The sequence below is a fragment of the Carboxylicivirga agarovorans genome (genome assembly GCF_050589845.1).
GTDB lineage: Bacteria > Bacteroidota > Bacteroidia > Bacteroidales > Marinilabiliaceae > Carboxylicivirga > Carboxylicivirga agarovorans.
Genome location: NZ_JBNGPA010000025.1, coordinates 1 through 57,671 on the forward strand (window position 1 = coordinate 1; position 57,671 = coordinate 57,671).

52 protein-coding genes (1 of these 52 running past the window's edge) are annotated in these 57,671 nt (G+C 40.0%); 17 read left to right on the plus strand and 35 right to left on the minus strand.

From position 1 onward, the window contains the following. Nucleotides 1-255 precede the first annotated feature (255 nt). The 3 genes from ACRD69_RS18870 to ACRD69_RS18880 form a co-directional block, all read right to left on the minus strand. Nucleotides 256-1,650, minus strand: a complete 1,395-nt coding sequence (locus ACRD69_RS18870) for an LPP20 family lipoprotein (RefSeq protein ID WP_430816689.1) — start codon at nucleotides 1,648-1,650, stop codon at nucleotides 256-258. A gap of 12 nt (nucleotides 1,651-1,662) precedes the next feature. Then, nucleotides 1,663-2,127: a regulatory protein RecX gene (locus ACRD69_RS18875; RefSeq protein WP_430816690.1), complete on the minus strand. Its 465-nt coding sequence runs from the start codon at nucleotides 2,125-2,127 to the stop codon at nucleotides 1,663-1,665. A 76-nt stretch (nucleotides 2,128-2,203) separates the two neighbouring features. After that, entirely contained in the window at nucleotides 2,204-3,571 is a 1,368-nt protein-coding gene (locus tag ACRD69_RS18880) for an NAD-dependent succinate-semialdehyde dehydrogenase (protein ID WP_430816691.1), read from the minus strand. 132 nt (nucleotides 3,572-3,703) lie between these two features. Between ACRD69_RS18880 and ACRD69_RS18885 the strand changes: the two genes are divergently transcribed. Continuing rightward, nucleotides 3,704-4,750 carry an acyloxyacyl hydrolase gene (locus ACRD69_RS18885; protein WP_430816692.1) on the plus strand — a complete coding sequence of 349 codons (1,047 nt, stop codon included), beginning with the start codon at nucleotides 3,704-3,706 and terminating at the stop codon, nucleotides 4,748-4,750. On the opposite strand, the gene ACRD69_RS18890 is transcribed toward ACRD69_RS18885, so the two are convergent. The 10 genes from ACRD69_RS18890 to ACRD69_RS18935 all read right to left on the minus strand — a co-directional run bounded on the left by ACRD69_RS18890 (nucleotide 4,747) and on the right by ACRD69_RS18935 (nucleotide 11,038). Next, nucleotides 4,747-5,199 (minus strand): DUF2147 domain-containing protein, encoded by a 453-nt coding sequence (locus tag ACRD69_RS18890; protein ID WP_430816693.1) that lies wholly within the window; start codon nucleotides 5,197-5,199, stop codon nucleotides 4,747-4,749. The genes ACRD69_RS18885 and ACRD69_RS18890 overlap by 4 nt on opposite strands. Nucleotides 5,200-5,271: 72 nt before the next feature. Further along, entirely contained in the window at nucleotides 5,272-5,541 is a 270-nt protein-coding gene (yidD, locus tag ACRD69_RS18895; protein ID WP_430816694.1) for a membrane protein insertion efficiency factor YidD, read from the minus strand. Beyond that, the gene (gene rnpA / locus ACRD69_RS18900) at nucleotides 5,531-5,929 is read right to left on the minus strand and encodes a ribonuclease P protein component (protein ID WP_430816695.1); all 399 of its coding nucleotides are present in this window, start codon (nucleotides 5,927-5,929) and stop codon (nucleotides 5,531-5,533) included. Before rnpA ends, yidD begins: the two co-directional genes overlap by 11 nt. 68 nt (nucleotides 5,930-5,997) lie before the next feature. Then, entirely contained in the window at nucleotides 5,998-6,750 is a 753-nt protein-coding gene (locus ACRD69_RS18905; protein ID WP_430816696.1) for a uroporphyrinogen-III synthase, read from the minus strand. 48 nt (nucleotides 6,751-6,798) lie between these two features. Beyond that, on the minus strand, nucleotides 6,799-7,827 hold the full coding sequence (locus ACRD69_RS18910) for a DUF4271 domain-containing protein (protein ID WP_430816697.1): 1,029 nt from the start codon (nucleotides 7,825-7,827) through the stop codon (nucleotides 6,799-6,801). Nucleotides 7,828-7,881: 54 nt separating this feature from the next. Then, nucleotides 7,882-8,463, minus strand: coding sequence for an LOG family protein (locus ACRD69_RS18915; RefSeq protein ID WP_430816698.1), 582 nt, complete (start codon nucleotides 8,461-8,463; stop codon nucleotides 7,882-7,884). Nucleotides 8,464-8,488: 25 nt separating this feature from the next. Next, nucleotides 8,489-8,923, minus strand: a complete 435-nt coding sequence (locus ACRD69_RS18920) for a DUF417 family protein (protein WP_430816699.1) — start codon at nucleotides 8,921-8,923, stop codon at nucleotides 8,489-8,491. A 10-nt stretch (nucleotides 8,924-8,933) separates the two neighbouring features. Continuing rightward, the gene (locus ACRD69_RS18925) at nucleotides 8,934-9,872 is read right to left on the minus strand and encodes a glutaminase (RefSeq protein WP_430816700.1); all 939 of its coding nucleotides are present in this window, start codon (nucleotides 9,870-9,872) and stop codon (nucleotides 8,934-8,936) included. Between the two features lie 4 nt (nucleotides 9,873-9,876). Continuing rightward, the gene (locus ACRD69_RS18930; RefSeq protein WP_430816701.1) at nucleotides 9,877-10,566 is read right to left on the minus strand and encodes a DUF6048 family protein; all 690 of its coding nucleotides are present in this window, start codon (nucleotides 10,564-10,566) and stop codon (nucleotides 9,877-9,879) included. Next, nucleotides 10,541-11,038 carry a DUF6452 family protein gene (locus tag ACRD69_RS18935; RefSeq protein ID WP_430816702.1) on the minus strand — a complete coding sequence of 166 codons (498 nt, stop codon included), beginning with the start codon at nucleotides 11,036-11,038 and terminating at the stop codon, nucleotides 10,541-10,543. The genes ACRD69_RS18930 and ACRD69_RS18935 overlap by 26 nt, the downstream gene beginning before the upstream one ends. Nucleotides 11,039-11,273: 235 nt before the next feature. On the opposite strand from ACRD69_RS18935, the gene ACRD69_RS18940 reads away from it, so the two are divergent. The 3 genes from ACRD69_RS18940 (at nucleotide 11,274) to ACRD69_RS18950 (ending at nucleotide 16,512) form a co-directional block, all read left to right on the plus strand. Then, nucleotides 11,274-12,605 carry a M16 family metallopeptidase gene (locus ACRD69_RS18940; RefSeq protein WP_430816703.1) on the plus strand — a complete coding sequence of 444 codons (1,332 nt, stop codon included), beginning with the start codon at nucleotides 11,274-11,276 and terminating at the stop codon, nucleotides 12,603-12,605. 74 nt (nucleotides 12,606-12,679) lie between these two features. Further along, a complete protein-coding gene (locus tag ACRD69_RS18945) occupies nucleotides 12,680-14,737 on the plus strand; it encodes a M16 family metallopeptidase (protein WP_430816704.1) in 2,058 nt (685 codons plus the stop codon). A gap of 266 nt (nucleotides 14,738-15,003) precedes the next feature. After that, a complete protein-coding gene (locus ACRD69_RS18950) occupies nucleotides 15,004-16,512 on the plus strand; it encodes a M28 family peptidase (RefSeq protein WP_430816705.1) in 1,509 nt (502 codons plus the stop codon). 88 nt (nucleotides 16,513-16,600) lie between these two features. On the opposite strand, the gene ACRD69_RS18955 is transcribed toward ACRD69_RS18950, so the two are convergent. The 6 genes from ACRD69_RS18955 to ACRD69_RS18980 all read right to left on the minus strand — a co-directional run bounded on the left by ACRD69_RS18955 (nucleotide 16,601) and on the right by ACRD69_RS18980 (nucleotide 24,913). Next, nucleotides 16,601-17,083: an arsinothricin resistance N-acetyltransferase ArsN1 family B gene (locus ACRD69_RS18955; protein WP_430816706.1), complete on the minus strand. Its 483-nt coding sequence runs from the start codon at nucleotides 17,081-17,083 to the stop codon at nucleotides 16,601-16,603. A 163-nt stretch (nucleotides 17,084-17,246) separates the two neighbouring features. After that, nucleotides 17,247-19,082, minus strand: coding sequence for a glutamine--fructose-6-phosphate transaminase (isomerizing) (gene glmS / locus ACRD69_RS18960; protein ID WP_430816707.1), 1,836 nt, complete (start codon nucleotides 19,080-19,082; stop codon nucleotides 17,247-17,249). 140 nt (nucleotides 19,083-19,222) lie between these two features. Beyond that, nucleotides 19,223-20,029: a glucosamine-6-phosphate deaminase gene (nagB, locus tag ACRD69_RS18965; RefSeq protein ID WP_430816708.1), complete on the minus strand. Its 807-nt coding sequence runs from the start codon at nucleotides 20,027-20,029 to the stop codon at nucleotides 19,223-19,225. 24 nt (nucleotides 20,030-20,053) lie between these two features. Continuing rightward, entirely contained in the window at nucleotides 20,054-22,042 is a 1,989-nt protein-coding gene (locus tag ACRD69_RS18970) for a DUF4954 family protein (RefSeq protein WP_430816709.1), read from the minus strand. Nucleotides 22,043-22,291: 249 nt separating this feature from the next. Next, the gene (locus tag ACRD69_RS18975) at nucleotides 22,292-24,094 is read right to left on the minus strand and encodes a DUF4270 family protein (RefSeq protein WP_430816710.1); all 1,803 of its coding nucleotides are present in this window, start codon (nucleotides 24,092-24,094) and stop codon (nucleotides 22,292-22,294) included. 12 nt (nucleotides 24,095-24,106) lie between these two features. Continuing rightward, a complete protein-coding gene (locus tag ACRD69_RS18980; protein WP_430816711.1) occupies nucleotides 24,107-24,913 on the minus strand; it encodes a glycogen/starch synthase in 807 nt (268 codons plus the stop codon). A gap of 257 nt (nucleotides 24,914-25,170) precedes the next feature. Between ACRD69_RS18980 and panC the strand changes: the two genes are divergently transcribed. The 4 genes from panC (at nucleotide 25,171) to radA (ending at nucleotide 28,466) form a co-directional block, all read left to right on the plus strand. Further along, complete coding sequence (gene panC, locus ACRD69_RS18985; protein WP_430816712.1) at nucleotides 25,171-26,016, plus strand: pantoate--beta-alanine ligase; 846 nt, start codon at nucleotides 25,171-25,173, stop codon at nucleotides 26,014-26,016. A gap of 5 nt (nucleotides 26,017-26,021) precedes the next feature. Next, a complete protein-coding gene (gene panD / locus ACRD69_RS18990; RefSeq protein ID WP_430816713.1) occupies nucleotides 26,022-26,372 on the plus strand; it encodes an aspartate 1-decarboxylase in 351 nt (116 codons plus the stop codon). Between the two features lie 150 nt (nucleotides 26,373-26,522). Next, complete coding sequence (rfaE2, locus tag ACRD69_RS18995; RefSeq protein WP_430816714.1) at nucleotides 26,523-27,017, plus strand: D-glycero-beta-D-manno-heptose 1-phosphate adenylyltransferase; 495 nt, start codon at nucleotides 26,523-26,525, stop codon at nucleotides 27,015-27,017. An 81-nt stretch (nucleotides 27,018-27,098) separates the two neighbouring features. Continuing rightward, nucleotides 27,099-28,466 carry a DNA repair protein RadA gene (gene radA / locus ACRD69_RS19000; protein ID WP_430816715.1) on the plus strand — a complete coding sequence of 456 codons (1,368 nt, stop codon included), beginning with the start codon at nucleotides 27,099-27,101 and terminating at the stop codon, nucleotides 28,464-28,466. On the opposite strand, the gene ACRD69_RS19005 is transcribed toward radA, so the two are convergent. The 4 genes from ACRD69_RS19005 to ACRD69_RS19020 form a co-directional block, all read right to left on the minus strand. Then, on the minus strand, nucleotides 28,467-31,784 hold the full coding sequence (locus ACRD69_RS19005; RefSeq protein ID WP_430816716.1) for a ligand-binding sensor domain-containing protein: 3,318 nt from the start codon (nucleotides 31,782-31,784) through the stop codon (nucleotides 28,467-28,469). Nucleotides 31,785-31,865: 81 nt separating this feature from the next. Then, entirely contained in the window at nucleotides 31,866-33,632 is a 1,767-nt protein-coding gene (locus tag ACRD69_RS19010; protein WP_430816717.1) for a sensor histidine kinase, read from the minus strand. Then, nucleotides 33,633-34,457, minus strand: coding sequence for an alpha/beta fold hydrolase (locus ACRD69_RS19015; protein WP_430816718.1), 825 nt, complete (start codon nucleotides 34,455-34,457; stop codon nucleotides 33,633-33,635). It lies immediately after the preceding gene. Nucleotides 34,458-34,545: 88 nt separating this feature from the next. After that, a complete protein-coding gene (locus ACRD69_RS19020) occupies nucleotides 34,546-35,004 on the minus strand; it encodes a leucine-rich repeat domain-containing protein (RefSeq protein ID WP_430816719.1) in 459 nt (152 codons plus the stop codon). 329 nt (nucleotides 35,005-35,333) lie between these two features. Between ACRD69_RS19020 and ACRD69_RS19025 the strand changes: the two genes are divergently transcribed. After that, nucleotides 35,334-36,434, plus strand: coding sequence for a glycosyl hydrolase 53 family protein (locus tag ACRD69_RS19025; protein ID WP_430816720.1), 1,101 nt, complete (start codon nucleotides 35,334-35,336; stop codon nucleotides 36,432-36,434). Between the two features lie 126 nt (nucleotides 36,435-36,560). Here the strand turns inward: ACRD69_RS19025 and ACRD69_RS19030 are convergent, their stop codons facing one another. From ACRD69_RS19030 to ACRD69_RS19055, 6 genes are all read right to left on the minus strand, one after another. After that, nucleotides 36,561-37,667 carry an Sb-PDE family phosphodiesterase gene (locus tag ACRD69_RS19030; RefSeq protein ID WP_430816721.1) on the minus strand — a complete coding sequence of 369 codons (1,107 nt, stop codon included), beginning with the start codon at nucleotides 37,665-37,667 and terminating at the stop codon, nucleotides 36,561-36,563. 123 nt (nucleotides 37,668-37,790) lie between these two features. Next, a complete protein-coding gene (locus ACRD69_RS19035; protein ID WP_430816722.1) occupies nucleotides 37,791-37,982 on the minus strand; it encodes a hypothetical protein in 192 nt (63 codons plus the stop codon). A gap of 155 nt (nucleotides 37,983-38,137) precedes the next feature. Continuing rightward, complete coding sequence (locus tag ACRD69_RS19040) at nucleotides 38,138-39,607, minus strand: methyl-accepting chemotaxis protein (protein WP_430816723.1); 1,470 nt, start codon at nucleotides 39,605-39,607, stop codon at nucleotides 38,138-38,140. Between the two features lie 121 nt (nucleotides 39,608-39,728). Further along, the gene (locus ACRD69_RS19045) at nucleotides 39,729-40,148 is read right to left on the minus strand and encodes a c-type cytochrome (RefSeq protein ID WP_430816724.1); all 420 of its coding nucleotides are present in this window, start codon (nucleotides 40,146-40,148) and stop codon (nucleotides 39,729-39,731) included. A 17-nt stretch (nucleotides 40,149-40,165) separates the two neighbouring features. Then, on the minus strand, nucleotides 40,166-41,047 hold the full coding sequence (locus tag ACRD69_RS19050; RefSeq protein ID WP_430816725.1) for a DUF5777 family beta-barrel protein: 882 nt from the start codon (nucleotides 41,045-41,047) through the stop codon (nucleotides 40,166-40,168). 556 nt (nucleotides 41,048-41,603) lie between these two features. Continuing rightward, nucleotides 41,604-42,410, minus strand: coding sequence for a LytR/AlgR family response regulator transcription factor (locus ACRD69_RS19055; RefSeq protein WP_430816726.1), 807 nt, complete (start codon nucleotides 42,408-42,410; stop codon nucleotides 41,604-41,606). 223 nt (nucleotides 42,411-42,633) lie between these two features. On the opposite strand from ACRD69_RS19055, the gene ACRD69_RS19060 reads away from it, so the two are divergent. Next, complete coding sequence (locus ACRD69_RS19060; RefSeq protein WP_430816727.1) at nucleotides 42,634-43,017, plus strand: MotA/TolQ/ExbB proton channel family protein; 384 nt, start codon at nucleotides 42,634-42,636, stop codon at nucleotides 43,015-43,017. Nucleotides 43,018-43,128: 111 nt separating this feature from the next. On the opposite strand, the gene scpA is transcribed toward ACRD69_RS19060, so the two are convergent. The 4 genes from scpA to ACRD69_RS19080 all read right to left on the minus strand — a co-directional run bounded on the left by scpA (nucleotide 43,129) and on the right by ACRD69_RS19080 (nucleotide 48,254). Beyond that, nucleotides 43,129-45,285, minus strand: coding sequence for a methylmalonyl-CoA mutase (gene scpA, locus ACRD69_RS19065; RefSeq protein ID WP_430816728.1), 2,157 nt, complete (start codon nucleotides 45,283-45,285; stop codon nucleotides 43,129-43,131). Nucleotides 45,286-45,357: 72 nt separating this feature from the next. Further along, on the minus strand, nucleotides 45,358-45,705 hold the full coding sequence (locus ACRD69_RS19070) for a four helix bundle protein (protein ID WP_430816729.1): 348 nt from the start codon (nucleotides 45,703-45,705) through the stop codon (nucleotides 45,358-45,360). A gap of 34 nt (nucleotides 45,706-45,739) precedes the next feature. Next, nucleotides 45,740-47,608: a methylmalonyl-CoA mutase small subunit gene (gene mutA / locus ACRD69_RS19075; RefSeq protein ID WP_430816730.1), complete on the minus strand. Its 1,869-nt coding sequence runs from the start codon at nucleotides 47,606-47,608 to the stop codon at nucleotides 45,740-45,742. A 196-nt stretch (nucleotides 47,609-47,804) separates the two neighbouring features. After that, nucleotides 47,805-48,254, minus strand: coding sequence for a DMT family transporter (locus ACRD69_RS19080; RefSeq protein WP_430816731.1), 450 nt, complete (start codon nucleotides 48,252-48,254; stop codon nucleotides 47,805-47,807). Nucleotides 48,255-49,131: 877 nt separating this feature from the next. On the opposite strand from ACRD69_RS19080, the gene ACRD69_RS19085 reads away from it, so the two are divergent. Then, nucleotides 49,132-49,512 (plus strand): hypothetical protein, encoded by a 381-nt coding sequence (locus ACRD69_RS19085; protein ID WP_430816732.1) that lies wholly within the window; start codon nucleotides 49,132-49,134, stop codon nucleotides 49,510-49,512. A gap of 153 nt (nucleotides 49,513-49,665) precedes the next feature. On the opposite strand, the gene metG is transcribed toward ACRD69_RS19085, so the two are convergent. Further along, complete coding sequence (gene metG / locus ACRD69_RS19090; protein ID WP_430816733.1) at nucleotides 49,666-51,708, minus strand: methionine--tRNA ligase; 2,043 nt, start codon at nucleotides 51,706-51,708, stop codon at nucleotides 49,666-49,668. A 206-nt stretch (nucleotides 51,709-51,914) separates the two neighbouring features. Here metG and ACRD69_RS19095 point away from each other — a divergent pair, with 206 nt between their 5' ends. The 6 genes from ACRD69_RS19095 to ACRD69_RS19120 all read left to right on the plus strand — a co-directional run bounded on the left by ACRD69_RS19095 (nucleotide 51,915) and on the right by ACRD69_RS19120 (nucleotide 56,023). Continuing rightward, nucleotides 51,915-52,817, plus strand: coding sequence for a S66 peptidase family protein (locus ACRD69_RS19095; protein ID WP_430816734.1), 903 nt, complete (start codon nucleotides 51,915-51,917; stop codon nucleotides 52,815-52,817). A gap of 3 nt (nucleotides 52,818-52,820) precedes the next feature. Beyond that, on the plus strand, nucleotides 52,821-53,183 hold the full coding sequence (locus ACRD69_RS19100; protein WP_430816735.1) for a YraN family protein: 363 nt from the start codon (nucleotides 52,821-52,823) through the stop codon (nucleotides 53,181-53,183). Nucleotides 53,184-53,435: 252 nt separating this feature from the next. Continuing rightward, nucleotides 53,436-53,786, plus strand: a complete 351-nt coding sequence (locus tag ACRD69_RS19105; protein WP_430816736.1) for an MmcQ/YjbR family DNA-binding protein — start codon at nucleotides 53,436-53,438, stop codon at nucleotides 53,784-53,786. A 75-nt stretch (nucleotides 53,787-53,861) separates the two neighbouring features. After that, on the plus strand, nucleotides 53,862-54,443 hold the full coding sequence (locus tag ACRD69_RS19110; RefSeq protein ID WP_430816737.1) for a DUF502 domain-containing protein: 582 nt from the start codon (nucleotides 53,862-53,864) through the stop codon (nucleotides 54,441-54,443). Next, a complete protein-coding gene (locus ACRD69_RS19115; RefSeq protein ID WP_430816738.1) occupies nucleotides 54,444-54,905 on the plus strand; it encodes a septal ring lytic transglycosylase RlpA family protein in 462 nt (153 codons plus the stop codon). A 242-nt stretch (nucleotides 54,906-55,147) separates the two neighbouring features. Next, nucleotides 55,148-56,023, plus strand: coding sequence for a hypothetical protein (locus ACRD69_RS19120; protein ID WP_430816739.1), 876 nt, complete (start codon nucleotides 55,148-55,150; stop codon nucleotides 56,021-56,023). A gap of 494 nt (nucleotides 56,024-56,517) precedes the next feature. Here ACRD69_RS19120 and ACRD69_RS19125 read toward each other — a convergent pair whose 3' ends face one another. Next, on the minus strand, nucleotides 56,518-57,671 hold the 3' portion of the coding sequence (locus tag ACRD69_RS19125) for a DUF5723 family protein (protein WP_430816740.1). Its footprint extends 298 nt past the window's final position; 1,154 of the gene's 1,452 nt are visible here — the last part of the coding sequence; its start codon lies beyond the right edge, outside the window; it ends in the stop codon at nucleotides 56,518-56,520.

The window sequence follows — 57,671 nt, forward strand, 5'->3', positions numbered from 1 at the left end:
TCAGGCTTTCAGCCTGACATACAGCTATAATATTATTAAATTTTTCATCAACGGAGAAACTGAAATTTCAGTTAATCACCCCAAACCTAATATAATAAAAACAGATGGCAGTTTAGAGGCGTGACAGGTGTGAAGTTCTTCTCTATCGTTTGTGTAAAATTTACGCCTGGACCCAAAAATTGGTTGTGATCCTAAAAAAACCGGCTTAAGCCGGTTTTTTTTATCTATGTAACATAGGTGAATTTTTGAAATTGATTACATATCAACCTGTTCCAGGCGCGGTTCTATTTTCTTTTTGAACTCGGTAATTAACTTGATACGCGAGTCTTTTAAAGCATACTCAAAATTACCAGGGCGCATGCCACGAATACCCGTCAGGTTATCGGTAAATACTTCTGTTTGCGAGTTTAGATCTTTTATGGTGATGGTAAAATCAGCAAACACAGTAAACACCGAATACCCCTCCCCTTTTCGCTCATCACCTGAAACAAAATTAGAGGCAATCTTAACTACGAAATCAGCCTCTTCCATTTGGTTGGTAAATGTGAAAAAATTCTCATTCAATTCGGTTTTAAGCATGCCTGTAAACGCACCTTTATCATCCAGGTCACCAAATACCTTTTCCTCACTAATTAAATACGCTTTTGATTTCAACACTTCAATAACTATTCCTGCTGTTGGCATTTGCTTCTGAGGAAAGAAGATCTGCAGTAAACGCTTTACCTCTTCGTCGGTTTCAGCGTCTGCTATATCACTAAAATCAAAACCTGCTGTTATCTCCTGCATTTTTCGTTTTGATATCAAACGCGTGATGGAAACCGAGGTGTAACCATCCATGTTGGTTTTACTTTGCGAAGACAGGGTTCCTTCACCCTTTGTAAATTCATATTTCAAAGGAAAACCTCTCAAAGGGCGTTTTTCACCAGTACTTCCCATAAAGGAAGCATTGACACCAATTGGCACTTCCAGTCTTTTTGAGAACTGAATCTGGTAATTGGATTGCACAGGCTCTAACTCAATGCGACGGAATACATCTTGTATGGTTCCAAATATCCTGGTTCCAACGTTGAAAGTACCATCAACCGTCTTATAAGTCAAGTCTTCTTCCAGGTGATCCTTAAGACTGATAGCTCCTTTGGCCAGATAATTTAAGGCAGAATAAGCATCATAGTTGTCAATCGCTTTTTGAGCATCGGCCAGGTATGACCCCGCCATCATTTTTGCTTTATCAAGCTTCATCTGTTTGGCCCTGGCATATTTCTCCTTTGATAAGCGCGTCATTACCCAATATTCTTTGCGACTTTCCCACGTCAAGACCTCGTAGCCCTCAAGTGTTTGTTCAACCGAAGCCTGCAGTTTCGATTCGTAGGATTCCTTATACTGGTAATCGGTTTCGATCTTCTGTAGTACGGAGTTGGATGAAATATTTACTTTTATCTCACTACTCATTTGCTTTAATGCCGCACCCCTTGCCGCCTGTCGATAGTCAACAGCACTTCCCTGCTTTGGAACCATTGCTATACCAATATAATAGCTTGGGTCATTGGGGCGTTGCTTAACCCAATCGGGCTTCTTTTTAGCAGCTATATCTGATGGAAATAATAGACATGCCAAAAATACGATCAGTGCAATGTTTGTTAGTTTCTTCATACTATTTATGCTTCAGGTTATGTCGTTTAATACCTCATCTATCATGCTAAAAACCACATCGGGTTCAAAGCCTCTTGATTGCGCAAAACGTGCCAAGGCAGCTTTTTTTTGCCAGGCATCCTTGTTTTTAACAGACCGCTTTTTACTATGCAATAATTCTGCCAGCATTTTTAAATATTCACCTTCATCTATCTGTTCAAGTGCTTCGTCAATTACCGATGATGTTATTTGTTTCCCCCTTAATTGATAACGGATCTTAATGCGACCCCACCCATTAAAGCGAAACTTATCGCGTACATAGTAGGCTGCATAGCGCTTATCATCAATAAATTTTTCGCCGCTTAACCATTCAAGCGCCTTTCCAACCTCTTCTTCTGTTAAATCCCAATTTACCAGTTTTTTTTGAATATCCGCGGTACAATATTCTTTGCGCGAACACAATGCAGCAGCTTTATTAAGCGCCTGACGATAATCCATAAACTTAGCTAAATAGATATTTCAGGCCCGGCAGTCTTCAAACCTGATGTGTCTTTATACATTCGGGCCTTATTTCTTACTTCACGTAAACTCCTTTCACATTGACAAACTCCATCATGCCATGATATGATAATTCGCGGCCATAACCACTCTCTTTTACTCCTCCAAAAGGCATGCGTGGATCAGAACGTACAAAATCATTAACAAAGCAACAGCCCGCCTCCAGTTCATATTCGGCAATATGCTTACCTCTTTCGGTGTCCCGGGTAAAAACAGCTGCTCCTAAACCAAACACAGTATCATTGGCAATGCGTATGGCATCAGCTTCATCTTTTGCTCGTATTAATGATGCAACAGGCCCGAATAATTCTTCGTGATAAGCCACCATACCTTCTTGTACATCACCTAAAACGGTTGCCGGATAATACGCCCCATCACGATTCGGAATATAACCACCCGTCAGCAACTTTGCTCCTTTACTCACGCTGCTTTCCACCTGCCTGTGAATATCTTCCCTGAAATTAGAACGTGCCAAAGGTCCCATATCCTTACTTTCATCAAAGGGGTCACCAATGGTAATATCACGCATTCTGTCAGTAAACTTCTCGGCAAACTCGTTGTATACCTCATCAACAATGATAAAGCGTTTGGCACCAATACAGCTTTGACCGGCATTTAATATACGCCCTGCCACACAAGCATTGACTGCAGCATCAATATCTGCATCTTTTAATATCAGGTAAGGATCGCTTCCTCCCAATTCAAGAACACACTTTTTTAAATATTTACCAGCCGTGGAAGCAACAGCCTTTCCCGCGGGTGTACTTCCCGTCAGAGTGACTGCCTTAACGCGTTTATCTCCGATAATCTTTTCAACCTTACTGCTTCGCACAAGCAGTGTTTTGAAAACATCTTTGGGAAAACCAGCTTCAACAAAAACGTTCTCAATAGCCAGGGCGCAGGCTGGCACATTAGAAGCATGCTTCAGTAAACCAACATTTCCCGCCATCAGTGTTGGAGCAGCAAACCTGAATACCTGCCACAGGGGAAAGTTCCAGGGCATAATCGCCAGTACCGGTCCGATAGGGCGGATTGATGCATATGATTCACTGGCTTCGGTTGGTATGTTTTCACTGGCCAGAAAATTAACGCCATTGTCTGCATAATACTCACAAACAACAGCACACTTTTCCACTTCAGCCCGCGCCTCCTTAATGTTCTTGCCCATCTCAACGGTTATGTTGAAAGCGAGACCTTCTTGCTTTTCACGCAACACCTTTGCCGCCTTAAGCAATAACTCAGCCCTTTTAGAAGGTTGTTCTTTGCGCCATAATTTATAAGCCTGGTAATTGGCCTCAATGGTCTGATCTATTTCATCAGAGTGAAATTCTTCGTATTCTCTTATAACTTCTCCGGTAGCCGGATTGATGCTTTTTAAAAACATGTTTTTCAGATTATAGTAAGCTCCTTAAAAGTACAGCGAAAAAAATGAACCTAAAAAGATATTTGTCGGGAAATTAAATGCATTATGTCTTATATTGCTAAAATGCACCGGTCACAATCACATATTTCATTAGTGCTAACGTTAATTATCTTCTTAGCGTTTAACACATTGGTACAAGCTCAAATGACCAGGACGCAGCAGCCGGTATTTTATGGAGTATCATTGTACTATGGTAAGTTCCAGGTTCACACTTCAACACTCTACCCCTACAACGGAACCAACCCTTATGGCATCGAATTAGAAATCAGTCAATTTTTATTGACCGATAATATCCGCGAATCGTTTGGCACCTATATCAAATGGGGAGCCGGATTAAACTATATTAATTTTGACCATAAAGATCTGGGGTTTTCAGTTACAGGCCTTGGTTATATTGAACCGTTTATGAAGTCGCGCGGCCATTGGCGTTATTCCTTAAAAATTGGCGGTGGTCTTGCCTATATGAGCAATCCCTATGATGAACTCAACAATCCACAGAACTTAACATATAGTACCAACCTGGCTTTCCCCTTGTTTGGAGGTTTCAGTGCCTATTATTTTATTAATAATCAATTGGCAATTAAGGCCACAGCATCGTTTCAGCATATATCAAATGGTGGTATTAAACAGCCTAACCTGGGCATCAATTACCCAGTGATTGCCTTAGGCATGGAGTTTACCAATCAGAACTACATGATTCCTCCGAATAAGAAGTTGCAGCGTTATGACAAAGAAAAGCGCTTCGATATCCTGGCAGGATATTCACTTAAAGAAGACACAACAAACACCAATAATCAAAGTGTCATCACCCTATTCATAAATCGCAGCTGGCAGGTATCACGCATCAATGCCCTCACCATATCAGGTATGTTTGAATTCCAACAACTTCAGGATTTTGAAAAGGAAATTGACCAGTGGAGCATCGCACCTTTATTTGGCCATGAGTTTTTGCTTGGGCGACTACGATTTGGACAGCAGATAGGACCGTACATTATAAAAGGAGCAGAAGCGCCCAACGCATTATTTCAAAACTATTATCTGAGATATAAAATAAATGCCTATCTGATGACAGGCATTAATTTGAAGGCTCACGGTCGTGTAGCCGATTATTTATCATTCCAGTTAGGAATTATTCTTTAGGCATCTCCTATAACACGCGTCCAGCTCACTTTCTTGCCTATCAATGAAAAACCGATATAGCCCTTCACCTGCAGCTTATTAGGGTTTCCATCAAACCACATGTAACACTTATAGGTATTTCCACTTTTAGGATCGTATATTGTTCCGTTGGTCCATTCTTCATCATCTTCGCTGTACTCAAAATTTTTCAGGAGCTCTAAGCCCATTATCTTGCGCCTCTTAAGATCTTCGTCGGGATTATGCTTATCCAGTTTGTCAGTACCATCCTCTTCAGTTGGATTCTTTAACCAAATAATCTGGCCTTTAAAATGACCATCCTCGGTTTGCGAAATCTGTACTTTCGAATCTCCATCTTGCGTTAACCATGTACCAACAACCTTGGTATTTTTTTGACCAAACGATGCCAGTGACAGCAACATTAAGGCCAGGCTTAACAAATATTTCTTCATATTCAAGCTGTTATCATTCAACCAATTCAATAAATCGACCGGCAATATAGTAAAAATAAAATAAGGTGAAAGTTATGGCACGGGGTCGTGCCCATGGCCTCCCCATGGATTACAGCTCAAAATGCGCTTTATTGCCAGGTATAAACCTTTAATTGGTCCGTGCTTTTTAAGTGCTTCAATGGTATATTGTGAGCAGGTTGGAGTATAACGACAAGAAGCACCTAACACAGGCGAAATAAACCATTGATATAATTTCACCGGAACCAGCAAAATGGTAACTATGCCGTTTCGTAACAAAAGAATCAATTGCTTGATGAATCGTATCAGCAGGTTATCTTTCATCGCCAAGTTCTTTGATCAACTTATTCAGAGCTTTCTTCATCCCTTTCTCAACCGCGGTGTATTCAAGCATTTCGCCGGGAAGGTAAATAAATGCAACAGCCAGCTTCACATTCTTTTCCTGCAAGGCAGTTATCAATGGAGCTTTATTAAGCCTGTAGGCTTCACGCGAAAGCCTTTTTAAGCGATTTCTTTTATAGGCGCGTTTAAAACGTTTCTTTGATACACTAATTAATATCTGCGCATCGCTCTGCTCGTTGGAGTCAACGGTCATATAACTTATCCTGAACGGATATTTTACAAACGATTTTCCTTTATCAAACAGCTCCTGAATAGTTGTTCGACTACACAAGCGCTCATTCTTTTTAAAAGTAAATCGTTGTTGCTCCATTCTTAATAAAGATAAAAAAATCCTCTCTGCCAATGACAAAGAGGATTCATCAGCCTCAGGCTGTTATATTATTTTTGCCCTTTGTTAAACTTCTTGATGTACTGCTCCAAAGCCATTGTCATCGAAGGCGCTTGAGGCATTGGCGCCTGAATATCAAGGCGTAAACCAGCATCTTTCACTGCTTTGGCAGTAGCAGGTCCAAAGGATGCAATTTTAGTGTCGTTCTGAACAAAATCAGGGAAATTCTGCATTAATGAAGCAATTCCTGACGGGCTAAAGAATACTAACACATCATAGTTAACATCCTTTAAGTCGCTCAAATCACTGCTAACTGTGCGATACAAAATTGCTTTTGTATACTTTACTTTAGCTTTGTTCAATAATGTAGGTATTTCCTGCTTATGAATATCAGAAAGAGGAACCAGAAAAGTTTCGTCTTTGTGTTTTTTCACAACATCAGCCAGGTCAGCAAATTTACCGGTCGAGTGGAAAATTTTACGTTTACGATACACAATGTACTTTTGTAAATAGAAAGCTGTAGCTTCTGAGATACAGAAATACTTCATCGTATCAGGCACAGTAATACGCATTTCTTCTGCAATGCGGAAGTAATGATCAATGGCCGTTCTACTTGTAAAAATCACCGCTGAATGGTCAAGGATATTGACCTTTTGCTGCCTAAACTCCTTCGCAGGTACCGCTTCTACCTGAATAAAAGGTCTGAAATCAATTTTCAGATTACTTTTTTCAGCCAAATCAAAGTAGGGAGATTTGGGTGTTGAGGGTTTGGGTTGTGAAACCAGGATTCTTTTAATCTTCAATGTACTTCAATTTAAATTCAACTAAACCTTTACCTCATTTACTATTCCCTAGTATATCATTACTTTAATAAGTATTGACAAGGGTAAAATTTCTAGGGCACAAAAGTACAAAAACATATAAAAAATTGAAAGCGGGCTATGTAAAATAATTTTAGCACCACGTAGCAATTGCACGAGATACATGATAATAAACAGCGCCAGCCCAGCCTTTATAAGGAAAGTAGCGGTTAGCACATCTAAGAAAGGAACCACTGCGACAATTGGCAAACACGCTATTCCGAACACCTTACTGAGCATATTTGCGTTAAATAAATACTCTTTTGTCGCCTGCTGAACATCAAAAACTGAAGCAACAAACAGGTATAAAATGTTTTTCAGGAAGAAATAAGTGATAACACCTGCGTTAACCAAAAGAAAAAACACGAACGAACTTACCTGCTCAGGACTTTTACCTCCAAGGTGGGCAAACTCAAATACCAACATGGATGTTGAGAGGAAAAACAGGACCGTTAATGCTACCCCTGGTTTTTGGTTTTGCAAATTTCCACTGGAAAAAAGCTTACTGGCTGATTGCTGGTAACGAATGGACGAAAAAAGATCGGTCAGATACTTACCCGCAGATAATTTTACAAAACCAGCGATTATTACAGCCAGTAAAATAAACGCAGACAACCAATCTTTAGAGTCTTCAAAAGGTGAACCTTTCCGGGCAATAACAGGAGGTGGCGGAACTTCAATCTCAGGCTTTAAAACATTCCGGACAGAATCCTTGTTGGTAAGCTCAACAACCTCTTCCTGGGGCACATCATCAAATTTGACATCGGCAACAGCAATGGACCGAATGGAAAGATCACTTTCTTTAAGGTTAAAATAAATTGAATCCTCAACAGACCAGCTTCTGTAAACAATTTTTTTGGGCGCTACAGTTCGTTGAATTTGAAGATGACGAGGTTCCTTCACTTCCAGTTGCTGAATTGGGGTGCGTAAACTTGCAGCTGTAGACAAACTATCTTTGTTAACAACCTGTTGGTGTTCCACACTTTGCACTTGTTGGTATGTCAATGCTGTTTCCCCCATTGAAAGCAATTTCAACAAAAGTAAATAAATTTGTTAAGGTTCAATGCAAATACTTTACTTCACTGCTGCAAACTTAATGGCGTCTGCACTCCACTCGGGAACCTGCTCTATTGCAGAACACACCTCTTTTGCGGAGTCAACAACATGCCACAAAGCCAGGTGCTCTTCCCGCATAAAATCTTCTTCTATCATTTTCTCAAGAGCCTGAACCAAGGGTGTAAAATAGCCTTTTGTATTTACAATAATAACAGGATGCTGAACCTGACCCAGCTTCTTTAAGGATAATACCTCAAATAATTCTTCATAAGTACCAATACTGCCTGGCAAAACCACAATGGCATCACTTTCACTGATCAACAGCTTTTTACGTTCGGCCATATCTGCAACATGCACCATGTCACGCACTCCCTTATGTTCCCACTCGACCTCAACCATGAAATGAGGAATAATACCTTTAACCTTGCCGTTAAGCTCGAGAGCCCTGTTAGCCAGACTTCCCATTAAGCCAACAGCACCTCCACCATAAACTATTCCATGTCCTGCTTTAATTAATTCCTCCGCCAATAATTCAGCTTCGCTCATATATATATGATCAACCTTTGGGCTTGAGGCACAAAATACGGTTACATTTTTCATTTATAATCCATTTAAGTTGATAACACTATGCTGAGTCACCTGCACACCACATGGCAGCACCCAGCAAAATCACATCTTTCAATATACTTTGCCCAAGTTTTGACAATTCGGGAAATCCATATGGCGCCTGCCACACATATGATGATGTAAAGAGGGTAGAAACACTTATTACTAAAATAACGCTTGCGGCTAATCCACCCCAAAACGATAGCTTCTTTGCCACAGGTTTAAGTGCGATTAAAACCCCAATGACAATTTGCAGATATGCGATCATCTGAGAAAAAGCATAGGATGTTATATATTTTAGCATCCAGTCAAACAAAGATGAATTAGATAATACCTGCTTCAGGTAATCCGCTTCACTATTACGCAATTTCATAAGACCTAACCATATAAATACAATGGCTAAGCCATAACGCAATGTAAATTGACCGGCAGTTTTAAAAGTCTTGGCAATCATCTTATTAGTTTTAAAAAATGGAAATACCTGTTTTGGTTGTAAACAACTCCAGGGCTTTAACACCTGCAAGCGAATTACCGTACTTATCAAGTCCCGGACTCCAGACACAAATAGACAATAAGCCGGGAATAATTGCCGCAATTCCTCCCCCGACTCCGCTTTTACCGGGCATGCCTACCCTAAAGGCGAAATCTCCCGCAGCATCATATGTTCCACAGGTTAACAACAGGGAATTAATACGCTTCGACTGGCTGGCAGTCAGATACCTTCTTTTATTGACAGGATGAACACCATGATTGGCGAGAAACAAGAATGCTCTTGCTACATCTTCGCAACTCATCGATAGTGAACAGTGACCAAAATAAAAATCGAGTACCTCGTCCACATCAGCCTCTATATTACCATAGCTCTTCATAAAGTGCGCCAGAGCGGCATTTCTATGACCAAATGCCTTTTCGGACCGAAACATAGCCTGATTCATTTTAATACTTTTATTACAGGCTAACTCACGAATAAAATCAATGATGGTATTTAAAGAATCTTCTGTATTACTGACAACACAGTCGGCTACAACAATGGCACCTGCATTAATAAACGGATTGCGAGGTTTTCCATTTTCATTTTCCAACTGAATCAGGGAGTTAAAGGGGTTTCCGGAGGGCTCTTTCCCAACCCTTTTCCATAAATCATCTTTCAGAATGGAAAATGCCTTCGTTAAACTAAAGACTTTTGAGATACTCTGAACCGAAAACTTAGTATGGGCATCACCACAACTAAACGCTCGACCATCCAACATACAAATTGATATACCAAAGGCATTACTATCAACATTGGCCAACTCCGGTATGTAGTCGGCGACCTTCCCCTCGTTAAGCAAAGGCCTGACTTCATTGGCAATTTCATTAATGATCAATTGCCAATCTGTATGTTTCAGATTATCATTCGCCATTAACTTATCTTCTCTTACTGAATGGAATATGATATTCAAGGGTGTAGGTAAATCCCATATTTGTAGTTCTATCTCTGCGCCCGTAGCCAGGAATCGAGTATGGCTCAAATTCATCTCCGGAGCCAACATTAACGATTGTACGAAAGCGAACAGACCACCCCATGTAAAAATTCTTTAATATCTCTGAACGCAGGCCAAAAACAAATTCCGCCCATTGAGAACCCACTGTTGTTGATCCAAGCGATTTGGTAACATCACCCCAATATTCTTCCGTTACAGTATACCGCGGACAGCTGTGCTCCTGGACAGCCACACCATATCTGAAACCCAGTAGAATATTATCGTTGTTACCAATCTCATCCACACGGAACAAATTGTAATCAACCCCTGCACGCAAGAAACTTCCATCTGAATTATAGGTCATTTTACTGTTATCCAGATCAACATTTTCATAACCCAACTCGGCGGCAATTTGCCATTTTCGGTTGATGGTATATCGAGCGTTTGCTTCCACTCCAAATCGCTCATCTGAGAATATATGATTAATAAAAGGGGCTAAATCAATTCCAACTGACAAGCCCGGATTACCCTTATTAGCCAATTTTTTTTCTTCTTCCGTTAAGTCTGAATTTTGCTGTGCAAAAGCAACAGCTGCTAAGAACAACAGGCTAAGGCTCAATATATATTTTAACATTTTCAAGAGTTTCGTTGTACAATACAGATGAGTAACTAATCACTACTGAATCAATAACATTAAAAGTACTAATAACCGTATCCAGCTCAAGATCATAGGAGAATCCACAATCGCCCGACACGTAGTTTAGCTGTCGTTCATAAATAAAAACCAGCGTATCCTGCAAATCACTTGCGACAGTTTTTTCACGTAATACAAAGGTAGTGGTATCCCGATGTAAATCGGTAGGCATATACATGCTTGTAACATCTGCACTATCAATTAGCAGTTCTTTTGCAATTGCAGAACCGGGCTCTAAACCCCAAAGATAGATTCCGGTCAATGTTGTGTCATTTTCAACACCCGATGCGCCCGAATATAATCCGGATTGAATGGCATTCTGACCAGAAAGGCACAAGTCACTCTCATCACAAGAAACAAGGTAAAGTCCCAAAAATGCCACCAGCAATACTCCTATAAGTTTTGTATTCATTCCAAAAGCTTTGATACAAAAATAACAGGAAGGAATAAGAAAGAGGCGAACAAGCGAAAAAATATTATAAAAAATAAAAGTGTCCTATGTGTACGAATACGAACATACTATTGTTCATTAACGAACGTCAACCGACAGTGAAACACCGCATTTTAGCCTACCAACCTGCAACTTACACATTTTGGCCTACTAATTGATAACAAGGCTTCATTAACTTAAACTTAGAAGTTTGAATATGAAGAACCGTTTTTTACTCTTGGCTCTTTCGCTTTTTTTGGCCGGTGTTGGTGCTACTCAAGCCCAATCGAATAAAATTAGCTTTGAAGAATATGACTTGGATAATGGCTTACACGTTATCCTTCATCAAGACAAATCGACCCCCATTGTTACTGTTTCGGTAATGTATCATGTAGGATCTAAAAATGAGAACCCGGATCGTACCGGATTCGCACACTTTTTTGAACACTTAATGTTTGAAGGCACTGAAAATATTCCACGTGGTGAATATTCCAACTTTGTTGAACGCGCGGGTGGAACATTAAACGCCAATACTTCAAATGACCGTACATATTATTATGAAATTCTTCCTTCGAACCAATTAGAACTTGGCTTATGGTTAGAATCAGAAAGAATGCTTCATGCAAAAGTTGATTCAATAGGCATTCAGACACAAAAGAAAGTAGTCATTGAAGAAAAGAAACAAACTGTTGACAGCCGACCATATGGTACGCTTTTGCAGGAAACCATGAGTCGCGCTTTTAAGGAACACCCTTATCGCTGGACTGTAATTGGTGATCCGGATCATATTCGTGCGGCTAAAGATGAAGAGTTCCAGCAGTTTTACAAAGAATTCTACGTTCCAAATAATGCAGCACTGGTTATTGCCGGTGATATTGAAATCAGCGAAACAAAAGAACTTATTAGTAAGTATTTTGCTGACATTCCAAAAGGTAAAAAAGACATTTACCGCCCTACTATTGTTGAGCCTGCTTTAGGTGGAGAAGTTCGGGACACAATTTTCGACAATGTACAATTACCATTAATTGTTCAGGCCTATCGCACGCCGGCAATGGGGACAAAGGATTATTACGCCCTTGATATGTTATCGACTCTTTTATCAGGAGGACAAAGCTCACGTTTTTACAAGTCATTGGTTGATGAGCAGCAAAAAGCCTTACAAATTGGTTCTTTTGCTCTGCCTTTCCACCACCCAAGCGTTGCCCTTGCTTACGCATTGCCAAACATGGGTACTGACTGTGCTGATTTAGAAGCAGCTATTGACGCTGAAGTAGCTAAAGTACGTGATGAATTGATTTCAGAGCGTGAGTTCCAGAAACTACGCAACCAGTTTGAAAATTCATTTGTGAAGTCAAATGTGAAGCTCGCCAGTCGTGCAGAAAACCTGGCAACTAACTACACATATTTTGGTAATACCAACCTGGTAAATACCGAACTTGACAAATACCTGGCTGTAACTCGTGAAGACATTAAGCGTGTTGCCAACAAGTATCTTGTTGAAGATAACCGCGTTGTTTTATACTATTTGCCAAAATCACAGCAGAACTAAACACGCCAAAGAGTTAGATTACTGATTATAAAAAGATAAAACCAAGCATTATTGGTTTCAAAAAACAAAACAGAATGAAAAAATCAGTTTTATTTTTATTAGCACTACTTGTTGCTTTTAATATAAATGCCCAAATAGATAGAAGTACGCCACCAAAACCAGGACCGGCACCCAAAGTAAACATTGGCCAGGCCAAGTCATTTGAACTAAAAAACGGATTAAAAGTATTTGTGGTTGAAAACCATAAGGTTCCGGTTGTATCATACACCTTATCTCTTGACCTTGATCCGATTGTTGAAGGTGAAAAGGCAGGTTACGCGAGTATGGCCGGTGACTTAATGAGTACCGGAACAAGCAATCGCAGCAAAGCTGAAATTGATGAAGCGGTCGATTTTATTGGTGCAAGCTTAAGAACCAGTTCGACAGGCATGTATGCTACATCATTGAAAAAGCACTCCGGAGAATTACTTGACCTAATGACCGACGTATTATACAATCCTTCTTTTCCTGCCGAAGAACTTGAGAAAGCCCAAAAGCAGATGCTTACAGGTTTAAAATCTCAAAAAGACGACCCTAAAGCTATTGCGTCAAACATTAAAAGTGTTTTACGCTATGGTAAAAACCACCCTTATGGAGAAATTTTAACTGATGAATCAGTTGAAGCTATCACTGTAGATGACTTAAAAGCTTATTACGACACTTATTATCGTCCGAATGTAGCCTACCTGGTTATAGTTGGTGACATCACAGTGAAGGAAGCTAAAAAGCAGGCTAAGAAGTACTTTGCTTCATGGGAATCAAAAGAAGTTCCTACCTACAACTATGATATGCCAAAAGCTTTTGAACAACCAAAAGTGGTAGTTGCCAACAAGGATGGTTCAACACAGTCAACTATTTCATTGTCGTATAACATTAACCTAAAGCCTGGTGATACTGATGCTATTAAGGCTCGCGTAATGAACCAGGTACTTGGCGGTGGCTCTTTCAGTGCTCGACTGTTCCAGAATTTACGTGAGGACAAAGGCTTTACCTATGGAGCTTATTCATCATTAAGCTCTGATGAATTAGTTGGCTCGTTTAACGCGGGTGCCAATGTTCGAACAAGTGTTACTGACAGTGCCTTCACTGAAATCATCTACGAAATGGACCGCATGAGAACTGAGTTGCTACCGGAGGAGGATTTAACACTGGTTAAAAACTCATTAACAGGAAGTTTTTCAAGATCGTTAGAAGATCCGGCTACTGTTGCACGCTTTGCTTTGAATATTGAAAAATACAACCTGCCGGCCGACTATTACGAAACATACCTTGAAAAACTTAATGCTGTTACACCTGAGGATGTTAAAGCAATGGCTCAAAAATACCTCACCCCAGATAACGCATTGATTCTTGCTGTTGGTGATGTACCTAACATGAAGGCCTCACTCGCTAAATTTGCTAAAGACAGTAAAGTTGAGATGTATGATTTCTACGGCAATGTTGTAAAAGCCATGCCACTTCCGGCAGATCTAACAGCTGAGAAAGTAATTGCAAAATATGTTGACGCAATTGGAGGTGCCGAAGCGCTTAATGCCGTAAATGAGTACGCTATGGAAGGCAGCATGAGTGTGCAAGGCATGCCTTTAAATATGAAGATATACAGCCGTCGTCCTAATCAACAGTGTGTGGAAACCTATATGCAGGGCAACCTTGTTTCAAAGCAGGTTTTTAATGGTGAAGCAGGTAAAGTTGTAAGCCCGATGGGCGAACAAAACATTGAAGGTGAAATGTTGGAAAACATGAAAACTGAATCAATCCTGTTTCCTGAAACACAATATGCCGAATTAGGCTTCAAACTTGAGCTTGTTGGTGCTGATAATGTTGATGGCCAGGACGTCGTTAAAATGAAGATCACTAATCCTTCGGGCAAGGAACAAACCGTATTCTACAGTCGCTCAACCGGTTTGAAAGTCAAGGAAGTCAGCACAACACCACAGGGAACCATGGCCAGTACATACACTGAATATATTGAAGTGAACGGTGTTAAATTCCCAAAGAAAATGACTCAGGCCGTTGGTCCGCAAACATTCGATATTGTATTCGAAACGATTAAAGTAAACGAAGGAATTGACGCAAATAAATTCGATATCTAATCATTGGCATGGAACAGGTATCGAAGCAATCATAGTTTTTAAAAATCTGATTTATTATTTCGGACAAAGTTAGATTGATAGTTTGAAGATTGCTAAGTTAAAAAGGCAGCCAAAGGGCTGCCTTTTTTTATTAGTTTTATCAAATAATCATTAATTAATAGCAAGTAGTCTGTTATACCAAATTGGAATATGTTAGCTGGTCAGACAAGATGCAAACAACGATTTCCAGAACCAGATATAAAACACGATAAAAAATCTACAATTACATGAGAAACCCACTACGCACTGTGCTTCTGATTTTTATAGTAACCGTTTCCCAAATAGTAGCCGAGGCCCAGGAAGAAGCCGAACTATTAAAACATTTTCACAGCATTACAGCCGAAGAAGTTTTTGGTTATGCCCAAACCCTTTCCGAACCACAGTTTGATGGTCGTCTTGCCGGAAGCCCGGGTTACACAAGATCGGCAGAGTGGCTTGCTTCACATTTAAGAGAATGGAATATCAAGCCAGGATATGGTGAATCCTATTTCAAACATTTTCCTCAAGATTACACAGTTGTTAAATCAAAGGGCTCACTTTCCGCAAAACTATACGATAAAAAGGGTAATCATATCGATAAAAACTACACATTCCCGGAACATTATTTCCCTGGCTCCAATTCAGCAAACGGAACCATTGAAGGCGAGTTGGTTTATGTTGGCTATGGCATCACTGCATCTGAACATGACTATGATGATTACAAAGCGATTGATGTTCAAGATAAAATTGTGCTGATAGAGCCTGGCCATCCAAAGCCAGAAGGCGCTAAAGAGTGGAACGACTGGGCCAGATATGCCGGTTCCTCAGAGAAAATGACGAATGCCCTGAATCATGGTGCTAAAGGCGTTCTTTATATTTCAAAACTGGCTAGTCCCGGCATTAAGTACAATGAAGGACTGATCTATTGTCATATCGATAGAAATGTGGTTAAAGAGTTTTTCTTTGCCAGAAACCTTGATTATAGCGCTGTGGCAGATGAGTTAAAGAAAAAGAATAAATCCCAAAGCCTCTCACTGAAACATAAAATAAGCATCACTGCCGAAACCGAGTACCACCCCAAAGGCTCATATGCCAATGTAATTGGTGTCATAGAGGGATCTGATCCCGAGCTAAAAAATGAAGTCATTATGGTTGGCGCTCATTTGGATGGACAGGGAAATTTAGGAGAACTGTTTCCCGGCGCGCTGGACAATGCTTCAGGTGTGGCCGATATTATGGCTGCAGCAAGAGCTCTGTCAATGCTACCGGCTCCCAAACGAACCATTGCTTTCTTTTTTATTGGTGCTGAAGAAAAGGGTTTACTGGGAGCGCGCGAATATGCCAAAGATCCCCTTTTCCCTAAAGAAAAAACCATTTGCTACATTAACTTAGATATGGTAGGTAATGGTACAGGCCTGTATTTTGGAGGAGGCCCCTCCTTTCCAGACATCTTCAGGCATTTCGAAGAATCAAATGCCAGCTACATTCACCGACCGCTCAAAACCCGCTATTTAAACCGCAGCTACAAGGGTCGGCCGCGAACTGATGGAATGGCTTTGTCTCAAGAGGGTTTCAGAGCATTGAGTGTGCATTGCACCGACAGGGTTAAAAAACTGTATTATCACCATCCGGCAGACACGCCCGATACATTGGTGCCGGAAATAATGGAAGACGTCAGCAAATGGCTTTATTTGGGCCTTTATTCATTAGCAAATGCAGAGACAATTGACTTAAATGAAGTCATAGAAGAAAAGTAAAATAAACCAATAGCTGCCTTGAAAGTAATTTTAAGGCAGCTTTTTATATCCATATGGTGCTGATCAACTATTCCGGGTGATCTTTGGTTCATAACAGCAACTCCCAATAGCCCACATCAATCCATTTATCAAACTTACGACCGACCTGCTTAAAGTGACCAATCTTTTGAAAACCCAGCTTCTCGTGTAGTTTTACACTGGCGTCATTCGGTAATGATATACCCCCGATAACAGCATGTATTTCCTTGTTTTTAAGTTCATTCATCAGGTGTGAATATAATCTTGTGCCTATTCCCTTTCCTTGAGCTTTATGGTGCAAATAAACCGAAGTCTCTACGGTCCTCGCATATGCTTTGCGCGATTTCCAGGCGCTAGCATAAGCATAACCAAGAATCTGATCATTCTCTTCAAAAACAACAAAAGGATAACTGGCCGTGATCTTCTTAACGCGATTAAGCATTTCATCAGAATCGATCGAATCCAGTTCAAATGTGGCAATACTGTGCTTTATAAAATGATTGTAGATACCTGCAATCAAACTGGCATCGGCTGGCTTAACCTGGCGTATCATATCAATGGTTTTAGGTGTTGATTTGCTTAAGATAAGAAAATCTGGAATAGGCATAAAAAGTAAAGCCCGGATGACGTTTCAAACGGGCTTTTACTGAGAGATAAACCTTAAAATATTACAATGAATGTCATTCAGAGATGAATGACAACGAAGTAATGCAACTTTATTCCACTGTAACCGACTTGGCCAGGTTACGTGGTTGATCCACATTACAGCCACGCATAACTGCAATGTGATACGAAATAAACTGAAGCGGCACGCAGGTTAACAAAGGAGCTATTGCTTCGTGACAATCAGGCACCTCTATCACATGGTCAGCCATTTTTTTAATCACATCATCTCCCTCGGTTACAATGGCAATCACTTTTCCATTGCGAGCCTTCACCTCCTGGATGTTACTTACAATTTTCTCGTATGACTTATCTTTTGTTGCCAATACAAATACCGGCATGTTTTCATCGATAAGTGCGATAGGCCCGTGCTTCATTTCAGCAGCGGGATATCCTTCGGCATGAATGTACGAAATTTCCTTAAGTTTTAATGCCCCTTCCAGTGCAACGGGGAATAAATAACCGCGACCAAGATAAAGCGCGTTATTGGCGTCTTTATATGTTTCAGCGATCTTCTTTATTTCACCTTCCGACTCCAGAATTGTTCTGATCTTATCGGGCACCTGGGTTAACTCACCAATCAAATTCGTATAATCAACATCATTTAAATGTCCTTTGGTTTTACCCAATAAAAAGGCCATCATTGTTAATACCGTAACCTGAGAGGTAAATGCTTTAGTTGAGGCTACTCCGATTTCTACTCCGGCGTGCGTATAAACACCAGCATGCGTTTCACGAGGAATGGATGAACCTGCCACATTACAAATACCAACGATGGTGGCTCCCTGCTCCTTGGCCATCTTGATAGCTGCTAAAGTATCGGCCGTTTCACCACTTTGCGAAATTGCTATAATCACATCATCTTCATTGATAACCGGATTACGATACCTGAACTCACTGGCATATTCCACTTCAACAGGAGTACGTGCAAATTCTTCAAACAAATACTCTCCTACTATACCCGCATGCCACGAAGTACCACATGCAGCAATAATTATACGTCTGGCCTGACTTAGCTTTGGTAATATATCAGCTATACCCCCCAGGAATATTTTTGAATAGTCCATTGCTATACGACCACGGAAAGTATCTTCAATCGATATAGGCTGTTCATATATTTCTTTTAGCATAAAATGCTCGAAATCGCCTTTATCAATTTCATCAATTGTCAGATTAACCTTTTGTATCTTTGGCTTCAGGGCATCATTTTCAATGCTTTTTAGTGTCAGGTTATCTTTTTTAATGACTGCCACTTCCTCATCATTCATGTAAATAACCTGGTCGGTGTATTCAACAATCGGGGTAGCATCAGAAGCCAGAAAGTACTCCTTCTCTCCCACACCTATCACCAATGGACTTCCTTTTCTGGCTGCTATTAGCTGATCTTTTTCATCGGTACAGGTTATTACCAGGCCGTAGGCACCAACGACCTTAGTCAATGCTAAACGAACAGCCATTTCAGCATTCACCTCTTTACTGATGTATATATTTTCAATCAGGTTAGCAAGCACCTCTGTATCAGTTTCACTCTGAAACTCATATCCGCGGCTTACCAATTCTTTTTTCAGGTGCGCATAATTCTCAATAATACCATTGTGCACAACAATGAATTTACCATTTTGAGACACATGCGGGTGCGCATTATTATCACTTGGTTCTCCGTGTGTGGCCCATCGTGTATGTCCCATACCTATTGAACCGGAGATTGATTTACCTTTGGTGTGACTTTCAAGATCTTTGACTTTACCTTTACACTTATAAACGTTGATATCACTGTTTATAAGCGCTAGACCGGCAGAGTCATATCCCCGGTATTCTAACCTCTGCAATCCTTTAACGATAATTGGGTAGGCTGTTCTACCACCAACGTATGCTACAATTCCACACATAGTTCTTTATTGTTTATCTGTATATTACTTTTTTACCAAATCAGTAACATGCTTAACCTGAAAAAAAAGAGGAATCTCCAACAGGAGTTCCTCTTCAAACAAATGTGTGTTATACCGATAAAGGTGTAAAACCTTTTTTGCTATTTTAATAAGCTTTCCGGTGCTAAGTTGTCTTTTTCAATATCCTTGAAATAGTTATAAGTCCCAACCTTTAGTTCATAGGTTGCAGCCTCATCACAAACAATAACACCTTTAGGATGCATTTGCAATGCACTAATGGTCCACATATGATTGACTCCTTCTTCAACAGCATGTTGCAAAGCTCTCGCTTTGTTATGTCCATTTACAATAATCAACACTTCCTTTGAATCCAAAACTGTCCCGACACCAACAGTTAAAGCCGTTTTTGGTACCTTATCAGGGTCATTATCAAAGAAGCGTGAATTTGCTAAAATGGTATCATAGGTTAACGTTTTAACCCTTGTTCGGGAGCTTAATGACGACGCCGGCTCATTAAAAGCAAGGTGTCCGTCAGGACCAATACCTCCTAAAAACAGGTCGATACCTCCCAGTTCCTTAATTTTATCTTCATAACGCTGACATTCTGCCTCCGCGTCTTCAGCCTGCCCGTCCAATAAATTGGTATTTTCAGGCTTTATATCAATATGGCTGAAAAAGTTGTCCCACATAAAGGTGTAGTAACTCTGCGGATGTTCACGCGGTATTTCACGGTATTCATCCATGTTAAAGGTTACCACATTTTGAAAAGACACTTTTCCTTCCTTATTCAGTCTGATCAATTCTTTATACGTCCCCAGTGGCGACGAGCCCGTTGGCAATCCCAGAATAAATGGCTTATTATCCTGGTGTTTGTTAATTCTTTGTGCAATGTAACTTGCTGTCCATGAAGAAGCCAGTTGATAATCCGGCTCGATGATTAATCGCATAGTAATCTATTTAAGGTTTATTCTCTACTTTAAGAGGATAAGCCTTTCCTTCAGTTCTTCAGCTAATCTGCTTTTTACCCTGATGTGATTACTGATGTCTTGCACAGACGGATGCTTCTCAAATTCACCTCGCACCTGCTCAAAGTCAGACATGCGTGTTTCTTCAGAACCATCAATACCAAAGCCCGTTTGGTTATTCAATGTGAACTCCTTGCGGGCATCGGCATAAACCATATTATCTAAATCAATTACACATTTTTTCCAGTCATCGACAAAAGACAGAATCTGATCTATTTCAGCTGTCTGGAAATCCAGATCAAATTCGTCTTTGAAGACTTTCAGGCACCAGGTCCATGCATAATCAAAATAGTTGTCATGCAACAAAGCATATCGGCTGTTGAGTTCATCCAAATCCGATATGTTATCATTTTGTAAATCATCAAGCAGGGTCATTACCCGCTCTTTGGGAACAAGCAAACCAGCCATATCTATCCACTCCCCATTTCCATAATCGGAAGTTTTCGAAAGGCTTTTTCTTAATTCACTTAACGATTCAAAGATAACATCTTCCAGCTTTTTTATCAGCGCATTGCCTAAAAATTTTATAATTCCCGTATTATATAACTGAATACCACGCCTTAAGGCGCCGTTAGCTATCTTTACACTATTATACATGTAATAGTCAGACGTAACACCTGAAGAAGCCATGAGATCTTTCAAAACCTTTTTACCGTTGATCATTTTCTGTATGGTAAAAGGGCTTAACAGGTTAAAGTTGATGAAATCCAATAACTTATCATCAGTACGCTTGTCGCGCTTAGGCCACTTTCTCGCATCACGAATGGTACCAACACTGCGTAAATTAACGCCTGGTGCCAATATACTTTCGTCCTTATTCTCGATTAAATAAGAAAACGGAAGCTGCGAGGTATCCGGATTACGATAATGGCGCCCCATAACCAATGAAAAGGCTCCTATTCGCGCGGGCCATAAGAGGTAAGAGTCACTGGTAGTTTTTGAGCCACGCTCGACCACACCCTGATGGATCGGTCCCAATTTATACATATGGTTACTCTGGTTTGAACCACTTCCTGCATTCATAAAAGAGAAGTAACCAGCAATTAACAATGTTGATTTATGGTGTGTTACAGTATATGGCCCTGCAAAAACAGAACAGGCTTCCCCATGAAAGCCCTGGCAATTGGCGAAGAAAACTGAATTTTCAGCAGAGTAGTGCTTCCCCAATTCACAACCTTGCCCGATAAAACATTTCGATAGTAAAGAACTATCACTTACTGTAGACCCTGAAGCTGCGATAAAATCCTCGGCAATTACCCCTGGGCCAAAATAACTTGGAGCTTTCTCTGAACTGTTGATTGAACCGTTACACAAACGATAGATCCCTTCGACTTTAGCTCGCGGACCGATATTAGTATTTATAATTGTACGGCAGTTAATTAGCTGAGCTCCTTCACTAATGGTTCCCATCGAACTGCAGATACCATGGCAATATTTATCAATCAGCTTTTGCAATTTTTCAATTACCGCGGGCTGATGTCGGTACATGGCCATTATATATGCCGTATGAGCCGATAATTCGTTATAAATTGAGATCTCACGACCTCCAGCTTCATTTAAAGCTGAAACCTGAACACCGTTTCCAAAACAGTTCTCTTTCTCAGTAATAATGGAATCCACATTTTCAATCACCACATTTGAATAAATATGGTAGTTGGCAATATGGTTTTTTACCTGATTGATATATGCATCGGATTCAACAATGCAATTATGGATGGTAGCATTAGAAATACCAGCTTTCTTTTCAACTCCCCCGGGGAAGGTGAATGTCCGGTTGAAGCTTCCCAGCTTTACATCGCCTGAAAGGGATACATTTCGTAATGCTGTTGCAGCAAAATCAATTGCTACGCTTATTTTCTGCCAATCCGCACATATGCAATTTCGTGCTTCAAGCAAGTTAATTTCATCTTGAGTTAGTGCCCGGTATTTGTTCATTCTCTCAGTTAAACGGTAATTACAAAACTAAAGTATGAAAGAATTGTATATGAACACCATACAAGAATGAAATGAAAGCTGACTAAAATAAAATCGCAACTACCTTACCCAATTACAAAGGAATAGTAAGAAGTCTTTTTGTCATACATAAGACATTTTGCTTTCGTTTTTAATTGTTTGCTTTTGTTTTACCACAAAAAAAGGGATGCTCCAAAAGAACATCCCCCTGTATTTCTTGGTGAATAAGATTTATCTTGGTCGATATTGATAATACTTGACATTCATTTTCATTCGTTTGTCAACATTTTCACCACCCTTGCTAACTTGCTCATTATCCTCAGAGCCACTGTATAGGATGACGCGCTGGAAATTAGCCGTTGTATTTTCAGGTCCAATAAAGAATTCCTTTTCATCTAAGCCGGCACCATCTTCATAACGCATGATGTAGTTGAAATAATCAGCACGCATAATAAAACGATACAGATACTCAATATCTCCATTTTCATTTAAGCGAGATACTCGCTCACCTGAACCAACACTATTCCCCTGGCTGTCTGTCGTTCCAAACACAGGTACGGATACTTCATTTCCATTAACAACGATTTGATAGATCGGATCTACCAGTTCCCCTTTATCATTAGGCCACTTAATGGTTAAACGACCAGGGATCGGATATCGGGCAACATCAGCTGAATCCATCGCTGCTTCCATATAAAACTCTACATTAGACACCATGTGATAATCAATAGCATTGAATGGCTCCGCCTGGGCAGGATTACCAATGGAATCAACCCAGGTTAACACCTCTTCCGGCAACTGCAAGCGCATATAGCTTCCTGCCATACCTTGAATATACAATTTGTCAGTAGACGGATCATCCAGCTTAATTGCATCATTCAGATCATGAGAATACCTGTTAAATCGAACATTTTCAAGGTTAATCGGGAATGAATAAGGAATTTGCTTAACAGTTGAATCTATGATTTCGTATGTATTGTCCTCTTGCTTCTTCCAATATTTATATTTACGTGATATATGCATGCTTAAATTAGTTGCGACATTATCACCACTTAACAGATTAATTTTTGTCAATGAACCCGTTCCTGTTTCATTGGAAGCAATATCAGCTGTAATGTACAAACCATTGAAAAAGCTTTTAAATGCAGCTGTCGATGACAGGGTATTCTCGTCTAATTCAAAAAATTCTCTTGCTCTATCTTCATCTAACTTAATACTCCAGTTTTTAATCTGCGTTGTATGTCCGTTAAAGCTATTGTCCATCACCGTATCTACTTTAGCAACGTCCCATAGATAGGAAGGATCACTCCAAAGGTCCACCGGATTATCCCATAGGCCGTCTCCCCAAACATCTGCATTCTTTAAGGAATCAGGTACCTCATTATTAGGATGAACCACCGCCTCACCTATAGCTATAGGATTGTAAAGCCCTTTCATTTCATGGTCGTTGTAATATTGATCAACTCCAGCCAAACCAAGGGGTGTGGTTAATTCATACACCTTAATATTTTGCTCAGAAAGCATATCGCCATACCAGTTATTAAACTGGTATTGCATATTCAAAACTAAACTATCCAAGATCCACTCATCATAGGGAAACCTCGGATCACCATTATTATTATCGAATTGATAATACTGGAAGCCTTTGTCGTCATTTTTATAAACAGTATCATTCCCGGTAGTCAAACTAAGACCATAGATACTGTCGATGTCAAAGAAAACCCGTCTACCAATAGAGAAATCGGTTACAAAATCGGCTTTCGTAGGGCCAAAAACAGGATCTTCAAACGTTCCGATTATACCATAGGTAGCATCGTCGGTACGCACATTACCTCCATCTTTCGTTCTTGATATATTTTGAGTATTCAAAATATGACCATCATAGTAATGTCCTTTTATCATTTCCCCCTCGGGTAAAACATCTCCGGTTATTCGCGCCGGTTCATCCTTACACGATACCGTTAAAGAAAGAAGGCCAATCATAAATAATTGGCCTGCTGATAAAAATATCTTGTTCAAAGAATAATTCTTCATACGTATAGTTTCTTAGTCTAATAATGAATCATAAAATCCATTGTAAGCTTCCACGTAGCTTTCTTCATCATGATAACCTAAAAATGGCTTACCTGACTGCTTAATAAACTCACTTATTTCAGGATTTATTGTCTCACTACCCTGAATAACACCATCTGACATAGAAATAGCTAACTTGGTCAAATTCACGTAATCGTTCCCAGCCATCACCTCTAAGTCACTATCTTCAACACCTTCAAGCTTTAATTTTTCTTTAAAATTTTCACTCCAAAGGTTTTTAAAATCATTGTCGTAAACAGTATATACCACCTTAGAATTCGCAAAATGCGGATCTTCGTTCATTGCCTTTTTAATGTACAAAGGAGCTAAAGCTGTAAACCAACCGTTACAGTGAACCACATCCGGAGCCCAGCGCAGTTTTTTAGTGGTTTCCAACACACCGCGGGCAAAGAAAATAGTTCGCTCGTCGTTGTCTTCAAACTCATTTCCCTCAGAATCTACCAAAGTCGATTTACGTTGGAAATAATCTTCGTTGTCAATAAAGTAAACCTGCATACGAGCAGCCTGAATTGATGCTACCTTGATGATCAGCGGATGATCGGTATCATCAATTATTAGATTCATACCCGATAAACGAATTACTTCGTGTAACTGATTGCGGCGCTCATTAATACAGCCGAATCGAGGCATGAAAGTTCTGATTTCTTTTCCTAATTCCTGGATGCCTTGAGGAAGGTAACGACCTATTTTAGACATTTCTGTCTCGGGAAGGTAAGGTGTTATTTCTTGAGAGATGAATAAGACTTTTGCTTTTTCCATTATTATACTGGTAGAATATTTTTAGCAAATGCAAAAGTACGAAAAATAAACCACCTGACAAATAAAGCCCTTGCACGCATGCTGATATAACGGTCAACAAACACTAAAATCGATGGTTTGAAACTATAATTTAACAAGGTTTTTGAATATTTTTAGGATATATGTGATAAGTATTTTATTACTTTGCCGAGCTAAATTTTATTGGCACAATTAAGCAGTCTTAATACCTGTTTATGTGCCACTTAAAAACATTAACCATGCAAGTAGTTAATACGGTAGAAAAACTACAACATCAAATCAGTGAAGCTAAGAAAAGCGGCCTGAAAATAGGTTTTGTTCCAACCATGGGAGCATTACACGAAGGTCACCTCACTTTGGTAAAGAAAGCTGCCAATGAGAGCGATATAGTTGTTGTCAGTATTTTTGTCAATCCAACACAGTTTAACAACTCAAAAGATCTTGAGCGCTATCCTCGAGACCTGGAAACAGACCTGGAAGCTCTTTCTACAGTCAAATGCGATTACATTTTCGCTCCTGCTGTTGATGAAGTATATCCAGAAGAAGATGATCGCCAATTTAACTTTGGAGACCTGGAAACTGTTATGGAAGGAAAATTTCGACCAGGCCACTTCAATGGTGTCGCCCAGGTTGTAAGTCGCCTGTTTGACATGGTCACTCCCGATAAAGCATTTTTTGGACTAAAGGATTTTCAACAACTGGCCATTATCAGAGCCATGACAAAACAGCTGAGTATGCCTGTTGAAATAGTGCCTTGCGATATCGTTAGAGAAAAGGATGGATTGGCAATGAGTTCGCGCAATATGCTGCTAAGTGAAGCTCAACGAAAAAATGCCCCCTTAATTGCCCGTACTTTAGTTGAATCTTGTAACTTTGTCGCCGATACATCGGTACAAGGTGTCAAAAAACAAGTTGAAGACGCCATTAATGCAGATACTGAACTTGAAGTTGAGTATTTTGAAATAGTGGATGGTTATACACTGCAAGCTGTTGACAACTGGGATGAGAGTAACTACATTGTTGGTTGTATAGCGGTATTTGCCGGTGAAATAAGATTGATAGATAACGTGACATACAAATTATAGGGATCATGAATGTTGAGGTTGTAAAATCAAAGTTGCACAATGTTTCAGTTACTGAAGCAAACCTGAATTATGTAGGAAGCATTACCATTGATGAAGATTTAATGGATGCTGCAAACATTATTGAAAACGAAAAGGTTCAGGTAGTGAATAACAACAATGGAGAGCGTCTTGAAACTTATGTTATTAAAGGCGAAAGAGGCTCTGGAGTTATCTGCCTGAATGGCGCTGCTGCACGTAAAGTCGCAGTGGGCGATGTTGTAATTATTATTACATATTGCCATATGACACTGGAAGAAGCAAAACAATTTAAACCAACTTTTATCTTTCCTGATACAGCTACAAACGCTTTGGTTTAAAATTATTTGGTATTTAACCGGTAATGTAAAAAATATAATGATGAAACCTCGACAGCTGTCGGGGTTTTGTTATTTTTGATCGTATGGAATATTCAGGCGGTTTTCTGAATACAAACCGGCAGATCGGCAATTAAACAAATAAACAGTTCAATGACACAACTGGATAAAATTCATGACAAGATAAAAAACCGGGAGGCGGCAAAGGCTATTGTTGCTCAATGGAACAAAAACAATGAAAGCATAGTTTTTACCAACGGATGCTTTGACATTGTGCACCGCGGGCACATCGATTACTTATCTAAAGCCAAAGACAAAGGCTCAAAGCTTATCCTTGGACTTAATACTGATGCTTCTGTTCAGCGCTTAAAAGGCCCTCAGCGACCAGTTGTTGATGAACAAAGCCGTGCTATTTTGATGGCATCATTGCAATTTATTGATCTGGTTGTATTCTTCGATGAGGATACCCCTTATGAATTAATAAAGGACCTGCAGCCCGACATATTGGTAAAAGGAAGTGATTACAATGCAAAAGACATTGTTGGTTACGACATATTAATGGCCAAAGGGGGTAAAGTTGAAACCATCGACTTTGTTCCTGGCTTCTCAACCACGTCTATCGTAGAAAAAATTAAAGAGTCGATGTAAGAATATTTCCTCCTGATTTCAAAGATAAACGTTGAATCACCTAGCGTAAGAATAAATTCAGGAGGAACAAAGAGATAATAAATGGCCAAAACCAAATCTGTTTTCGTTTGCCAGAACTGTGGCAATGAGTCACCCAAATGGGAAGGTAAATGCTATGCATGCGGAGAGTGGAATACTTTTGTTGAAGAAACCAAAATAACCGGTAAAGCTAAAAACAGCAGACCGGGAACTGTTATTGCAGAGCGAACAAAGCCCATGCCCGTATCCAGTGTTTCGGTGGAGGAGTTACCTCGTTTAAGCACTGGCAATGAAGAACTCAACAGAGTTTTGGGTGGTGGTCTGGTCCCGGGAGCAATGGTGCTGATTGGTGGTGAACCGGGCATTGGGAAATCGACACTGGTTTTGCAAACAGCATTAAACTTGCCCAATGTAAAAGTGCTCTATGTTTCTGGAGAAGAAAGTCCACAGCAAATTAAACTACGTGCTGACCGTATCTCGGGTGCGTCAGCCGATAATTGCCATGTCGTCAGTGAAGTATCTGTTGAGCATATCATAAAACATATTGACAACGAAAAGCCTGATGTTCTTGTTGTTGACTCTGTTCAAACACTGGAGACAGAACGCATTGAGTCAGCTCCGGGCAGCGTATCTCAGATTCGTGAATGTACTGCAAGTATTTTACGCGTCTGTAAGGAAAAGCACATTCCGGTATTTTTAATTGGCCACATCACCAAGGAAGGTAGCCTGGCCGGGCCAAAAGTACTGGAACACATGGTTGATGTTGTTCTGCAATTTGAAGGGGATCGCCACCATATGTACCGCATTTTACGCTCGATCAAAAACCGCTTTGGCTCGACAAATGAAATTGGGATCTTTGAAATGCTTGGCTCCGGCCTTCGTGAAGTCAGTAATCCATCGGAATTATTATTGGCCACCCAGCAAAAGCAAATGAGCGGTGTGGCTATCTCAGCAGCTCTAGAGGGTGTACGCCCATTTTTAATAGAAGTGCAGGCGCTGGCAAGTACGGCCGCCTACCAAAATCCACAACGATCAGTTACCGGTTTTGATTTGCGTCGCCTTAATATGCTTTTGGCAGTATTAGAAAAGCGTGCCGGTTTTAAACTGGCCCAAAAAGATGTATTTCTTAATATCGCAGGTGGTTTAAAAGTGAACGATCCGGCTATTGACCTGGCAGTAATTACTGCGGTGTTATCATCAAATATGGACATGGCTATTTCACCTGACATCTGCATGACAGGTGAGGTTGGGTTATCGGGAGAAATACGCCCCGTTACTCGCCTCGATCAACGCATTGGTGAAGCTGCTAAATTGGGTTTTAAAAGCATTATCATCCCAAGTTATATTAAAGGGGTTGAACTAAATAAGTTTGACATCCAGGTTATTAAAGCCAGTAAAATTGAGGAAGCTTTTAAATTCCTGTTTGCCTGATCAACAAACAGAAATATCAAAATAAAAGACAGAGCCTTTGCCTTGTTGACTTTCAACCCTGATAGTACCACCCAAAAGCCTTATAAGCTCTTTGGTAATGGCAAGGCCCAGGCCTGTTCCGCGGTAAATCTTTTCAGTTTGCCCCTCTAGTTTATTGAAGCGGTCAAAAATATTATCTATCTCCCCGGGAGGGATTCCAATGCCTGTATCTTTAACTGAACACTGCAATCGACCATTGTTGATCGAATAGCTGAAAGTTATCGAACCCTCTTCTGTAAATTTAATGGCGTTATTGATCAGGTTGGTTATGATCTGTTTTAATCGCAATGGATCCGTATAAACCATTACCGGCTCTTCTATTCTGTTGCAACAAAAACTGACTCCATCGATCAATTCACTGTTTTCACCTTTATATATGGCACAAATCTGCTCTATCTCTTCACGTAATTCGAAATTGGTTTTTCGTATGAAAATATTGGCCCCGGATTCAATACGTGCCAAATCCATAATATCGTCTATCAGTCGCATGAGCGTCATCCCATTAGCCTGTATTAAACTTCTGAAATAATCACTTTCTTCTTTCGATATACTTTTCTCATTAAGCAGGTCAACAAAGCCCAATATGGCATTCATAGGCGTTCTGATCTCATGACTCATGTTTGCCAGAAAGGCTGTTTTCAAGGCATCCGCCTTCTCTGCCCTTTCCTTTGCCATTTTAAGGTCTTTCGTGCGTTCGTCAACCTGTTTTTCGAGGTTCCTCCTGTGCTTTTCGAGCTTTTTATTGACCAGGCTTAGTTCTTTGGTTTTTTCCGCTACTTTTCTCTGAAGCATTATACGTTGCCTCCGGGTAGTACGATTCTTTATAAAGTAAAAACCAAACACCATTGATACACCGACAATAATTACAAGTACGTAAAACCAGTTTGTCAGATAAAACGGTGGTTTAATATTGATTTTCAAAAGACTTTCTTCACTCTCAAGTTTACCATTTGTTATAATTGACTTTATCCTGAACGTGTAATTATCGGGTGGTAAACTGTGAAAGGAAATAACATTTTTACTTCCAAGGTTTATCCACTCCTTGTGAAGTTCATCTATTTTGTACTGATATGTTGTTCGTCCCGAACTGGAGTATTCAAGCGTCGAATAATATAACTCAAACAGCTTATCCTTATGGGAAAGGTTTACTTCTGCGGCTTCACTTATGTGACCATCATAGATTTGGCGACCATCGGCAAGCGTTCCGTGATCAACTTTTTGATTTAAAACAGACAGTCCGGTCATAACCACCTTATGAGGCTGACGCACTTCAAAAGCAATATCTGCATTGAAAACATTGATGCCATTAATACCGCCACAGACCATGTCACCCCTCTTCAATAGAGTAATGGCATTGTAATGGAACACATTTTCCTGCAAACCATCTTCCCTGTAAAAATTAGAGAACACACCTGATTGAGTCTGGTATATACTTAAGCCATTTTGCGTTGTTATCCATATATTGCCTTTACTATCCTCTGCTAATCCAACAATGGAATTACTTGCCAGTCCATCGTTCATATAAAACCGGGTAAAACTTTGTCCATCATTGTTCATCCTGTTCAGACCAAAATTAGTTCCTACCCAATAATTCCCATGACTATCGGTTAACTGGCAGGTAGCCTGGTTGCTTGACAAGGAAACATCAACATTTTTATCGTGCTGAAAGTGTAAAAACGATTTGCTGCTTCTTTCATATTTATTAATACCACCTCCATAGGTTATCAGCCATATATCAGATGCTTCACCTTCCCATATCGCCATGACATTGCTACTGTTCAGATGTGTGTTGGCAGGATATGAATTAGGGTAATTTGTTAATTCACCTGTCTCCGGATCATAAACATCGGCTCCCCCACGTATAGTTCCAATCCATATTAAACCATGCGAATCTTTATATAAGGCTCTTATAAAGTCACTGGACAGGGCCGGCTGATCATCCTCAGGAGTGTTTTTCAGATAGGTAAATGTTCCGGTATTCTTATTAAGAATGCTAATGCCTCCTGTATAAGTACCAATCCATATTTCTCCCTTTTGAACCTCCAAAACTGTCAATGCAACATTATCGCTCAAGCCATTTTCAAGATCAAACTTTTGAATAACATTGAAATCTCTATCCAAACGGTTTAAGCCGTTTTCAGTACCAACCCATATTTCACCATCAGAATCTTCGTAAATACAATTCACACTCTTATCAGATAAACTATTTGGTTCACCCTTTTGATGATTATAGTGCTTGATGTTCCATTGATTTAACTTAGACATGCTAAAGCCCTTATCGTAGGTGCCGACCCAAAGTGTATTTGTATCATCCACCAATAACCTGGTAAGTGCATCTGATTGAATACTTTCATTCAGTACCGGGTTGTTTCGGTATTTAAAAAACTGCTCTGTTTCCCTGTCGTAACAGTAGAGTCCACCCCGGTCAGTGGTGATCCAGACGCGTTTTTGCGCATCCTCAGCAATACTTACCGGGAAGTTATTATTCAGGAAATTATACTCCCCTTCTTTCTTTTGAAAATAGTGAAATTCACCGGTTTCCTTGTTGTAATAACATAAACCGTCTTTCTCGGTTGCAAGCCACATTAATCCATCACTATCATAAAAAGTATCCCAAATCCACTTACTTGATAACTTGTTTTTAGGTGTTACAAATGTTCTTATACTATCGGTCTTTGTATTCAGGATATTCAGTCCTCCTCCATAGGTGCCGATCCATAATTCATCACCAACAATAGTCAGAGAAACTAGATTGGTACCATTTAATCCATCAAGCGTTGAATAATTCGTAAATGACTCGTCTTTCCGGTTATATTTATTCAATCCGGCCCCGGTTGCTATCCAAATCATACCATTATTATCTTCTGCAATGTCAAAAATATGATCGGAGCTAATGCTGTTTTTCAAAGAGTCATATACAAATACACTATTGGTCCTTCGTGATACATCCAGACAATTGAGCCCTCCTCCCAATGTACCAACCCACAGGCAGCCATCTGCACTTTCAAACAAACAATTGATAATATTGCTACTCAGCTTAAGATCCTTTTCACCATAACTGTTTATAGTCTGGAATTCATATCCGTCGTACCTGTTGAGACCATCAAAGGTGCCAACCCATATAAATCCCTTTGAATCTTTTAGAATAGCAGATACATTATTATTTGATAAACCATCATCAATAGTGATATGCCGAAACCTCATCCCCGGTTCCTGTCCGATGCCGATTATTGAGCCACAAAGCACTATTGATATGAGTAAAAGTCTTCGTAAAATCAAATGCAAGATATTTTTATAAGTAAAAGGCTGATTTAAAACTAATAAAATTTAAATAAAGCCTTGTTTACACAATGTTAAAAATCAAGAGTTTTCATTCCCTTCCACTTCACTATCAAGTGTTATATAAGGGATGGTAAAGTAAAAATTAGATCCTTCTCCCGGTTTTGATTCCAGACACATTTTACCATTCATTCTTCCAACTAAGTGAGAGCAGATGGCAAGCCCTAAGCCTGTTCCTCCAATATTTACAGTTTTCCGTTGCCCTACCTGTACGAAGCGCTCAAATACTTTATCCTGATGCTCGGGAGCAATGCCTATGCCTGTATCCCTTACGAAAAACTCAAGCTGTTTCTCTTTTAATTCATAGCCTATTTCTATAAAGCCCGAATCTGTAAATTTGATGGCATTATTAATTAAATTAGAAAGCACCTGCCGCAAGCGGGTACCATCTGTTATTATTTTGGCATCTGCATCTTTTAGCGGTGTATGTGTTAACACATCAATATGATTTTTGGAAGCATTGTGCAGCATAGAGATCATGTTGACGGACAGATCTGAGATCAACTCATTAATGTAGATAGGATGGTTGAAAATCTTGACCTGCTCTGCTTCTATCTTTGAGTAATCTACAATATCGTTAATAAGATTAAGCAGGTGCATGCTGTTTTTAAAAATGATATTGGCATACATATTCACTTCGTTCTCACTCATCACATCCTGACATAACAGTTCGCTAAAACCAACTATTGCATTCATAGGTGTGCGTATCTCATGGCTCATATTGGCCAGGAATGCTGACTTGAGTTTTTCTGATTCTACAGCTTTATTACGTGCTTCAACAATACTATTTTCATACGCTTGCTGTTCAGTAATATCGCGACCAATGGCAATAACAAATTCCTTGTCGGATATGGAGAATCGACGTGAATGAACTTCGAGTGGCAATAATTTATGCTTAACCTTAAAGGTCGCTTTAAATATGGAACTCGGCTTTTTCAGTAACCTTTCAAATTCCTCTCTTTCTTCAGGCAGATAGCATTCGTCAAGCAGATCAAAGGGATTAATATCACTCCAATCGCTTAAAGTATATCCGGTCATATTAACAACCGCATCATTTATCTCAATGCAACCGGCAATCTCATTATTTTTAAGCTCCCATATAAAAATGGCATCGTTGGCCATGTTAAACAGCTGCCTGTATTTCTCTTCACTTTGCTGCAACTGGCTTGTCCTCTTATCTACACGATCTTCTAATTCTGAATTTAACTGCTGTAATTCTTTCATTAAAATAAGACGCTCCCACTTATCAATAACCAATTGGATGATATGGTTGAAGGGATGCAGGTCATTTGAAAATGGTATGCCTGATTGGTTATTACTTATAAAAACAAAAACGCCTTTTTTTAAAAATCGTGTGCTAAATGTCAATGCTAAAAATTCCCTCGCATAAAAGGGTGTTGTCTTGTTTGTTAAAACAATGGCATCGGGTCTTTCTTTAATCTTAAAGCTTACAATAGGCTCATGATTAAAATCTTCAATGAGCTTATCTGAGAACTTAAAAACACCCTGACAGGCTTCTGTATTTAAAACAGAGCAATATTCAACAATACATTTGCAGTCGCCCGTTGAGTAATCATAACAGGCACAGTAGGCAATATCTTTTAAAATGGATATTTTCTCAAGAACCGAATGAATCAATACGGTCTCATCGGTAATGGATTCAAAACTTTCATTAATGAGACTAAGCAATAACATTTCCTCTACCCTGTTCGACAAGGAATTGTTCTCTTCCTCAAGCTCTTTTATGCGCAATTCAAGACTTTTTATCCTGTGGGGCTGGTCACTCATCTATTTTTGTATAAATGTGGTTAGGTTTTGGGCAATTAATGCCGGTTCATCTTCCTGGATAAAATGACCGGCGGTTGGAATTATTACTAACTGACTGTTCCTGATATTGTGATGCAGCTTCTCGGCGATTTGTTTACTCAGGTACACATCCTTATCTCCCCTGATAATTAAAACCGGCATTTTCAATTGACTTAACGCATCAGATATTTCTATCAGATCCTGATTGTTCAGGCAATGTGAAAAATGAAGAAAGGCCTTTCGTCCGCCACTTGTTTTCATCGGATACCAGAAGAAGTCCATTAACTCTTTATCAAGGCGATTGGTATAATACAAGCCCCGTTTTACGATGAACCGGAAAGCGCCCAGATCCAGTGAGGCCATTGCCAACTGCCTAATTATAGGCGTTCGCATGGTAATAATGGGCTGAACAGGCCAGAAATCATAAGCCACCGTATTAATAAGGGTCAAACTAAGGATAAGTTGAGGATAACGAACGGCCATTATCTGGCATATCCCGCCTCCCACATCGTGCCCCACCAAATGAACTTTTGAGATATGCAATAATTCCAGAAACCGGGCAAGAATTTTGGCGTGGTTCTTCAACGAGAATTCTACATCAATGGATTTGTCTGAATCACCACATCCCAAGAGATCAACAATGATCAACTCAAAATTATCTTCAAGAAAGGGAACAATATTCCGCCAGATAAAAGAGTACGTGGTGATACCATGCACCAATATCAATGGTTCTCCATTACCGGTACGGTAATAGACCAGTTCATGTTCATCAATAAGAATACTATGGCGATCTCTTTTTTTGAGCATTTTGTCGGTTTCTGCTCAAAAAGGTAGTGAGTATTTAATAAAAAAGCCACCCTTACGCGGGTGGCTTTCACTATTAGTCAATTGCACATTATAATTTAATCTTGCAGTCAGGCAACAACTTCGAAAGCTTATCTATTTCGCTTTGCGGAAGCGGGTTACCTTTAATTACCAATGTTTTTAGTTCCTTACAATTGGCAATCTCATCAGGAATAGACTTGATATTGTTTTTAGAGATGTCCAGCTTTTTCAATTGTGTTAACTGTCCAATTTCAGAAGGAATGCTTCCAATATTCTGGTTCTTAAAATATATCTGATTTAACTGTGTTAATTCGCATACTTCAACCGGAAATTCCCCCAACTTATTAAATGACATGTACATTAGCATATAACCTTGTGTTGCAGTATGCGTTACCATGCCCTCGTATTTGTTCAGCTCTCCCGATTCAACAGCTTTATCATGTGCATCTTTAGCAGCTGCATACTCATTCATTTGTTGTTTAGATGTATAAGCGCTGTAATCGCTCTTGAAAGCATCGTAGGCCTCCATACCGCGATTTTCAACCACAAGCTTGTGCTCAGTCAGGTTAACTTCAGCATCATTCCCAACACTATCTTTTTCATCAATATGATTTTTACAGAGTCATTTGTGCATACATCAGCCATCTCCCGATGATAAATGCTCCCCAAATACAAATAACTCTTTCAGGTTATGAGCAGTTGAACTAAAACTTACCTGATAGGTTACAATAATTCCGAATTATTTAGACTGAATAAACCCGCATTATGGATTAAAGTACTGGCAAGAAAATAACAATTAAGTTTCCTGTGATGTAACAAAATGCCATAGGCCAGTGTATCAATCAAAAAACAAAGTGTATGAAATTTCTCCATGTCGCCTGTTTAATTGCGATACTTATTACTATTCAGGCATGTTCTGACATAAAAGAAGAGCCTGCTCATGATTTTTTTAGTCAATATTCGCAAAGGCAATTTGAAATGGGATTCAGCACATGGATCTATGCTCCTGAAATTGAAGCACTGAATAACACTTACCGGTTTATAGCTGATAATGGCGATATCTATTGCGAACACATAGACAATAGCATTCCATGGAACGCCCTGATCAATGATCAAACATTGCCTGCTGAATTTACTGATGAAATAGAAAGCAGGGTTACACGCAAAATTCAAGAAAAAAAATTACTTGTGTCGGTCAGTTTATTGAATATTGATCGTGATGATCTGGCTTCCGATTTTGATGGATCTATACCTGAGTATTTTTCGCTGGATGATCAACACATTGAAGACGCCTATTATAAACACCTGGCTTATATTGCTCAACAATTACAACCCGACTATGTGAATGTCGCTATTGAAGCCAATGAGTTACTGATCAACAGTCCCGATAAATGGAACGGCTACAAGCGCCTGATGCGCTCGGTAAGAACACGTTTCAAGGCAGAGTTCCCTGGTATTGCTATTTCAGAGTCTATGACCTTGCACAACCTTTATAAACCAGAAGTGGCCGATGCCGGGAAATACATTGATGAAGTAACAGACTATATGAATACTTTAGACTTTGCATCAATCAGCTTTTATCCCTTTTTTAAAGGCTTGACAAGCAAAAGTGATTTTCAAAAAGCATTTGACTTTCTGCATACACATATCGATGTGCCAGTTGCATTTTCAGAAACCAGTTATCTGTCGGAAGATCTGTACCTCGATAATCTCAAACTAAGCATATCAGGTAATGAACAGGAACAGGACGACTATCTGCAAACCCTCTTATGCAATGCCCAGGAGCGTGATTACCTCTATACCATCTGGTGGGCTCACCGTGATTACGATGCCTTGTGGGAAACTTTTCCAGACGAGGTAAAGGAGATCGGAAAGCTATGGTTAAGTACCGGTATCATAAACGAAGACGGTAAAGAGAAACAAGCGCTTTCAAGCTGGAAAAAAGCTTATTTGAAATGAGCCTTATTCCGATTTAGTATTGATATAAGCATAGAAAAGCGCAAAGCTCACATGTGAAAGGTTCTTCCCCCATTCTATATGTGCTTTGCGCCACATATTTTCGCCCCTAAGCATTTACAGATAACCTTACATAAGGCTAAGCTGCAAATTTTTAAACATCCCGGTATGGCAGTTATCGAGTGTCACATTAAATGATCCTGCATCCTTATTCACACGGATCACAATTGTTTTTCGCGGTTGAAGTTCAAACCTTTCAGGTGCTCCGTTGCTCGTCATTTCATTAATAAATGAAAATTTCATGTCGCTTTGGTTGCTCAGCTCCATGTACTGGTATTTATCATCCGCGTGAAAGGCAGGTTTCAGCTTAACCGATGCCTCGAATAATTGTCTGAGCAGATCTTCGGGACCAGCCAGTTGCTGATCAAACCAGGCAACTGTTCTGGCCGATTCAATTGCTTCCCTCACACCATTCTGCGTTCGTTCCTTTGCGAAAAGTAAAGTCATTGGCCGATGACCATTCTGCAGATCATAGGCATAAGCACTTACACCATGAATATCGCTATTGGCAAATACAGCAAGTTTATGATCAACGCACCATTGTAACACGATCGGATACCATTCGGTATAATTCATGACCTCCATTCCCTGCACAAGTCCTTCTTGTATCAGCTTTTCATGCACCTCATATATCAGGCAGGTATCGGGTTGCTGGGCTTTCCACCCAGGATGATTCCAAAGCATCAGCGCTTTTTGCTCCTTAACAGTTTCAAATACATCATCCACCTCCTTTTTATAAAGCGAATCAGCATCACTAATGAAGAGTGCATTTAAGTGTCCCGGAGGCATACTTCGGGTTATCTCAGTCGCCCTGATCAATATGATATTACGCTTTTTTGCATCATTGGCTACAAGTTCATAGGAATGATTATGCCCATCGGTCATGTAGTTCTTATGCGGACGATACTCTATGTGATCGGTAATGGCCATAACATCTAAACCCTCAGTCCAGCATTCTTTAATACGAATACTCGGCCATACCAATCCATCTGAAAACACTGTGTGAATGTGGAAGTCTCCCTTTAGAGTCTGGTAGCCCGCAATATCGGGTATAAGAATGTTTTTACGCTGAGCGCTTTGCTCCAGGTCAAGTTGAATATTATTGGCATTGTTTTGCGCCAACAGCGCATTTACACATAGCAGGCCAACTAAAATGAAGGTGTGTAGTTTGTTCATTAGTTTGCAATTAGATGATCATATGCTGTAAAAATAAGAAACGTAATGGATTTTTAAGTTTGACCTATGTTTAATGATGTAGAAAAAATTGGGAAAAGAGGGCGCGGAATGATTACTACCGTTTTAAAAATCCCTTTTTAGTGTTGAAATGGCATTGTTTTTTCTTCGGTAATGCTTCGACCCCTCTTCGGTATTTCTTCGGTAATGCTTCGGATCAACCTCGCTGTCAGCGAGGTTGATCCGAAGCAGGCCCCTGTATGTCTTTAATACTGTACCTTTCAGTCCTTGCCTGTCTGAGGCTGTTTGTTGCTGCATACTATCCTTGATCATTACCCCGTGTAGTGGTTGTCAACCACTGCATACTGCTTTTAACAGTCACTACCAGCTGTGGCTGTCAACCACTGCATAGTGCTTTTCAAGACATTGGATGATTACAGGCAATTTTTGTTTGTCATCCTATGCATGCATCACTACTGATTACCCACTTTAAAAAAAGACACCAGCTGCTTAAACTTTTGTGCCTGAAACTTCAGTTCCTCAGCATTGCCTGTGAGTTCTTCGGCTGTTTCTGCATTGACCTGTGTTGAGCGGTTCAGCTCCGACAGAACTGAATTGATCTGCTCCGATCCTACATTCTGCTCATTACTGGCTGTATAAACTTCCTGCATCAGTTTGGCTGCCATTTCAATTTCGGGCAGCGTTTCAGAAACCAGCTTAACGGCCTCTTCTGACACTTCAACACTTGAACCTGATAGTTGAATGATCTCATCGGCTGCGCTTTTACTCATTTCAGCCAGGTTTTTCACTTCACTGGCAACAACTGCGAATCCTCGTCCTGCCGCACCTGCACGAGCCGATTCTACGGCTGCATTTAATGCTAATATATTCGTCTGATTAGCTATGTCATTGATAACAGATATCTTGCTGGATATGCCTTGTATCGCGTTTAAACTTTTATCGGCCGAGTTACCCACATCAAGCATCGACTTGGCCGCCTTAGCAGCCCTTGAGCGTGTTTGATCGGAGTTAGCCGTGTTCTGTTGTATGGATGCCAGCATTTCTTCCATAGAAGCAGAAACCTCTTCCAGCGAACTGGCTTGTTCGGTGGCAGCTTCAGACACTCTGCCTGAGCTAATACTCAGCTCTTCGCTTGCAACAGCAATATTATTGGCCCCCGAGGTTATTGCAGTGACAATATTTCTGATGCTTTCAGTCATCTGCTTAAGACTACCTGCTATTTCTCCCAGTTCATCCTTGCTATCCACATCTATATTGACCGTCAAATCGCCATTGGCAATTCGTTTACTGGTTCTTAGAATACCATCAAAGGACCTGTTAATGCGCCTGATAATTACCAGGCTGATAAGGATGGCCATCACAGCTATACAGATACTGAAGGCAGATATCTGGAAAACGGACGACTTTACACTTTCATATACGGGCTCCATGCTGCTTGAAACAATGAACAATCCCCTGATATCACCTTCACTCATTGAAGCATGCTTTTGATTTTGATTGTGACAAAAGGCGCAATTCAATTCATCATTATAGTAGACAGGACGAATAATACGCATTTCATTACTTTCCTCATCAAACACCTTTAGTGTTTCGAGTTTTTGATCCCGCAACATGTTTTCATATTCAACCTCTTTCTTTGTGGCAATATGATTCTCATTTAAGGCATCTTGTGAAACAATTCTGAAGGTGTATGCCTCTTTAAGCTTATCATCGGTTTCGTCCAGGTTGTCTTCCGACATACTCCCATCGGTATGATACCTTAAAAAATGCATGGTGTACAAATCAAGAATAGAGTTACTCTTGTTCTCAAGGTCATCAATACCCTGATTATATATCCTCAGCGATGAAATAATAAGAGCAATAGCCCCACATGAGAATACAGGCAAAATAACCAGCAGTAGTAGTTTTCTTTTTAGTGACATGGGTTTGGGGTTAAAAGTAAATATTGAGGTTTCGGGCTTGTCAGCTGAAAGGTTCCGGTCAGGTTTTCATTGTGTATAAAAAAATAAAGGTGATTAAGCTAAAAGTGCAGATGCCTGGCATTTACTGTTCCCGAAGTGATTTAACATAGTTCACCACGGCCCATTTGGTTTCTTCGTTGGGAATCAGTTTCATAAAATCGGGACGATCAGCAATACCTACGAATGACAAATAATACAACTCCCCATCATTATACTGCTCCATGTATTTCGCAGAAAGATCTCCCGGAGGGGTTTTCATATTCTTTGCCATGACACCATCGCCTTTGCCTTTTTTTCCATGACATGAAACACAGTGACGGTTAAAGTTTCTGAGGCCAATCATTTTTAATGAGGTATCTCCTTCATAGGGGTTTTCTTTGGATTTATATTCGGCAGGAACCTCTTTTTTGGTGTTGGTTTTACTATCCTGCTCTCCAACAAACGACATTAGTATCATTGCCATAATGGCCAGGATTGACAGTTTTGAGATATACGTTTTCATAGTGTAAAGATTTATAGTTAAAAGAAATTATATAAGCGTGTTATAGTAAATCCAAAGCGTATTTCACCGTCGCGTATGCTGTTACGGTTAAAAAGCATATTGTGTTGCGGCAGAAAGCCTTGCGATGAAGTTATATACAATTGAAAGACGTGCGCACTGGTTCTCATCTCCCATCCGAATCCTATATTCGGATATGGTTGATTATCCATTTCAGTATGTTCAGAAATATCTTTTAATTCCAATGGGACATCACACTGAAACATCAGGGCATGTTTATAATTGAGGGTAAAGCGGCCATTTATTCCTACAGCTATTTTATCATGATCAACACCAGCCTCGGTTGCATTATAGTGCGAAAAGCTGGCATTGGCCTGTATGCTTGCGACCTCACCAAACTTTCGTCCAACAATTAGCTGTGCAAAATAGGACATGCGATCAGAGAATTCATATTCCGTTCCAAATACTTCACCCTCGCGACCATCAATGGCCGCATTACCATAAAATCCAACTGCCACCGGTATGGAGTTTCTACGAGTTTGTTCCAGGATGGTGTATTTGAGCGAAAAATCGCTGTACATTCTTTGCAGGTGTAAACCATAACCCACCTGCATGTTTTTGATGGGTACATAGTTAATACCTGTTCTTATGAAAGCACCGGGCGAATAAATACCAAAAACATCCTGAATACCATTATCCATGTTCCCGAACTTATGTTGGATCATAAATTCAAATGTTTTTTTTACAGGAACAAAGGTGGTTTGGTTGTCAATAATATAACCGCTCAGAAAAGGCTCTATAACAGGTTGATCTTTTTCGACGGGCTTTGAGAGTTCTTCACCTTGCCCATATGCCTGTGGCAAAAGAAGTAAAAGTGATAAAAGGATAAAGATTTTTTTCATGTACCGGGTTTGTTTGGTTCGTATTAGTTAGTCATTTCATACAGTTCAAACGATGTAGTTTATGATTTTGGATACTGGATGTATAATTGGGTAATTGTGCTGATGCCGATATAAAAGAAGAAGAGCTGAGCCCGGGAGTTGAGCGGGCGAGTCTGATCGTTTGTTTATGCAGTAAACAATAACAGAAATCAGTCCCCATTACATTCGAAATGCATGTGTTCCATTGGATAAATATACTCATCCGCAAATATGTAAAGGTTTTGTTTAAAAGCTATTAGTAATATTAACGATAATAGCAAGGACTTGGAAAGGAATCCACCGGAACATATCAACAGCCTGTTAAATAGAACTGCTATGACACTGACTATGTGAATGTTGAATTACATTGTGGAGTTCAATTATAATTTAGATTGAATAAAACAAGCTACTTTAATCAATACTACATTAAACTCTGTTATTCAATGTTTTATTAATATTCATTTCAAAGAGAAGTGAATATCTACGCTACTATTAAAAGCTCATCATAATAATAGTCATTGTTTCACCACACGAGCGACTAACAGTGCGAGGCTGCAAGCACTATTAAGAATTTACTGCTCTTATACAGCAGCTGTTCTTTGACAATTGCTTTATAACTTCTGCCTACCGGTAAAACATTTTTGCCCAGGTTGACCCCGGATAAAGCAGCGCTTGTGACCTTTTGTGTATTGACAATATATGAACGGTGAATTCGAAGAAATGAAGCTGGAAGCCGCGTCACTACATGGCTTATCTTCTCCTTACATGACAGCTGATCAGTCAGGGTATGAACCTGTATATAATCCGATAAACTTTCAATGTATATTATATCGTTAAAAGGTATCTTCAGCACCTTTCGTTTAACCTTTAATTCAAGAACTCCGGCAACAACTTTCTCGTTCTCTTTATTGAGCATCTCAATTAACAATTGCTTTTCCTTTATTTGTTTAAGCATTAAGAGTATGGATCCCATTATTACCAGCAGATACAGAATAACGGCCAGTAGTATGGTATCTGAGGCATTGGGAGCCAGTGGATGAAAGCTATATTGTCCCAGGTAAACATAGGCATACATGAGTACTATTGACTCCAGGTAGAGAGACACAATAATGGTATAGAGGGTGTAAAGAGTAAAACGGAAATGTTTCTTCTTCAATAGAAAGTTTGGCACCAGGTGGTAATTAAAGAAATAGGATGTACCCAGCACGATCGGAGTAAGCAAACTGATAAAATAGAAGGCAGCGACACCATTTGCCCATTTCTGACCGAATACAAGTGTTAGTATTGTAAGTACGAAAAACCAATAAACAAGATGATATACCGGATTCGATGATTTAAACTTCATAACTGATATTTTAAATAGTTGATCGGGTTCAGAGCCTAAATTTGAGTAAAAAATCGAAGAATAAATACTTTTGTCGACAAACAGCAACTTCTAAAACGGATACGACCTTGTTTCAAAGCACTGTTAGCCTTTACTTTGTAGTATCAGTGAATCATTAAAAGCTGTTACAGTCGACTTAATTCATTTTAGTGATTAATTAACTATTAACATTAAAAAAGAAACAATGACGGATTTATTTTTTCAAGGTGGCCCACTTTTTATGGGTATATTAACATTGCTTTTACTTGGATCATCAGCATGGATGACATATCACTTTTTGGCCTTTATTAAATCCAGAGAGGCCGATACCGGAACTGCATTACGATTTATCTCCTATGGTCGTTCCATTGGCTTATTTGCCTTGATATTTGGCATATTTGGTCAGCTTATAGGTTTTTATGATGCCTTCTCCTATTTAGAAACAACGCCGGTATCTCCACAGGTCTTATCGGGAGGTATAAAGGTGTCAATGATTCCCACCATGTATGGTATCATCATCTATATAATTAGCCTGATTCTTTGGTTTGCTTTAAGTCAGATAATTGAAAAACGCTCGGGTGATAATTAAACCTGCAAGCCACCACATCTATGTGTTCAATGTATAAAAGCCACCTCAAAAATGAGGTGGCTTTCTATATTCTGATGCACTGTGCAAAAAGCACTGCACACTATTTACTAATTACTCAGCAGCCTGCTCAATCAATAAGTTAAGGATATCAGAACCTGCCTTAGCAACTGATGTACCAGGACCAAAGATAGCAACTGCACCTGCGTCATAAAGGAATTGGTAATCCTGAGCTGGAATAACACCACCACAGATCACCAGAATATCCTCACGTCCAAGCTTCTTCAATTCTTCAATAATCTGAGGAACCAAGGTTTTGTGACCTGCTGCCAATGAAGATACACCAACAACGTGTACATCATTTTCAACAGCCTGCTTAGCCGCTTCTTCAGGAGTCTGGAACAATGGTCCCATATCCACGTCAAAACCTATATCTGCATAACCGGTTGCTACTACTTTAGCACCACGGTCGTGACCATCCTGACCCATTTTTGCGATCATAATACGAGGCTGACGGCCTTCTTTCTCAGCAAATTCTTTTGCTAACTCTGATGCTTTTGCAAACTCTTGATCGTCTGCTGCTTCTGCGCTATACACTCCTGAAATTGATCTGATTACTGCGTTATATCTACCTACGATTTTTTCGCATGCGTCAGAGATCTCACCTAATGAAGCACGTTTCTGAGCAGCATCAACAGCTAACTCAAGTAAATTACCCTCACCAGTTTCAACTGCCTTAGTAATCTTAGCTAATGCAGCTTGTACCTCTTCCTCATTACGCTCAGCACGAAGCTTCTGTAAACGTTCGATCTGCGAACGACGAACCTCCATGTTATCAACATCTAAGATGTCGATTGGATCTTCTTTCTCTAAGCGATACTTGTTAGTACCAACAATAGTTTGAGTTTTGCTATCGATCTTAGCCTGTGTACGAGCAGCAGCCTCTTCGATACGCATCTTAGGTATACCAGACTCAATAGCTTTTGCCATACCACCTAATGACTCGATCTCCTGAATATGAGCCCATGCTTTTTCAACCAATTCGTTAGTCAATGACTCAACGTAGTATGAACCGGCCCATGGATCAACAGCCTTGCAGATCTGTGTTTCATCCTGAATGAAGATCTGTGTATTACGGGCAATACGGGCAGAGAAATCAGTTGGTAGTGCAATGGCCTCATCCAATGCGTTGGTGTGTAATGACTGAGTGTGACCAAGGGCTGCACCCATTGCCTCAACACAAGTACGACCAACGTTGTTAAACGGATCCTGCTCTGTTAGTGACCATCCTGAAGTCTGTGAGTGCGTACGTAACGCTAAAGACTTAGGATTTTTAGGATTGAACTGCTTAACGATCTTCGCCCATAACATACGTCCGGCACGCATCTTGGCAATCTCCATAAAGTGGTTCATACCAATAGCCCAGAAGAATGATAAACGAGGTGCGAAAGCATCAATATCCAGTCCTGCCTGAGTACCTGCGCGAAGGTATTCCAAACCATCGGCCAAAGTATAAGCTAACTCGATATCTGCAGTTGCACCTGCTTCCTGCATGTGGTAACCTGAGATAGAGATTGAGTTAAACTTAGGCATGTTCTTAGATGTATATTCAAAGATGTCGGCAATCACCTTCATCGAGAATTTTGGTGGGTAGATGTATGTGTTACGTACCATGAACTCCTTAAGGATATCGTTCTGGATAGTACCAGCCATCTGCTCTAACTTAACGCCTTGCTCCAGACCTGCAACAATGTAGAAAGCCATTACAGGCAATACAGCACCGTTCATGGTCATCGACACTGACATCTTATCCAATGGAATACCATCGAAAAGAACATTCATATCAAGGATAGAGTCAATAGCCACACCTGCTTTACCAACATCACCTTCTACACGTTTGTGATCTGAATCGTATCCACGGTGAGTAGCTAAGTCAAAGGCTACGGATAAACCTTTCTGACCAGCAGCCAGGTTACGACGATAGAATGCGTTTGACTCCTCAGCAGTAGAGAAACCTGCATACTGACGAACTGTCCATGGACGCATTGCGTACATCATAGAGTAAGGTCCGCGTAAATAAGGAGGTAAACCAGCAGCATAGTTCAAATGCTCCATACCCTCTAAATCGTCCTTACTATAAACTGGTTTAACAGGGATTTGCTCTGGTGTTACCCAGTCTTTCTTCACCCCGTGCTTTTGTTCCCAAGCTTTTGCATCAGTCGTTCCGCAAGGCTTGGTTTTGAAATCTATGTTATTAAATTTTGGTCTCATGATAATTAAAGTATCAAGATAAAAGTATCAAGTATCAAGATGATTTACAGCTTGCATAATCGTCTATAATACTCAAAACTTAGTTTTTAATGAATGAATCATTCTTTGTATTTCCTGAACTTTAACTTCAAGCTCATTGAAGTTATTTTCAGCTATAAAATCTAAATCAAGACACAGAATTAGTTGAGTCTCCAGTTCAAAAGATGAACCAACAGCAATATCAAGAAAACGTACAAACTCCTTATCGGTACTTCTTCCTGTACCTTCTGCTATATTAGAAGGAATAGAAAGTGAAGCACGACGCATTTGGCTAACCAGACCATACTTTTCATCATCAGGCAATTGTTTTGTCAGATGATAGATGTCTTTAACAAGAACTCTTGCTTTTTGCCAAACCTTTAATTCTTTGAAGTTATGCATATCAGTCTTGATACTTATGTCTTGATACTTATGTCTAAATATTCAACAACGAATTAAAACCCTGAAGCGTTTCAAGAACATTAGAACGAACATTCACAAAATTAGTGATGCCCTTCGCCTTCAATTCATCAGCACAAGCTGGTGCTCCGGCTATTACCAATGGAGTATCGCCTAATAATTCCTTAGCTTTAGGAGCTGCTTCTGCATATTCGTCATCTGAGCTACAAAGAACAACGATATCTGCCTTAGCTGCTTTGGCTGCCTCAACACCCGCTTCAATAGTCTCGAATCCAAGGTTATCCTGAATTTCGTAACCGGCACATCCGAAGAAGTTACCAGAGAACTGTGAGCGTGCTAAACGCATTGCTAAGTTGCCGTATGTTAACATGAACACTTTTGGACGCTTGGCTGCATTTTCTGTTGCTAAACGTAACTCTTCAAAATCCTGAGCTCCGCGGAACAAGTTGATTGGCTCAACTTCTTTTCCTTCATCACAACAACAAGCTGACTTCACTATTTTTTTAGCATCAATGTTACCAGAGATGATTTCACCGGTATTAGGGAACTGGTTTGTTCCTAATAGGTTTTCGCGACGAGTAGCTACCGCCTTGCGACGTTTTTCAGCAGTTTCTTTAACAAGACCCTGAATAAAGCCTTCTTTCATAGCTGCCAGGTAACCACCTTTTTCTTCAACCTCAACAAACAATGCCCATGCTTGCTCAGCAATGCTGTTTGTAAGGTTTTCAATATAATAAGAACCCGCTGACGGGTCAACGATCTTCTCAAAGTGAGATTCTTCTTTCAACAATAACTGCTGGTTACGTGCAATACGCTCAGAGAATTCGTCAGAATCCTTGTACAATGAATCGTATGGCTGAACAGTTAATGACTGTGTTCCACCCAAAGTTGCAGACATGGCCTCTGTTTGAGTACGAAGCATGTTTACGTTTGGATCAAAGATAGTCTTGTTCCAGTCAGAAGTTTCAGAGTGAATGTGCATTTTGCAAACCTCAACACCTGTTGGCTTGTATGCTTCAACAATTTTGGCCCATAACATACGACCGGCACGCAGCTTAGCAATCTCCATAAAATAGTTACCGCTGATACCAAAGTTGAACTTGATATTAGCTGCAACATCGTTGACTGACATACCACGCTCAGTTAACTGAGTCATGTACTCATTACCCATTGATAAACCAAAAGCCAACTCCTGTACAATAGAAGCACCGGCATTGTTGAAATGACGAGCGTTCACTGCCACAGTTCTGAACTGAGGGAAGTTTTTAGCTACTTCGGCTACTTCTTTTACTCTGTCAATTGCTTTTTCAGTTTCGCAACAAGCTTTACCGTTAATGGTTAAATTACCAATCGGATCAAAGTTGATTGAACCTTTTACTTCCGCGTGAGTGCGGTTCATCTTGTTAAGAACAGCAACAACCGATTCAACTAACTCCTTATTTCCGCAACATGCGTTGAAGTTAATTTCCACATCGTCAGAAATAATGTTCTTTAATAAAGCCTCAATGTTAGCTTCTGAAACAAGCGCTTTGTCTTCGATTACGAAACCAATACTGTCAACACCTTTAGTAAGGACAGTCAATGCTTTTTCATTGGCCTCTTTAACGTCTTTTACAACGATGTCCTGACGCACGAACCACTTGTTCGATTTTTCATTGTTTCCTCGTACATACGGGAATTGGCCAGGCTGGCTTTCAAGATAGTTTAATGATTCAAGGTCTTCAGAACGATAGAAAGGCTGAACGTTGAACCCTTCGTTGGTTCTCCATACCAGCTTTTTCTCAAAGTCTGCCCCTTTAAGGTCTGCCGTGATTTTATCCATCCACTCTTGAGTAGATATTTTCGGAAAATCACTAAATAACAGTTGATTTGTTTTATCTGCCATAATGTAACTGTTTGTTTTTTCCAAGGCGCAAAAATAAACCTTTTGTTGATATTAAATAGATATTTTAACTGTTTTTAATGGTGTTGTAGAGCATGATAATCAATAACATATGCAAATATCTTCATACATTGAATATATCAATATCGCTCCAACTTATACTTAATCAGTCAGTTATTAAAGCTAAATTTCTTTAATTCTAAAATCTTTCAATTAAATAGACTCCGACGATCAATAGTAATATTCCAATAATTCTTCCGGCAGAAATCTGATGAATTGCCACATTAAACCATCCGTAATGGTCAATAATGGAGGCAACGATCATTTGTCCGCCAATGGATGCGCCCAACATTGTGGCAACACCAATTTTTGGGATAAGGATAATGGCCGAACTCACATAAATGGCGCCTATTATACCTCCGAGGAATAAATATATTGGCATTGAACTAAGCAACTCCTTGCCCGGCAACTCGGTACGTACCAATACATTTAATGCTAATAAGGTTAGGGTTCCTACCGAAAAACTTATGAAGGCGGCCAGAAAAGGGCTTTTCAGAATGCCTCCCAATTGCGAATTAATACTTCCCTGCACTGCCAGGAGACCACCTATAAGCAATGCTATTCCAGTAAGAATATATTTAAAGTACATATAATCCAGGTTGATTAAATGACATTAAGAAAGTCATTTTTGCGATGTGCAAGTTAAGGGAATAAACACAGAGACGCAAAGCTTATTAGTGAAGAAAGCTGTTAGAGCTGTGATGATTTATATCACATATGAAAATTAAAACTGAAACATTGTAAAGCCGGATTGTTTTGTAAAAGTGAAGCTTTTTAAAAGCTTAAGGATGCATAGGAAGTAAAGGGTCTTCATTGTTATTATTAATCTCAGTGTCCTTACATATGTGTGCCTGTGCTGACAATCGCACCTATAAGATCCGATTGTCGAATTCTTATTGGCAAATGATTCTTCGTTCCTATTACTTTCAATAATCCTTTTGTATTATTTCATATGTTAATCATTGTTTTGCTTCTTATTGCATTATAATATTTTTAAGCGGAGTCCCTTCCCTGTTATTGTTTACTGCATATTTACCAATATGCTTGATAGTGCAGGATTTAACCAAGTTATCGGTACTAAATAGATATAAGCCATTGGTTGTACATATTGATACTTTAAACTGATTTAAATGAAAAAAATATACCGGCTCGAAGCAATAGATTTCATTGAAGGTAAATACTATATACATAGCGAGATCTGCGAAGCTTATCCCGGTCAGTTTGCAGCTTTGAGCAGTCATAACTCATGCTGTGACGCTAAAAAAGAAGCACTGAAACTATATCAACACCTACTTAAAGGTGATATTGTTGGCTGTCCCCTTTGTTGTTGTAGGTCCTGCTGTACCATTGAATAAACGAGTTATTAATGAATGCATATACATAAAAACAATCTGTCATGTTATGTATACTTAATATTGAACTATCTGAGATATTTATACTAATTTAATTGCCTTAAAAACGAATAGATGAAAACAGATATGTTTCTGGCAATTGCTTTTGCACTCTTTGCTTTCTCCAGCTGCAACATGGACGAAACCGGCGATCGTGTTCAAATAACCCATTTTAGTGTTGATTCCGTATTCATAGAACAGGATACAGCTGCTAACCACACCCTGTACGTCGTTGGCAATCAGGATAAATTCAAAATCAGCGCCAGTACAAAATATAAAATAGATGCTTTAAGCCCATTTTACAACAGCAGCATGAATACCGAAGAGTGGTCTGATTACAGCGAGTATGATTTTAGCATTGATTACCATGACTCCTGTTCCTTTATTGTGCCGGCTCTCAATAATCAGAGGCTTACTCTATACTTAGAATACGACAGGCAAACATTGTTACCATAGCAAGAAAAAAAATCGCACCTTAAAAGATGCGATTCTATATTATTTGGAAGCCTAACTTCTATGCAAATTGAAATTATGAGAGTTTTTTTGTGATTCTACAGGCTTTTGCGCCATGAAAATCATCTCACTTCTCATATCTTATTGTCTAATTAACTACCTTACTTCCGATCCTTCTTTAACAGCATTGGCAGGTGCAACAAACTCCAACTTTCCTGTTGCATCTTCAGCCATCAAAATCATACCCTGCGATTCGATACCACGTATTTTGCGCGGTGCCAGGTTAACCAGGATACTTACCTGCTTTCCAATGATCTCCTCGGGCTTAAAGAACTCTGCAATACCTGAAACAACCGTGCGCTGATCAATACCTGTATCAACCTTCAGCTGAAGCAGCTTCTTTGTTTTGGCCACTTTCTCTGCCTCAAGAATGGTTCCAACGCGGATATCCATCTTCACAAAATCATCAAACTCAATGTTTTCTTTGGCAGGTGCTGCCGTTTTATTAGCGGCTTCGTTATCTAATTTTGTCTGCTCCAGTTTATCCAATTGCCCCTGTATGGTTGCGTCTTCAATCTTTTCGAATAACAACTCAGGCTTGTTGACCATATGCCCCGCAGCCAGGAAGTCCAAATTACCACATGCCTCCCATGTTAAACCTTCAAGGTTCAGCATGTTTTGCATCTTTTTAGCTGTAAATGGCAAGAATGGCTCAATAAGAATGGAAACATTTGCAGTGATCTGAAGTGCAATATTCATGATTGTCTTCACACGTTCCGCATCAGTCTTAATCAATTTCCAAGGCTCTGTATCGGCCAGGTATTTATTACCCAGTCGTGCCAGGTTAATGGCTTCTTTCACTGCCTCGCGGAACTTGAAGTTATCAAGTGCCTCTTCCACCTTCTTCACCAACACAGGGATCTCATTCAAGGTTTCCCTGTCGTAGTCGGTTAACTCACCCTGGGCAGGCACAACCCCATCATAATATTTGTGAGTCAATACAATTGCACGGTTCACAAAGTTACCCAGGATAGCTACCAGCTCGTTGTTATTGCGTGCCTGGAAGTCTTTCCATGTAAAGTCATTGTCTTTTGTTTCAGGGGCATTGGCTGTTAATGTGTAACGCAATACATCCTGCTTATCTTTAAAGTCCACTAAATACTCGTGCAACCACACGGCCCAGTTACGCGAAGTAGAGATCTTATCACCTTCAAGATTCAGGAATTCGTTAGCCGGCACGTTTTCAGGCAATATGTAGCTGCCCTCAGCCTTTAACATTGATGGGAATACTATACAGTGGAACACGATGTTATCCTTTCCGATAAAGTGCAGCATACGTGAGTCTTCACTCTTCCAGTACTTTTCCCATTCAGGCGTTAATTCTTTGGTTGCAGAAATATAACCGATAGGTGCATCAAACCAAACATAAAGCACTTTACCATCGGCCCCTTCAACAGGAACCGGCACACCCCAGTTCAGGTCACGGCTTACGGCACGTGGCTGTAATCCAAGGTCAATCCATGATTTACACTGACCATACACGTTTGACTTCCACTCTTTATGGCCGTCCAGGATCCATTCTTTTAAAAACGGCTCATGTTTATCCAATGGTAAATACCAGTGTTTTGTCGTTTTAATAACCGGTTTACTCCCTGATACTACCGAGCGGGGATCAATAAGGTCAGTGGCATTTAATGAAGTACCACAGCTCTCGCACTGGTCGCCGTATGCACCTTCGCTTTTACAGTGAGGGCAGGTACCGGTAATGTAACGGTCGGCCAAAAACTGCTTAGCTTCCTCGTCGTAGTATTGCTCTGACTCTTTCTCTATGAACTCACCTTTATCGTAAAGTGTCTTAAAGAATTCAGAGGCTGTTTCGTAATGTGTTTTACTTGTAGTACGCGAATACACATCAAACGAAATACCGAATTTCTCAAAAGAATCTTTAATAATACCATGGAACTTATCTACCACATCCTGCGGCGTAATACCTTCGTTCTTTGCCTTTAAGGTAATTGGCACACCGTGCTCATCTGAACCACCTATCAACAACACATCTTCATTTTTCAATCGAAGGTAACGTACATAAATATCAGCCGGTACATACACACCAGCTAAATGACCGATATGAACAGGCCCATTGGCATATGGCAACGCAGTGGTTACCAAGGTTCTTTTAAAATCTCCAGCTTGCTTCATTCTGCTTGAATTATTTTATGGTTGCTTACAACCTACTATTCTATGGTTGAATTTAATGGCGCAAAGATATGCAAAGTAATTTAAATCGAACTCAGCTTATTAAACAGGTAAGATAAAAGACATAAGATTTAAGCATCAAGATGCAGGACTATTTTCGTTTTAGAGATTATCTTGATACTTTTATCTTAAATCTTGATACTTCTGCTATGATATTTCCAAAATCACTCGAACAAGGCTCAACCATTGGCATTATTGCACCCGCCGGCAAGATCGATGCTGAAACCATTCACTTTGCTGAAAAGTTTTTTCACAAACGAGGCTATAAGGTTGTTGTTGGTGACAACGTATGTAATTCTTTTCATCAGTTTGCCGGTAATGACGAACACCGGGCAGCAGACCTGCAGCACATGCTCAACAGTAAGGATATTGATGCCATCTTTTGCGCTCGTGGTGGTTACGGAACCATTCGTATAATTGACCAGATCGACTTCACTCATTTCCTTGAATATCCAAAATGGATTGTAGGCTATAGTGATATAACCGTATTACATGCAGCTCTGCAAAACAGGGCTGGCGTTGCTTCCGTTCATGGGCCAATGCCAAAGAATTTTCCCGATAAGGCTGATGATGAGGAAGACATGGAAGCTCTTTTTAACTTATTGCATGGTGAATTGCCCGACTACACCATAAAACCACACGTGCATAACAGACAGGGTGAAGCTGAAGGTATTCTGATTGGGGGCAACCTGGCACTTATTTATGCTTTACGCGCCACTCCCATTGACACCGATCCCCATGGTAAAATTCTTTTTATTGAGGATATTGACGAGTACCTGTACAGCATTGACCGCATGATGCAAAACCTTAAGTTAAGTGGTTTTCTGAAAGAACTGAGTGGTATTATTGTTGGCGACTTCACTGATATGAAAGACAATGATGACCCCTACGGACAAACAGCCTTTGAGATAGTAAAAGAAGCCGTTGCTGAATATGATTATCCGGTAATGATGGGATTTCCGGCCGGGCACGATCACCTTAACCTGCCATTGATATTTGGCAAGCGTGTTAGTATGAAAGTGGAAGCTGATGCCTGTCAATTGATATTCTAAAACATGGCAAGACACAATGAACTGGGCAGAACAGGTGAAGCTATCGCTGCTGATTACCTGGAGAAAAAGGGCTTTGAAATACTGGAGCGCAACTGGGTCAATAAGCGCAAAGAGCTTGACCTTATTGCCATGCACAACGATTACCTGGTAATCATTGAGGTTAAAACCCGCACAACTGACGGTTGGGAACATCCCAAAGAGGCCATTACTAAAACGAAGATCAACGCTATCGTTGACGCAACGGAGGCCTATATTTACCAAACAAATACTTTAAATGAAGTTCGTTTTGATGTGGTCACCCTTATTCCCAAAGGCGATGATTGGATTATTGAGCATATTGAAGAGGCTTTTCATCCCGGTTTGTAGAGAAATATGATACTTTATTGATAACACCAAGTAATCTTATTATTCCTTGCCTAACCAGCTTCTTGTGTTTATGATTGTGAGTGAACTGTCTTATTTAGCAACCACTGAAAACACCGAAATACGCAAAAGATAATATAAGCGGCGGATTCAATATCTGTGGTTTTCTGTGTCTTCTGTGGTTTAATCAGAAGTTGAATTATATTTCATTATCTTACCAAGCGACTATTCATTTTTTCAAAACATCACTTAAATATGAACATCGAAGAATTCAGAGAATATTGTATTGCCAAGCCTGCTGTAACAGAAGAGTTCCCTTTTGATGAAGTGACTCTGGTATTTAAGGTGGCTAATAAAATGTTTGCTCTTACCAGTCTTGATAAGGAATTCAGCATGAATTTAAAGTGCGACCCGGAACGTGCCATTGAGTTGAGGGAAGAGTATCCTGCTATTCAGCCGGGCTACCATATGAACAAAAAGCACTGGAATACCGTATATGCAGATGGATCAATTAAGGATGATTTTTTAAGAGAGCTAATCGACCACTCATACGAACTGGTGGTTAAAAGCCTTACGAAAAAAGTGAGGGAGGAGAATAATCTATAAGTTTTGAGATTTGAGCAGTGAGAAGTCAGTGTTTAATCCAATACTCATTACTTTGTACTCAATAATTAAACAACAATGAAAAAACTCGCTAAATATTTTTTCCAGGGATTGTTATATATAGTGCCATTGGGCGTTACCATTTACATCCTTGTCTTTGCGTTTATCTGGCTCGATGGATTGTTGCGCGATCTGGAAATATTTCAGCATGAGCCTTATGCACAGTTTAATTTCCCGGGCTTAGGCTTGCTGGTTATATTATTCGCTGTCACTTTCATTGGTTTTATTGGCCAAAAGTTGATCACAGCGCCTATTGAAGGCCGCTTTGAACGAGGATTGAAAAAAGCACCACTCATCAAAGTCATCTACACATCGGTTAAAGACCTTTTGTCGGCCTTTGTTGGTAAAGAGCGTAAATTTGAAAAACCTGTCCTGGTAACACTTGATAAAGAGGGTATACTTGAGCGTTTAGGGTTTATTACTTCATCTGACCTGAAAGATTTGGGTGTAAAGGACAAAATTGCCGTATACCTGCCAAGTTCATATGGTATATTAGGAGAATTATACGTTGTGCCTGCCGGAAATGTCAAACCAATTGACGCGCATCCGGCTGATGTTATGAAATTCATTGTTTCAGGAGGTGTCACTAAAATCAAGTAAATGCGTTTATGCATGTTGTTATTGCTCATTATCGGGCTGGATTTGAATGCCCAGGAATTTATTCAAACTGGTATTGCTTCCTATTATGCCAATAAGTTTGAAGGGCGCTTAACAGCCAACGGTGAAATCTTCAGCAATAATAAACTAAGCGCCGCACACCTATCACTTCCATTTGGAACCCAGGTAGTTGTTACCAACTTAAGCAGCAACAAGCAAATTACAGTTGTCATTAATGACCGGGGCCCTTTTATTAAAGGACGTATTATTGACCTTAGTCAAGCTGCTGCCAAACAACTGGGCTTTTTTGATCAGGGCATTACCCAGGTAAGGATTGAATTGGCACATAAGGCGCTCAAACAAGAAGAGTTACTCAAGCCACTGGCAAGAAAAGCGCTCTATATAACGCCCTCTTATCCTGTTAGACTAACGGAGCACTCAAAAACATTGCACTTAGGAAAATAAAACTATAAAAAGTTCAATGCGTTTGCTTTAACTATCACCTTGCTCCATGCACTTTGCACCTATAGTCTTATGGCTTGTGACCTATATCTTACGCCCTGTTTATTGTAAGGCACGGCTTTTGATTGTATCTTCGCTCAGTAAACACCAAACACATTTCTGATGCAACGCAGATACCTGTTCATTCAAGTGAATGATGGTATTAACGTTCCATCAAATACATTAGAACATTTAAAATTAGTGATATGAAGAAAGTAATTATCATATTAGCAGCTGCCCTGTTGGTAGCCTGTAATCCGACTGCTAAGCTACCTGCCCTCATGTCAGATGCCGATGCTGCCTTCGAACAGTCTGATTATAGCAAAGCTCACACCATGTATGCCGAATATATCAGCATTGCCAATGCCAACAACGTTAAAGTTAGTGATGAGTTATACCTGAAACAGGCTCAGAGTTGTGCCCAACTCGATAAGCTTGATGAAGCGACAGGCATTTACGATCAATTACTGGAGAATGATGCCAATATTAAATTGATCGCCGAATATGCCCAAATGCTGCAAAGCAATTCAAAGTTTGATGAAGAAATCGCATTATGGACAAAGCATGCTGACAGAATTGAAGGCAGTAAGCTGGTCAGGCTAAAAACAGAGCGCCTGGTATTTCTTAATGCTTCGAAAGAAAACCATGAAGCAGTGATAGAATCATATAACTCCAAAGGTGATATTGATGTTTCAAAAGAAGCACAACTGCAATACATTAAAGCATTGGAAGCAACTGATAAGGGAGCTGCCGCATCAAAAGCCTGCAACACTTTGCTAAAGGTAAATCCCGATTACACGGAAGCACTTGAGTGGAAAGCCATATACTATTTCAACAAGGCCGAAAAACGCTATAAGTATGAGATGGCAAAATACAATAAGAATAAAACAGCTGCCGCATATGCCTACTTACGTCGCGACTTGAAGAAAGTATCAGCCGATTTTCGCATTGCCCGTGACGGTTTCTTAAAACTTCGTGAAATAGACCCGACCAACAAAACTTATATCAAGTATCTAAAAAATACCTATATAAGACTTGATCAAAAAGATAAAGCAGCTCAGCTGGACAAACTATTAAAGTAAGGATCAATACGCCAGGTATAGAGTGTCTTAAATAAAGAATATTTCTCACCAGGAGAAAAACTGCAAAACTCGCAGGGTGTTGGATAATAACTCCAGTATCTTGCGAGTTTTGCGTTCGTATTAGAGCTCTTCTGATGGTACAGGCTAAGGCACCGCCAAAATTACCGTTTGGAGTGGGGAATATTAGTTTACACCTGACTTCCAGGAAGGTATTTAAATGAGGCTGTCCAAATTTTAAGTTTCACGCTAAGGCCGCTAAGAATTACGCCAAGACAACAAAGCATATGATGTTATTTTTCAACACTTTGCGTGCTCTGCGTTTTTCTTCGTTTGCGTTCTTTGCGAGAAATATCCTTCATTTTGGACATCCTCAAACCATTTGATCCTTTACCACATGGATATGATAGTTTCAACTCGGAAGGAATAAAACTTGTGTTATGAGCGGATTGTACTATAATCATTGAACGATTTCCGATTACTCAAGAGTTCAGGATCTACCTCTTTATGCGTTTTTCACCTTTATAAGGACTATGATAACAAGGCATAGCACTGATGCCTTTGTTCGATCTCTGCTTTTTTTCCCGCGGTTCACTGCAACGGGGTACAATGCTTAATCCAAACCGCAGATTGAGGTTCCGCTGGTTCTCAAGCTTCAAAAAGCCCAGCACATTATCAGCGGCCGCATGCAGGTGAAACACCCCCATCTTTATGCCCAGCCCTGCTCCAATATTAAAATAGTCGCCATTAATTGCGGTGTATGACACGGAGGCGTTTAACCGTCTGTAATCATATGTATTGGCCGAAAGTGTAAAGGCCGGCATTATTTTATTGCGTTGAATGCGACTGTAAAAAACAGCACCTGCATTTAAATGATTGGTCAATGTGCGGGTAGCTCCCAAATAAAGCTCAGGGGTCAGGCGCGTTGTAAATCCACCTTCATCGGGCACAGGAAGAAACTGATGACGTAAACTGTCATTGATCTCTTCGGTATAATCGCCACTATTAAAATCAGTGGATGAATCGGTACCGGTAAACTCAAATACGCCATCTGACACAAAGGTATTTAATTCGGTACCCCAGGCTATAAAACCCAGGTTGAGCAAGCTGCCCGAGAAAGTTGTTTTTTCATCATATTGATAGATAAAGCCGAAGTCAAAACCAACACCCAGATTCCTTTTATTCATCATGTATTCCGACCAGTCAATATCGTCGCGCAGCTCAACGTTCCTGACATAGCCCTCATCGTCCAGTTCAACATCGATCGGAAATGAGGTATGAATTTTTGTATCCAGATCAACCAACAAACCAAAGTTATTCGCATTAGTCGTAAGTCCTCCCTCACTTTTAGGTGTATAAACCGTGCCTTTACCAAACAACAGCTTGGCATGCACGCCCAATGATAACCTTTCTGACACATCACGTGCAATACCCAGGGCATATTCCCTGAAATGTAAACCATTAGCCCTGGTACCATTAATAGCGGCTTCACGTCCGATAAATGGAGTATTCCCATACCATAGCAGCTCAGCAGCCTCTTTGGGCATTGTATTGAATGTAGTCACTTTTTCTGTGATCGAAAACGTGATCCAGTTCTCTTTCAGCCTAAAACCGACATAAACGGGTGTATAATACACCGACGAATGTAATA

Coding starts and splice junctions, on each gene's coding strand:
- ACRD69_RS18870 (WP_430816689.1), bottom strand. CDS start 1,650: ATGAAGAAACTAACAAACATTGCACTGATCGTATTTTTGGCATGTCTA.
- ACRD69_RS18875 (WP_430816690.1), bottom strand. CDS start 2,127: ATGGATTATCGTCAGGCGCTTAATAAAGCTGCTGCATTGTGTTCGCGC.
- ACRD69_RS18880 (WP_430816691.1), bottom strand. CDS start 3,571: ATGTTTTTAAAAAGCATCAATCCGGCTACCGGAGAAGTTATAAGAGAA.
- ACRD69_RS18890 (WP_430816693.1), bottom strand. CDS start 5,199: ATGAAGAAATATTTGTTAAGCCTGGCCTTAATGTTGCTGTCACTGGCA.
- yidD (WP_430816694.1), bottom strand. CDS start 5,541: ATGAAAGATAACCTGCTGATACGATTCATCAAGCAATTGATTCTTTTG.
- rnpA (WP_430816695.1), bottom strand. CDS start 5,929: ATGGAGCAACAACGATTTACTTTTAAAAAGAATGAGCGCTTGTGTAGT.
- ACRD69_RS18910 (WP_430816697.1), bottom strand. CDS start 7,827: ATGGGGGAAACAGCATTGACATACCAACAAGTGCAAAGTGTGGAACAC.
- ACRD69_RS18915 (WP_430816698.1), bottom strand. CDS start 8,463: ATGAAAAATGTAACCGTATTTTGTGCCTCAAGCCCAAAGGTTGATCAT.
- ACRD69_RS18920 (WP_430816699.1), bottom strand. CDS start 8,923: ATGATTGCCAAGACTTTTAAAACTGCCGGTCAATTTACATTGCGTTAT.
- ACRD69_RS18925 (WP_430816700.1), bottom strand. CDS start 9,872: ATGGCGAATGATAATCTGAAACATACAGATTGGCAATTGATCATTAAT.
- ACRD69_RS18930 (WP_430816701.1), bottom strand. CDS start 10,566: ATGTTAAAATATATATTGAGCCTTAGCCTGTTGTTCTTAGCAGCTGTT.
- ACRD69_RS18935 (WP_430816702.1), bottom strand. CDS start 11,038: ATGAATACAAAACTTATAGGAGTATTGCTGGTGGCATTTTTGGGACTT.
- ACRD69_RS18940 (WP_430816703.1), top strand. CDS start 11,274: ATGAAGAACCGTTTTTTACTCTTGGCTCTTTCGCTTTTTTTGGCCGGT.
- ACRD69_RS18945 (WP_430816704.1), top strand. CDS start 12,680: ATGAAAAAATCAGTTTTATTTTTATTAGCACTACTTGTTGCTTTTAAT.
- ACRD69_RS18950 (WP_430816705.1), top strand. CDS start 15,004: ATGAGAAACCCACTACGCACTGTGCTTCTGATTTTTATAGTAACCGTT.
- ACRD69_RS18955 (WP_430816706.1), bottom strand. CDS start 17,083: ATGATACGCCAGGTTAAGCCAGCCGATGCCAGTTTGATTGCAGGTATC.
- glmS (WP_430816707.1), bottom strand. CDS start 19,082: ATGTGTGGAATTGTAGCATACGTTGGTGGTAGAACAGCCTACCCAATT.
- nagB (WP_430816708.1), bottom strand. CDS start 20,029: ATGCGATTAATCATCGAGCCGGATTATCAACTGGCTTCTTCATGGACA.
- ACRD69_RS18970 (WP_430816709.1), bottom strand. CDS start 22,042: ATGAACAAATACCGGGCACTAACTCAAGATGAAATTAACTTGCTTGAA.
- ACRD69_RS18975 (WP_430816710.1), bottom strand. CDS start 24,094: ATGAAGAATTATTCTTTGAACAAGATATTTTTATCAGCAGGCCAATTA.
- ACRD69_RS18980 (WP_430816711.1), bottom strand. CDS start 24,913: ATGGAAAAAGCAAAAGTCTTATTCATCTCTCAAGAAATAACACCTTAC.
- panC (WP_430816712.1), top strand. CDS start 25,171: ATGCAAGTAGTTAATACGGTAGAAAAACTACAACATCAAATCAGTGAA.
- panD (WP_430816713.1), top strand. CDS start 26,022: ATGAATGTTGAGGTTGTAAAATCAAAGTTGCACAATGTTTCAGTTACT.
- rfaE2 (WP_430816714.1), top strand. CDS start 26,523: ATGACACAACTGGATAAAATTCATGACAAGATAAAAAACCGGGAGGCG.
- radA (WP_430816715.1), top strand. CDS start 27,099: ATGGCCAAAACCAAATCTGTTTTCGTTTGCCAGAACTGTGGCAATGAG.
- ACRD69_RS19010 (WP_430816717.1), bottom strand. CDS start 33,632: ATGAGTGACCAGCCCCACAGGATAAAAAGTCTTGAATTGCGCATAAAA.
- ACRD69_RS19015 (WP_430816718.1), bottom strand. CDS start 34,457: ATGCTCAAAAAAAGAGATCGCCATAGTATTCTTATTGATGAACATGAA.
- ACRD69_RS19020 (WP_430816719.1), bottom strand. CDS start 35,004: ATGGAGGCCTACGATGCTTTCAAGAGCGATTACAGCGCTTATACATCT.
- ACRD69_RS19025 (WP_430816720.1), top strand. CDS start 35,334: ATGAAATTTCTCCATGTCGCCTGTTTAATTGCGATACTTATTACTATT.
- ACRD69_RS19030 (WP_430816721.1), bottom strand. CDS start 37,667: ATGAACAAACTACACACCTTCATTTTAGTTGGCCTGCTATGTGTAAAT.
- ACRD69_RS19035 (WP_430816722.1), bottom strand. CDS start 37,982: ATGCAGCAACAAACAGCCTCAGACAGGCAAGGACTGAAAGGTACAGTA.
- ACRD69_RS19040 (WP_430816723.1), bottom strand. CDS start 39,607: ATGTCACTAAAAAGAAAACTACTACTGCTGGTTATTTTGCCTGTATTC.
- ACRD69_RS19045 (WP_430816724.1), bottom strand. CDS start 40,148: ATGAAAACGTATATCTCAAAACTGTCAATCCTGGCCATTATGGCAATG.
- ACRD69_RS19050 (WP_430816725.1), bottom strand. CDS start 41,047: ATGAAAAAAATCTTTATCCTTTTATCACTTTTACTTCTTTTGCCACAG.
- ACRD69_RS19055 (WP_430816726.1), bottom strand. CDS start 42,410: ATGAAGTTTAAATCATCGAATCCGGTATATCATCTTGTTTATTGGTTT.
- ACRD69_RS19060 (WP_430816727.1), top strand. CDS start 42,634: ATGACGGATTTATTTTTTCAAGGTGGCCCACTTTTTATGGGTATATTA.
- scpA (WP_430816728.1), bottom strand. CDS start 45,285: ATGAGACCAAAATTTAATAACATAGATTTCAAAACCAAGCCTTGCGGA.
- ACRD69_RS19070 (WP_430816729.1), bottom strand. CDS start 45,705: ATGCATAACTTCAAAGAATTAAAGGTTTGGCAAAAAGCAAGAGTTCTT.
- mutA (WP_430816730.1), bottom strand. CDS start 47,608: ATGGCAGATAAAACAAATCAACTGTTATTTAGTGATTTTCCGAAAATA.
- ACRD69_RS19080 (WP_430816731.1), bottom strand. CDS start 48,254: ATGTACTTTAAATATATTCTTACTGGAATAGCATTGCTTATAGGTGGT.
- ACRD69_RS19085 (WP_430816732.1), top strand. CDS start 49,132: ATGAAAACAGATATGTTTCTGGCAATTGCTTTTGCACTCTTTGCTTTC.
- metG (WP_430816733.1), bottom strand. CDS start 51,708: ATGAAGCAAGCTGGAGATTTTAAAAGAACCTTGGTAACCACTGCGTTG.
- ACRD69_RS19095 (WP_430816734.1), top strand. CDS start 51,915: ATGATATTTCCAAAATCACTCGAACAAGGCTCAACCATTGGCATTATT.
- ACRD69_RS19100 (WP_430816735.1), top strand. CDS start 52,821: ATGGCAAGACACAATGAACTGGGCAGAACAGGTGAAGCTATCGCTGCT.
- ACRD69_RS19105 (WP_430816736.1), top strand. CDS start 53,436: ATGAACATCGAAGAATTCAGAGAATATTGTATTGCCAAGCCTGCTGTA.
- ACRD69_RS19110 (WP_430816737.1), top strand. CDS start 53,862: ATGAAAAAACTCGCTAAATATTTTTTCCAGGGATTGTTATATATAGTG.
- ACRD69_RS19115 (WP_430816738.1), top strand. CDS start 54,444: ATGCGTTTATGCATGTTGTTATTGCTCATTATCGGGCTGGATTTGAAT.
- ACRD69_RS19120 (WP_430816739.1), top strand. CDS start 55,148: ATGAAGAAAGTAATTATCATATTAGCAGCTGCCCTGTTGGTAGCCTGT.